The organism is Oceanobacillus sp. CF4.6, assembly GCF_051262635.1.
In the GTDB taxonomy this organism is placed as follows: Bacteria; Bacillota; Bacilli; order Bacillales; family Amphibacillaceae; genus Oceanobacillus.
The window spans coordinates 230,686-275,083 of the sequence record NZ_JBIMEX010000003.1; the positions used below are offsets into that span (position 1 = coordinate 230,686).

The window sequence follows — 44,398 nt, forward strand, 5'->3', positions numbered from 1 at the left end:
AAGTCATTCCACTCTCTTAACTCATCTACAGATATATCATAATCTTTACCTATACTGATTAATGTATCACCACGGTTTACTGAATATGTGTCGTTAATAAACAATAATTCTTTCGGGTGGATTACAGTAGATTTAAGATCATTTATATTTATCAACTCTTCAACAGTTGTGTTGTATTCATTCGCTATCTTCCAAAGACTCTCTCCGTTTTGTACCTGATGTTCTTCCGCTGAAACAGATGCTGCAGCTGTGCCAGTAATAATTATACCTGCAGCAATTGCTGCTAATAGTTTTTTCATCTGATGTTACCTCCTTGAATTTCTGACATTCTCTATACTATCACACGAAATACCGGAATACAGTTACAGGCGGTTTAAGAGTCTATTACAAGAATTACTAAATAGCGAGTTTATATTACAAATTCTATAGTCTTGTAATATAAACTCGCTTTATGTTGCATATTCTTGGGTTTATGTCACATTACTAGACTAGTTATATATAAAAACGCCTGCTATCAAATGACAGCAAGCGTTTTTTATTAGATTACGTTAATTCATTTTTATATTCCTCTAATTCCTTTGTGGTACAACGAACCCAGTGTCTTGGTTTAACTTCTCTTAATTCAGGTGCTTCACTTGAATCATGTGCTGAAGGGTCATATTCAACACGTGTTCTGGAACGTTCATACCTTGGGTCTGGCAGTGGAATAGCAGATAATAATGATTTTGTGTATGGATGTATTGGGTTTTTGTATAATTCATCACTGTCAGCCAGTTCTACCATATTCCCCATATACATAACACCGATTCGATCACTTATATACTTAACCATTGAAAGATCATGGGCAATAAACAAATAGGTTAACCCTTTATCTCTTTGTAACTTTTTAAGTAGATTTACAACTTGCGCTTGGATGGATACATCAAGAGCGGATATCGGTTCATCTGCAATGATGAGTTCGGGTTTTACAGCCAAGGCACGGGCAATGCCTATACGTTGTCTTTGTCCACCACTAAACTCATGTGGAAAGCGGGTTGCATGTTCTTTCGTTAAACCTACTTCCTCCAGAAGCTCTTCCACTCTTTCTTTTCTCTCATCTTCATTTTTAGCGAGATTATGGACATCTATTCCTTCTGCAATAATATCCATAACAGTCATCCTCGGATTAAGAGAAGAAGACGGGTCTTGAAAGATCATTTGCATTTTCCGGTTAAATTTAAGAAGATCTTTTTTCGACTTTTTCCCATGAACATCTTCATCATTAAATTTAACTTGTCCATTTGTCGCTTCATATAAACGGATAATGGTTCTGCCTGTAGTTGATTTCCCGCATCCGGATTCGCCAACTAATCCAAATGTTTCCCCTTTATATACATCGAAGGTGATACCATCAACAGCTTTGTTAACATGATTACGTCCTACTTTAAAATGTTTTTTTAAGTCAATTACTTCTAATAATTTCTCCTGCTCCATTACGCATCACCGCCTGCACTAGAAAATCCTTGCATTCTGCGTTTCACTGCTTCAGGAGGTTCGATCTTTGGAGCATCCTCATGCAATAACCATGTTGCAGCATAATGTGTATCAGATACTTTAAACATCGGAGGTTCCATCACAGTGTCAATCTCCATTGCAAACTTATTCCTTGGAGCAAACGCATCTCCCTTAGGGGGATTCAGCATATTAGGGGGACTTCCAGGTATTGCGAATAAATCTTCTCCATCGTTTTCCAACGTAGGCATTGATCCTAGGAGGCCCCATGTATATGGATGCTTTGCATTGTAAAAAATATCATCTGTCGTTCCTATTTCCACAATCTTCCCAGCATACATAACCGCTACCCTATCTGCAACATTTGCAACAACGCCAAGATCATGTGTAATGAAAATAATCGCACTTTCTGTTTGTTTCTGAATATCTTTCATTAACTCAAGAATTTGTGCTTGGATCGTAACATCAAGCGCAGTTGTCGGTTCGTCCGCGATTAGAATTTTCGGATTACATGCCAATGCGATTGCCACAACAACACGCTGACGCATTCCTCCAGAGAATTGATGCGGATATTGACTCATTTTAGATTCGGCTTTAGGAATGCCTACTAATTCCAGAAGTTCCAATGCCTTTTTCTTAGCATTAGAGCGGTTCATACCCTGATGTTTAACTAGACCTTCCATAATCTGATTTCCGATTTTCATTGTGGGATTAAGGGCAGACATTGGGTCCTGAAATACCATGGAAATATCTTTCCCCCGTATTTTTTGCATAGCTGAACGAGATTTAGTAACTATATCTTCACCTTCAAAAAGAATTTGACCAGATTTTACATAACCATGTGGTTTTGGAAGAAGTTGCATTAATGACAAGGATGTCACGGACTTTCCTGATCCTGACTCCCCAACAATTGCTAATGTTTCGCCTTTGTTTAAGTCAAAGTTCACACCTCGAACAGCTTGTACTTCACCGTTGTAGGTGTTAAATGATACATTTAGATCTTTGACTTCCAATAATTTACTCATTTAGTAACACCCACCTTTTATTTGTGCATTTTAGGGTCAAATGCATCTCTTAATCCATCAGCTATTAAGTTAAATGCAATCATAATTACAGAAATTAAAACTGCCGGGAATACTAATAGATATGGATAGAGTCTAAGATTATCAAACCCTGTATTAATTAATGTACCGAGTGAAGCATCTGGTGGAACTAGACCTAGGCCGATAAAGCTTAGAAATGCTTCAAAGAAAATCGCACTAGGAATCGTAAACATCGTGTTAATTATAATAATACCGCTAATGTTCGGTAATAAGTGTCTGGTAATTATTTTTCCATTTGATGTACCTAAGGTTTGAGCAGCCAAAACAAATTCTTGGTTTTTCAGTTTCAGTACTTCTCCCCTTACAATTCGGGCCATACCTATCCAACCCGTTATGGAAAGGGCTATGATAATGGACAAAATGCCCGGCTGTAGTACTAGAATCATCAGGAGTATAACTACCAGGTTCGGTATACCGACCAGTACTTCCAATATTCGTTGCATGACATTATCTACTTTTCCACCATAATAAGCAGATATACCACCATAGGCAACACCGACAACAAGATCAATTGCAGCGGCAACTAACGCGATAATTAAAGAGACTCTTGTTCCGAGCCATAGTCTTGTCCATTGATCACGACCGAGTGTATCCGTTCCAAACCAATAATATTGATCAGACATATCTTTTGCATCGTAAACATGATAAGTAGCTTCTACTTCAGCAGAATTTTTACTGCCATCCCCTTCCGTTTTTACTTCTATGTCAATAAAATCTTCCTGGTTATCATAACGTGCAATTGCATTCTCTGCAGCGTGTTCTGCTGTGTCTCCCCTATACTCACCCGTGAGAGTTCCATCAAAACCTAACCATTGTATGTTTTCTAATACTGGGATATGTGGTGGCATTTTTGCTCTAGATAGGTCTTGATCATCCAGTTCATATTCATTCATGCCTGGACCGATAATACTCATAATGACAATGCCAATCAAGATTAGCGAACATAAAATTGCCAGCTTATTCTTAAAGAAGGTTCTCCTTGCATCTTGCATAAATGTTCTGCTTGGACCCGATAATTTCTCACTCGTATCTTCTTTACGTTTTAGAGGGACAAGCAAATCCTTTGGTATATTGTTTTTGTTATCTTTTTCCATACTAATTCTCTCCCCCTGTAAGCCTAATTCTAGGGTCGATTAATACATATAGGAGGTCAATAACTAAAATTATCACAACAAACAAAAATGCAAACATTAGTGTTGTTCCCATAATCGTAGGGTAATCATTAACCATAACTGAATTTACAAATTGCTCCCCTATTCCAGGTACAGCAAAAATTTCCTCAATAACCAGTGTACCAGTCATCAAACTAACTGCCATTGGACCAATTACAGTTACTAAAGGAATCAATGCATTACGTAAACCATGCTTGAATATAATCCCGTATTCACTTAATCCTTTAGCGCGTGCAGTAGTTATATAATTAGATCCCATTACTTCTATCATTTCTGTTCTAGTAAAACGAGCTGCTGTTGCCATTGGGAAAATCATCAAGGCTATTGTAGGTAATACCGTATGTTCAAATGTCCCCCATAACGCGACTGGGAATAGCTCTAACTCTACTGCTAAATACCATTGCAGCAAACCTGCTAGTACAAATGAAGGAATGGATGTACCTAATACAGCAAGTATGGTAGAGGAGTAGTCCAAGAATCCATTGTGAGATATTGCGGCGATTAATCCTAGGAAGATACCTAAAAATGTTCCTATTAATAATGCTTGAGCACCTAATTGTGCAGAAGGACCAATTCTATCCATTAGAATTTTAGTAACAGGTGTATTATCAAAGGCAAATGATACACCTAAGTCCCCTTGCACAAGATTACCAATATACCTAACATATTGTACTGGAACCGGATCATTTAGTCCGTACTTTTCCAAGACGATTATTTTTTGCTCTTCACTTAGCTTGTCTTCAGCATTTAAAGGGCTACCAGGCAGCATTTTCATCAGAAAGAATGATACAGTAGCGATAATGAATAGTGTTATTGCCATATAAAAAATTCGACGTGAAATATAGCGAACCATTTCTGCACCTCCTAAAGAGTATTTTATTGATGTTTTTAAAATGTTCATTATTATAAGTTTTTTTAATCAAAAGGGAATAAGAGAGTACATACCACCATATGGTTATATACTCTCTTATTCTTTAATTGCTAGCACTATTTAGTTTGTTATTCTGCTGAGCCGACGCTTGCCCATTTGTACTCATAATCAGCACCGAATGGGTTAACAAAGACGCCTTCTACTTTTGGAGAAATTAATTGAGCCTTCGCTCTTTGATAGATTGGAGCGATAGCTGCATCTTCAAATAGTATTTTTTCAGCTTCTAAGAAGTTTTCATATCGTGCAACATTATCCGTTGCAAGTTCTGTTGTTGCCTCTTCAAGTAATGCATCATATTCATTGTTAGAATATCCCATCTTGTTATTTCCACCATCTGTTATCCATAGACTTAAGAAAGTATATGGGTCAAGATAGTCAGGTCCCCAACCAGCGGTCTGAAGATCATATTCCATGCTCGTATCTAAATCAAGACGTTGTTCAAATGGTACTTGTTTTAATGTAATAGATAAACCTGGTAGATTTGTTTCTAATTGATTAGCAAGGTATTCATCCATTACTTTAGCTGATTCCGTATCGCCACCAAGTAATTCCAGTTCAACTGTATCTGTATCAAGTTCTTCTAAGCCAGCTTCCCAAGCTTCTAGAGCTGCTTCTTTATCATATGTTACAAGGTCTCCACTTACTTCACGAAAATCGTCACCAGATTCTGGCATCGGAGTAAAGTCAGCTGGAACAAGACCGTTAGCAACAATCGAACCGTTGTTAAGAATCACATCAACAGCAGATTGCTTGTCAAATGCTTGGCTAATCGCAGTACGAATGTTCGTGTTTCCAAGTGCTTCATTTCTTGTTTGATTCATTTTTAAGTAAAATACTGATGTTTCTGGTGTAACTTCATAATCCTCATGTGTAGCATATTGATCTACAAGATCTGCTGAGATGTCTGCACGGTCAACTGTGCCTGCCTCATACAAATCGACTTGAGTTTGTGCATCTTTTACTACTTCATACGTCATTTTGTCTAATTGAACAGTTTCTACATCCCAGTAATCCTCGTTTTTAACAAGATCCCATGAGCTGCTTGTACTTTCCCAGTTTTCTAATTTAAAGGGGCCGTTTGATAACAAGGTATCAGTGCTAGTTGCGAACTCTTCCCCTTGTTCTTCCACAAATTTTTGGTTAAGTGGCATGAACGTTCCGAAAGTTGTTAACGATTCAAAATATGGTGTTGGATTTTCTAATTCAACAACCAATGTATAATCATCTTCTGCCGTTACACCGAGTTCTTCAACAGGAACTTCTCCTGCATTTACAGCAGTAGCATTTTGAATAACTCCACCCATCATATATGGGCCATACTCTGATCCAGTATCGGGATTAACAGCACGCTGCCATGCATAAACAAAGTCATGTGCAGTTACAGGGTCACCATTTGACCAAACTGCATCTTCGCGTAAGTTAAATGTCCAAGTAAGACCATCATCACTTACTGTATGGTCGATTGCAATACCTTCAGCAGGTTCTGCATTTTCATCTAAACGGTAAAGACCTTCCATCGTTGTTCCGATAAACTGGAATCCAAATTCATCAGTTACCATTGATGGATCCATCGATGGAATAGCGGCTTTGTTAGTAAAGTTAAGTATATTTTCTCCTTCAGTTTCTTCAGTCGCTTCTTCTTCTTCTACTGTTTCTTCATCTCCACCAGAACACGCAACTAGAAATACACTTAGCAATAAACCAAGTGCAACTAACAATGACAATTTAAATTTCATTGTTAAAAGACCTCCCTTGTTTTCTATTATTCTAAGCTATATCTAGCATATTGCCAATTGGAATCTACTATAAATTATACAATTAATCTGACTAGTCTGTAAAGCATTTTTTAATTAAATTGTAAACTTAATCTAATATCAGGTTTAGTAAATCGCTTCAAACAGCTACTTTAGACCCGTTATTAACTTCAAAAAAACTTTACAAATATTTTACATCGGACCTTAGTAAAAAATTATGATATAATTTTTAGTACTACATTTTAAAGGTGACTACGAATGATAATGAATCTATTAAAAAATAAATGGTTTTTATTCATGTTCAACATTCTATTGATTGGGGTATTATTTTTTTTATTTACCACCACTTATGATCTGGCAAATTATATTAACATTGTTTTTTATGTATGCTTTTTCTATGTTTTATCCGTTTTACTAGTATATACAATTAAAGGTGGATTTTACGATGGGATTACATTTGGTTTCAGACGGTTTCGAGGCATGATGTCTAAAAGGGATTATATGGATGAATGGAAAAGTAAACCACTCCCATCAAAAAACGTAAACACAGGCATTTACGCAATACTTAAATTTCAAAGTATATGTCTGATTTTATTTCTCGTCCTTCTACTTCTTATTTACTACACCATTTAAAAAGCCTTTCAAATTAGATAGGCTTTTTAAACTTGTTCAGATAGATACCAAAAACCATCACAAAAATGGATAGAACAGCGGCTGTTATAAACATACTCGAAAAACCTGTGTTAATTACACTCGTTGCTGTATCAAAAATATCTATATGAAGTTCAGGGTCTGCAATGGAATCGACACTGGTAATTAAACCACCATAATTATCTGATTCTACTAATGTGTGTCCGAATTTTTGTTGAATAACCGGTTCAATTTTTGTAAAAGCTCCTGTCATAAAACCGGCGTACACAATCGGGAATAAGATCAGCCCTATTTGTCTTACTAATGATAACGTTCCTAACGCCATTCCTTTCTCCCCATTATGTGCACTCTCTCCTGCCAACATATTCAGCGGGGCACCAAGCAATATCCCCAACCCTACACCAGCTAGAATACTTGCCAATACAAAGGAGAAAAAACCCGCTACCCAAAAGGCAAATAAAAGAAATCCAAAGAGTCCGAGTGCACCCGAGAGCGTTATTGCATTTGACGCTCCGTACTTATCTGTCAGTACACCTCCAAGTCCTGCTCCAATTCCGGAAGCTATAGCTAAAGGAGTTAGCCAATAGCCTGCATGTTCTACTGGGACTTGTAACACTTGTTGAACAAAAGCAGGAATAAATATGATACCTGCCAAAAACCCACCAGAGATCAACCCTAATATTAACGTAACCTTAAACAAACGATTATTCAGTAACGAAAAAGCAATAATCGGGTCTCCGCCTTTCTGTTCAAGGTGACGTTCGTGGAAAATAAATAAAACAAATAATACAATCCCAATGATTAAGAGTACCAATACCTGAGGTCTGAAAATACTTATTATGACAGATCCACTATCAAATTGGGTAATTCCATACATAAATGTTAGAATTCCAACTGTTAAAAGTACACTTCCTTTGAAATCCAACGGTTTTGCAGTTCCAGCCTTTGTTTCTTCCATTTTCATGAGGCCAAATATAATCAGGAACGCAGCTATTGGGAGGTTGATAAGAAACATCCAATGCCAGGATCCGGTTAAACTTAAAATAACAGCCCCAAGGTTAGGTCCGATAACTGCTGACAATCCATGCATTCCTCCTAACATTCCTAAGGCTTTCCCTTGTTTTTCCTTTGGAAGAGTAGATAAGATATGGGAACTCGCTATAATGAAAATTCCGCCTCCACCAATCGCCTGTAACAGTCTCGCCAATAAAAGAAATATGAAGTTCGGACTTAATGCAACGAGCAAGGAACCAATTCCAAATAAAAGTATTTCCACTATAAATAATCGTTTCCTGCCAAATCGATCCGATAATTTACCAACAATTGGTACACTAATCGCTATTCCTAGAGTGTATATTGTAATACTCCATGTTCCCCAAGATGGAGAAACCTCAAAGGAGTCATTGATCGTGGTTAATGCAGTACTGATAATTCCATTATCCAAACCCGCCATAAACACGCCTATCGTAAATAGCGTCATCGTCCATTTTTGTGATGCCTTGTTTTGATCCACCATCATCAGCTCCAAGCGTTAGGCATAACAAAAGGACCCGAAGTGTAATGGAGTCCTTTTGTTGCATGTAAATTTATTGTAGCACGCGTTAGTTAAACAATCCTTTGAGAAGATTACTTAAAGATTGGAATATTTCACTGAAGAAATTAGCAACCTTTTCCCAGAATCCCGCATCAAGCCCTAGTTCATCTGCTTTATCAGCAATTGTATTGGCGATATCCTCCAACTGGCTTTTTACTGCACCAAAATCAATGTCCAGATTGCGCATTTTATCAAATAGGTCAATCAGCATTTGTCGGTCTTCCTCACTTAAGCTAATTTCAAGTTTATCCAATTGCTCACTGACGATTTGCTCCACATCTTCCTTTGTAGCCGGGTTTTGATCAGCAATCATTTGTTTAATTTCACTTAATAATGTACTAACCTCTTCCTGAGAAACATCTTCATTTTCAGCCAGGTCTGTTGCCACATTTAACTCTTCATTGGCAATTTCCATTCGTTCCTTGTCCAGTTCTTCGCCTTCTTCATTGTAGGCTTTGTAAATACCTGTTAAGGCGGAATGACCACTCACTTGGACTGGGGAAACAACATCAACGGTAGCATTTCCTGCTCCAGCAGTCAGCAATGCATTCTCATACATGGCACCGGTAACTTCGGTAATGTTTTCTGGTGTGACTATATTTACTGTTAGTCCAGCACCTTCATTTTCCAAAATAATCCTTGCGGAGGAGTACATGTTGGAATTTGGATTTCCATTGATAAAATCTGCGTAATCCTGACCCGTTACATCATATTCGACAACAGGGTCCGAATCGGATATATCTAGAAGTTCACGAACCTCCGTACGTTGCTTATCTGTTAGCTTTTCCCCATATATAAGTATTGTGTTTGATGTTGCTGCTGCAGGTGTAGTAAATCCAAAGGCAAGTGCAAAGACGATCAGACATAACCCAATTGCTTTTAATGTATATTTCATGGTTTCAATTTCCCCTTTTCAATCATCGTTAATTTATATGCTTAAATAAAACCAAATAATAATATTTTGCTCCTCTATTATAACGTTTTCGAATTCATAATAACATGTTTTCCTTTATTTTTATTTTTGAACAGTAATTGTTTTCTAAATAAATTCAAATGAAGCTAATAACTTCAAATATATTTCGTGTTCCTGTATATTTAGGGTAACGAAATATATTTTCAGAAAGAAGGTCTTTGGAATCAAAGATACAAACAAAGCAGTAAACCGTAATTTAGCTATCATGTGGTTTGCTAACTTCTTTGTTAGCGGAAGTATGACAATGGTTATTCCATTCATATCCTTATATATTGAATCCATGGGGAACTTTTCCGACTCCTATGTCCAAATATGGTCAGGATTAACTTTTGCAGTGACTTTCATCGCTGCGTTTATTTTTTCTCCGATATGGGGAAGAATTGGTGATAAATATGGCAGAAAAAATATTTTGATTATATCTGCATTTGGTATTGGAATATCTGTTTTTTTAATGGGGTTTGCCACAACGGTATGGCAACTTTTTTTATTACGTCTCCTAATGGGTATCGTGACAGGATTTATTCCGATGTCACAGGCATTCATTTCAACACAGACGCCAAAAGAAGTCGCGGGCAAGGTACTCGGTACACTTCAAACAGGCAGTATCACTGGTGCTTTAATGGGCCCAATGCTTGGTGGGGCGCTAGCAGATGCATTTGGATATACAAGCACATTTAAATGGGTATCCATTACAATCTTTATTTCCGGACTGCTTGTCATGTACGGTGTTAAAGAAGTAAAACTAAAATTATCCGATGATAAAAATGATTATAAATCATATAGCAGTAAAGAAGTACTTCAACATATTATTCAGAGACCCGTTCTCCTTGTTGTCATGTTATTATCTACACTGGTGCAGATTGCCCATTTCAGCATCCAGCCTATCCTTTCATTATTTGTTGAAGATATTCACGGCCCGGTAAATATTGCCTTTTTCTCTGGGATGGCTTTCTCTGCTGCCGGCTTAGGGAATCTTATGATGTCACGAAGATGGGGAAAATTGGGTGATCAAATTGGATATATCAAAATATTGATTGTTCTGCTATTCTTCGCAGGGATTGTTTATTTACCTGGTGCTTTTGTGACTAACATCTGGCAACTTATTGTTCTAAGGTTCCTGCTCGGGGTTTCCATTGGTGGGATTGTTCCATTAAGAATAGCCTATATTCGACAGGAAGCTCCTTTGTCCATGCAGGGAGAAGTACTTGGTTACAATACGAGTCTTCGCTTCCTCGGTAATATAATCGGACCAGCCCTTGGAGGATTGGTTGCAGCTTCATGGGGATTTTCCTCTGTGTTCTTTATAACAAGTATGCTACTTGTATTAAGTGGCGTTATCATGCTTTACGTCTGGTATAAATATGAATATTCACCAAAGCATTCACAATCCTTTTCATCACGATAAACGGGAAAGCAACTCCGCCCACCGTTTTTATAGAGGGCTATATTCGTAATGTTTGTTGCTTTTTGATCATTGCAGAGTTGAGATAAAATGCGAACTAACTACTAGCTGATATCCAAAACCTTGTGCTTCTATCGCCGTCCGGGATCGCTCTGGGCGGATGCTTTCCGCGGGCACGGCCCGCCGCTCACCCGGACTGGTAAGGCTGTGTGACGATATTTTAGCTACCCCCGTTAATGTAGTAATCGTCAGCAACCTTCTAACCAGCATTGGGAAATATACGAAGACTCCAGCGGGAGGAAAGGCATAGGTGAGACACTGAAATGCGTCAGCATGAAGGGGCTCACCAGCCGCCCGTGAACCGCAAGTATATTTCCCAGAGCTGTCGCCGAAGTAACTATCCTAGCTCGCAGTTTATAGATTTTATGAAATAACAATAAATTTTTATCTTTTAGAAAACACCTATATAAAAAAGGGCCTGATAAAACCCTTTTCCTGTGATTTAATACGGAATGATTGATTTGTATCAGCAAATATGCTAAAACTAACAGAGTTATATTAAAACCTCTTAAAGAAAGAAAGTGATAGCAATGGGTATAGTCGTTGTAGAAATCTGTGACGGTAATGCAATCACTACATTAGATATAGAAAGTATCATCGAAGCAGAGTTTCCCGAAGTGGCGGTATTAATGAATGAATGTTTATCGTTTTGCGGCCTATGTGCGTTACGACCTTATGCACTCGTTAATAATAAACGTGTCTCTGGTAAAACCCCAGAAGAGTGTCTGGGGAAAATTAGAGAACAAATAAAAAAAGAACTTGCTGTATATAGATAAAACAGCCAGTTCTTTTTTTTATATTTTTCGACAGTATTTCCCAGGAAATAAGGAGATACTGTCGATATCCGTTCTGATTGCTATTTATAAACTTGCTTTAAATATTTCAACTGAATCCTGTTTGTTGAGTCTCTTATAAACACCGAATTCCGGTCTTGCTATAACTGTTTTTTCTGCCATAACATCTACAGAACTTTCATCGATATTATAATCAGCCAATGTCGACGGTGCACCTATACTACTCCAGAAATCGCTTAGTCTGTCAATTCCCTCAAGACCAACTTCCTTGTCGGATTTACCTGTAGCATCCACTCCGAATACTCGAATGGCAAGTTGTTTAAATCGTGGTGCATTTTCTTCATCCAATACATGTTTCATCCAATTCGGAAACAAAATTGCTAATCCTCCACCATGCGGAATATCATGTACGGCGGATACTGCATGTTCCAGATTATGTGTCGCCCAATCACCCTGATATCCCATGTTTAGCATATTATTCAGTGCTAATGTTCCACCAAGCATGACTGTTGACCTGTAATCATAATTGTCTGGTTGCCCTAGAAGTTTTGGAGCCGTTTCGATAATCGTTAATAATATTCCCTCACACCAGCGGTCTTGAATAGCTGTATTCGGTGTTTGATGAAAATAATGTTCCAATACATGGGACATCATATCCACGATACCATATATGGTCTGGTCACGTGGTACAGAAAATGTATGAACAGGGTCTAGGATAGAGAACCTAGGAAATGAAAAAGGTGATCCCCAACCATGTTTTTCATTTGTTTCCCAATTTGTAATAACCGAGCCTGCATTCATTTCTGAGCCAGTAGCTGCAAGAGTTAATACTGTACCAAACGGCAATGCTGATTCAGCCTTTACTTTCTTGGTAACGACATCCCACATATCCGCCTCGGTTGTAGCACCAACTGCTATTGCCTTTGTACAGTCAATCGTGCTTCCACCGCCAACTGCCAACAGGAATTCAATTGCTTCATTTTTACAAATTTCCACACCTTTACGGACGGTTGTAATACGCGGATTGGGTTCGACACCCGACAATTCGAAAACTTCCGCTCCAATCTTACCTAATTCATTGATCACATTATCGTAAACGCCATTACGTTTAATACTGCCACCACCATAAACGATAAGTACTCGCTTGCCATATGGCTTTATTTCATCAGACAGTTTATCGAGCTGCCCTTTACCAAAAATTAATTTAGTCGGATTTTGATATACAAAATTTTCCATGATAATTACCTCCTGCTATTTGGTATATGCTATAACATCCATTTCAATTAAAACATCTTTAGGTAAACGGCTCACTTCAACCGTCGCTCTGGCAGGATATGGTTCTGTTAGAAAACGACCATAAATCTCATTGACTTCCGCAAAATTTTCCATCGAGGATAAGTAAATGGTAAACTTAACAACTTGATTAAAGTCAGTATTTGCTTCATCCAAAATTGCATTTAAATTTTCCAATACTTGTTTCGTTTGATTTGCAATTCCATCAACGACTTCGCCTGATTGAGGGTTGATTGGTATCTGTCCGGAAACATATAAAAAGTCCCCCGCCTGAATTGCTTGTGAATATGGACCAATTGCCGCTGGTGCTTTTTCTGTCTGAATTGCTTTTACCATTTGAATTCCTCCCATTAAGGTTATTATTGTCTAGTAGTTTCGCTAAAGCGTACCCACTTTGCTTTTCTTCATCTTACCAGTTTCTTTATTCTAATGCTAATACGTCCCTATACTGCATAACAGATTGCACATAATATATATCTCCATAACAGGCATCATATTGTTTAGCTTCTTTACGCAGGCATGTATATATCGATTTGTCGGGAGCATTTTCATACATATGCTGGGAGAAATCAATAGCAGTCTCTACAGAATATGTACCCATTTGTTCATGAACATAATCAATAAATCCCCGTCCAAAATTATAGGATTGAATAGCCAATTCCAGGTCACCATTGGCATCCTCTAATGTTTTAGAAAAATAATAGACTCCCTGTTTAATAGATAGCTCCGGATCCTCAATACAGCCCACCTGCCCGCAGTAGCTCTCGGATGATTGCATTGGATCAGTGCCTCGTCCTCCTGATTCCTGCATCATCATGCTCAAAATAACATCCACGTGTTCAGTTACATCATATTCTTTCGCATATTTATCGACCAACGGTTCATAACTTCGCACTTCCTCACTAATCAATGCAGAGGTTTTCTTTGGTACATGATCCGGCTTTTCGTAGGTCACGAATGAAAGGATCAGAAAAACACCAATTAGTGATAGTGTTATCACTAAAACTTGATTTATAGCTTGTTTAACTTTTCTCTTGATTGTCATTTCTATCTTTCCTTTTATCTATCAAAATGATTACTAAAAACCAAACTACCATGCCATATAGGATATGACCGCCAAACCAGTAAATAAAAGCTGTGAAATCATCAATATCCGGCGTTCGTTCTGATAAAACAGTTGTCATATACAGCATACCACCGACTACACCACTTACTAGAATATAAGGTGTTAATCGGGTAGTTATATTCCATCTTCTGAACAAAAAGTAAATGGCATATACGAGCAGAATAGAAATGATTACATGTAACCCAAATTCAACTGTCTCACTTATTTTCCATTTCCCAATTATAGGGAAATAGTCTATATTCATTAGTAGTACATAAACGGTTTTCCCTGTAAACTGTTCTATAAACTTAAACAATCCACCGAGTATGAACCCAGATATAACTCCTATACTAATAAGCTTGATAACTAGTTTCATATATAATCTCCAATGATTTTTAATATTATTTACTTCTACCTATGAGAAGCATAACAGAAAAATGATAGAGCACGCCACACGTAGCGCTTTTAACCTATCATTTTGTCCAACGAATAAAGGTGACCGGATACGCACCCGATCACCTTTATTATAATTTACTTCTATGCTTTACTACCTGATTGTTGCGGTTGACCTTTTTTATCTTCCCGGTTAATGATTTGTATAATTAGAAGAACGATGAATATCCCTAGACCAAAGATATCTGTATTTCCCTCTGGATACAATAACATTAAGCCTGTAATCAGTGTAATAATTCTTTCAAACCAGTTAAGTGGTTTATACCAGTAGCCAATCATGCAGGCACCGATAGCCATCATTCCAACGAGTGCCGTTAGGAGTGCCCAGGCTATATCCATAAATGTCGCATCAATCATTAAAAGCGTCGGATTTAGCACAAACATATATGGAATAATAAATGCTGCAATGGCAAGTTTTGCTGCATTAAACCCTGTACGTATTGGTTCTCCTCCAGATATCCCCGTTGCAGCAAAGGCAGCTAAAGCAACAGGAGGTGTAATATCGGCGACAATACCAAAATAGAAAACAAACATATGCGCTGCAAGCACTGGAATAGCCACTTCAAGATTATCATTCAATGCTATAATTGCCGGTAATGCTATGGTTGACGTAATAATATAGTTGGCTGTTGTCGGTGATCCCATTCCTAAAATAATGGAAGTAATCATCGTAAAGAATAATGTTAGAAGCAATTGCGCTTCCACTGAATTAGCCAGTGTACCTGCAATACTTACTAGACTATTCCCAAGCTTCAGACCCAAACCTGTTTTCGTTACAACACCGACAATAATACCTGCACAAGCAGTTGCTGCAGCTACACCCAAAGCAGTTCTGGCACCTGATTGCAATGCAACGATGAACTTGCTTGGTGTTATTCGAGTATCCTTTCTAAACAAGCTGACGATAATGGTTGTTAAAATACCATAAAGTGCAGCCCTCTCTACACTCATTCCGACAAATAAGAAGTATACAATCGCTAAAATTGGTAATAGTAAATGTACTTTTTTCAATACAGAAAGTTTACTTGGAATATCTTTGTCAGGCAGACCGAGCAGACCAATCCTTTTTGCCTCTAGATGGGTCATGATCCAGATACCCGCAAAATATAATATAGCCGGAATCGTTGCTGCTTTAGCAATATTCCAGTAGCTTTCCCCAGCAAATTCAATCATAAGGAATGCAGCTGCTCCCATAATCGGCGGCATGATTTGCCCACCAGTAGATGCTGCAGCCTCTACTGCTCCAGCAAAGTTTTTATGATATCCAAGTTTTTTCATCATTGGAATGGTATACGAACCTGTAGTAACCGTATTTGCTACAGAACTTCCTGAAATTGTACCATTCAATGCACTTGAAAAAATGGCAACCTTCGCTGGTCCACCAGTACGTTTACCTGCAATTGCTATCGCCAAGTCATTAAAATATTGACCGACACCAGTTTGAACAAGAAACGCTCCAAACAACAGGAATAAGAAGATAAATGTTGATGATACTTGTAATGGAGTACCTAAAATACCTTCTGTTGTAAAGAACATCGAGTCAATCAATTGTTCTAAACTGAGTCCACGGTGTGCCAGCATTCCGGGCATATTTGGACCGAATAAAGCATAAATGAGAAAAAATACAGCGATAACCGTAATTGGAAGGCCGACCGCTCGTCTAGCAGCTTCTAAAACTAGTAATATTGCTAATCCCCCAATAATTACTTGTGTACCTTCAATACCCCCAATTTGCTGTACGAGTGTATCGTAAAATAACGGCCAATAGGCAGATACAATAATCGACAGCACTACAAGCACATAGTCATACCATGGGATGGAATTTTTCTTTGTTTTTCTTCTTGCCGGATACAAAAGGAATATCAGTGATAATGCAAACCCTAAGTGAACTGTTCGTTGTATGTAAGCTGTATACTGTCCGAATATCCCAGTGTAAATCTGAAATAAAGAAAATGCGATTAAAGTCAAAAAGATTACTTTACCAATAATCCCACCGACATCGCGAGTGCTTGATTCGGTATCATATTTCTCTAATAACTCCTGTTGTTCTTCTGCCGTTAATTCATATTGATCTTTTTTATCACTCATGAATTTTCACTCCTTTCAAATATTCCCATAAGGTTAATTTCTCTATTTTAACTGTATACCAGGCACCAGGCTCAAAATAATCATTAAACCAAACTTCGTGCTTCTCTCGGGAGGTGTTTATGTTGGATGAGGTAGTTTCCCATGCTAGGCGATTCTCGGAAACTGTTTTACCATTTCTGACTTTCATCGTGGAAAAATAATTGTCCAGATCCTTTATGTGATATTTTCCATCTTCATATATGAAAGTCTCACCTTTTTGGGCGTTTGAAGGCATACCAATACCGAATTCTTCATACACAATTTCATATTGTTTCATATGATATTTATCAGTCACTTCATATTTCTCAACAACATCTGTTAAGTGAATCGAATGTGTGAATATTAATTGGAATGTATCTCCGATTGAAATCGGCAATAATGCCTCTAGATGATCGGTGTTTTTTTCATAAAATACTAACGAAGTACGAAATGGAACGAGTAGCGTAAATCCAATTATACTAAGGAATACAATAAGTATGAAAACATTTCTTATTCTATGTCGCATTTTTTATCCACCTAAAAATAAAATCTGGTAGGTTACAATGAAAATCAAAAAATAGCCGACAACCAAAGATGGACAGTCGGCCATTCCTGTTATTTGATTATACCTATTCTGCAGTAATTCCTTCTTCATCAAAATACTTCTGTGCACCAGGATGTACATCAATGCCAATGCCTTCTAATGCTGAATCAGGTGTAATAAATTCAGCTTTTGCATGAGCCATGCTGGATGCATTTTCATAAATTGCTTTTGTTAGTTCATATACAGTATCTTCTGGAACACTGTCTGCAACGGCAAGCATAGCAAGTACCGCAACTGTAGTTACATCTTCTTCAAGCCCATAAGTTCCTGCCGCGATTGTATCTTCAGCATAGTATGGATATTTTTCAACCATTTCGCCGATTTTATCCTGTGAAATTGAAACAATTGAAACATCAACTGTAGCAGATAGACCTTCTACAGCACCAGTTGGCGTACCAGCTGTAATGAATGCTGCATCAATATTTCCATCCTGGATACCACCCGTTGATTCACCAAAGTCAAGGTTTTGAGCATCTATATCATCCATCGTCATTCCATGAATTTCTAGAATTTGTTCTGCATTAATATAAGTTCCTGAACCCGGAGCACCTACAGAAACTGTTTTACCAGCTAAATCTTCAACAGAAGCAATACCTGAATCAGCTGAAGTAACAATTTGAATCGTCTCAGGGTATAGTGATCCTACTGCTTGCACATTGTCAACCGGGTTACCATCAAAAGCATTAATACCTTCCACAGCATTTGCTACAACGTCGGTTTGTACGAAGGCAAGTTCTGCTTCACCTTCTTGTAAGGCAATTACATTATCAGCAGAAGCGTTTGAGGAAACCGCGTCCGTTTGAATACCTGTTGCTTCTGTAATATTTGTAGCCATCTCTCCACCAAGCGGGTAATATGTACCGCTCGTTCCACCTGTTAGCATTTGTAAGAATTCTAATTTTTCTTCCCCATCTGAAGACGCTCCATCGTCTGTATTGTTATCGCTGTCATCTCCGCCACACGCAGCCAAGAATAAAATCATTGCCAATAACAAAGCAGCTGTCGAAAACAAATTCTTCTTCTTCATTAAAACTCCCCCTATTGTATATAGTGTAATAAAATTATCTTACCTTGAATTTTGTAATATTGTCAAATTAATTTTGATATACCTGTTTAGGGAGGACGGTTAAGAAGTCGCAGAAAACGACATTTCTTTTAGCACATAAAACTGGTATCTCTTCCAAAGGTTTCTTGACAATATTATGAAAATTCAATATGATAGTCGTTAATAGTTATATTTTTTTATCTCTGAAATGAAAGGGGAATTAAATGCTTCTTAAACAATTGGAAATTGCGTTGCTTTCATTAACAAAAGATGTCGTTGATAAATTCTCCATCGCAATTCATACAGATGAAGGTAATATAAGTATTAACGCCGCCACACCACGAAAAGCTGCCAGCCTTGCCAAATTATTTATTATGGGAGAAATATACCAGCAAGTTGAAAAAAGTCATCTTTCATTGGACAAACTTGTGTATATTAATTCGGACAAGATGGTAGAAGGGTCTGGGGTTATCAAGTATTTGACGAACTCCCACGTTTATAGCTATCAAAATTTGCTAGAGCTAATGATAATCGTTTCAGATAATACTGCTTCTAACATCTTACTTGATTCGGTCGGACTTGATCGCACGAATCGATTTGCAAACAGGATAGGTTGCAATCAAACATTTATTAAAAGGAAATTCATGGACGAACGAGCGAATTTGGAAGAAAATGAAAACGCTACCACAGCAGATGATATTATACGTCTTCTGAAACTTTTCTCCAGAGAAAACGACTACTTTTCCATAGACAGTCGTAGCGAAATTCTAGAAATATTAAGTAATCAACAATTTAATAGTAAGCTATCTGCTTTTCAACAAACAGGTTCCCGAATAAAAATCTATCACAAGACCGGCGAATTACACGGGGTGGAACATGATGCAGCAATAATGGAAGCTGACGGAAAAATAGTAGAGGCAGCCATTCTCACGGAAGGTTGGGAAAACAACGGTGATGCCCAAAACTACATTACCGCAATTGGAAAACTGTTAATGGATTACTTGGTTGATGAATACATAACATTGGAGTGAAATGAAGTGAAAACGAAAATAGCAGTATTTGGCAGAGCAGAAACAATAGAACGCGTCCATACTTTCATAGAAGAATACGAGAATATAGAAATTCTCCCTTTTACCTATTCACATTCAAAAGAAGTCACGGAAATGATTGAAAATGCTTTTATGTGTGACGTATATTTATTTACAGATCCTTTATCTTACTCCTATGCACGTGAAAAAATAAAAAGAAAAAAACTACCAGCTGTAGTAGTCGAAAACGACGAATATATGATTCTCAGTTCTCTCTACAGACTTAAACAGAAGTACAGTCAGGAACTTAACAGAATTTCCCTTGATATTCTGAATGGAAAGCATATGGAAGAGGTAGGAAAAGAGTTAGATTTTAATGAGAAACAGATTTATTCGTACAGTTATGGAAAAGATGAGTCGCCTGATATCGAGAAAATTGCTTCCTTTCATAAGAAACTGTGGGATGACGGAAAGATAGACTATGTTCTTTCATCCAGTAAAGAAGTCGAATCCCATATGAAAAATTATGGAATACCTGTCAGCGCGATGATTATTCCTGACATCAATCTCAAACAGGCAATTCAACAAGCCAATTCCCTTACTGTATTAAATCAAAGCAAAGGCGCACAGCTTGTGACCGGGTATATCCGGATTAAGGACACGGAAGCAGTTCACGCTGAAAAACAGGAAATTTATGAAGAGAATATTTATAAATTGAAGCAGATTCTAATACATTTTGGGAAGCAGTCAGATGCCCTTCTTTCTCATAATAGAAATGACCATTTTGTTATTGTGGGAACAAAGAAGTTACTCGATCATCTGCAGAATCATTATCGTAATTTCCCGCTTCTCAGTGAAATTCAATCCACTTTAAGTATGCCGATTGATATGGGATATGGACTTGGACTTAATGCAAAAGAATCCGAAGAGAATGCGCTTCTTGCACTGGACAAGTCCAGTAAAGATAGTCGAAGTCTTTGTTATATTGTAAATGAACGCCAGGACACCATAGGGCCGATTGGTATTAAACGGGATATCGATACATCAAACTTGTTCCATGCACTCATCCATAAAGCTAGATTGAATAATGAACTATCTTATAATTTCATTGACTTTATTACCGATCGAAATAATGAGCCCTTTTCTTCTAATGATATCGCAACCTTTTACAAAGTTACTAAACGGAGCGCAGAGCGAACGGTTAATAAACTCTTAACGGGAGATGTTATCAGAGTATCTGGTGAAGAACGACCCTATTTAAAAGGTAGGCCAAGAAAGTTATTCACACTGAATTAGTAATAGAACAAAAGCAGAAGCGCCCGCTAGCCACGTATGGGCATATTCTTTAACGGTTAATGTGCGTGAATTAATTGCATTCTTACCTCATAAGAAATATGGAAGTAGGTAACTAAACACCTATCTTTCGTATTTCTTATTTTTCTATTTCAAATCCATTGTTCTCCATTAATATTTTCATTGCTTCCTCAATGTCTTCTTCTTCGATTTGTACCTCCAGCATATGCGTTACCGGGTAATCACTGCCATGTGAAGCTTCATCTTCTGTCAGATTACTAAATCCGACGACACCTTTGCCTCCCCACGTAGGACCTAAGGGAGCAATTGGGATATACGCGGTACCCTCATTCGCTTCAGGAATACTGTCTATGATTAAGTTGGATACTTTCAGTGTTTGCAGTGTCGAACGTGCGGATTCTGCATCGTTTTCCGTCCTGAAATATGCAATCATATTTTTTGTCATCTATACCTCATCCCTTCCTTGTTTGTTATCTTTTATAATTCCCTTTTTAAAGAAATGCAAACAACAAAAGAGAGGTACATAGTACCTCTCTTTACAAACTCAGCAATTTCTTTACATCATCTTCACTCAAACTGGAAAGCATCGTTTCACCCGGTTGAATAACCTGATCAATCAATTCACGCTTTTTTTGCTGTAAGTCATATATTTTTTCCTCTATTGTTCCTTCTGTTACAAGACGAATTACCTGAACAACATTCTTTTGACCGAACCTATGTGCACGACCTGTAGCCTGGTCCTCGACTGCCGGGTTCCACCATAAATCATATAGAATCACTGTATCTGCGCCCGTAAGATTCAAACCGGTCCCACCTGCTTTTAGAGAAATAAGAAAAATATTATTTTCTCCATTATTAAATCGTTCACTCATTTCTACACGTTCCTTCGATGGGGTTTGCCCATGAAGATAGAAGTAACCATATCCTTCTTTCTCCAAACGTCCTTTAATAATTTCATGCATGCTTGTGAATTGGGAAAAAATTAGCATACGTTTTCCATTTTCCATCGCAGTTTTGATTGTTTCCATCAATTGCTCTAGCTTTCCGGAATACCCTTCATAGTTTTCAATAAACAATGCTGGGTGACAACAAATCTGACGCAGACGAGTTAGTCCTGCGAGTATTTTCATCCGATTTTGGTTGAAACCACTATCTTTAATGGATTCTGCTGCTTCCTGCTGTACCTGCCGCAAATAACCAACATATAAATCTTTCTGTTCCTTTGTGAGTTCAGAAACATGTACCGATTCAATCTTATCAGGAAGTTCTTTTAAAACATCTTTTTTCAATCGTCTTAAAATAAATGGCCGTGTAATCATAGCTATTTTTTCATTTGATAATTGTTTAAAGCTCCTGTGATTTGGCATAAGTCCTGGTAAGACCACCTGAAAAATGGCCCATAATTCATCTATCGAATTTTCTATTGGAGTCCCACTTAGTGCAAATCGACGTGTAGCTGTTATTTCACGAATTGCTCGGGATGTTTTTGTAGCATAGTTTTTAATAAACTGTGCTTCATCAAGAATCATCGTTTGGAAATTCATTTCACGATAAATGTCAATATCCTGTCTTAATGTGGCATAGGAAGTAATCCAAACATCGATATCAGCCGAGTTTTCAATCAACTCATGTCTTTCATCGGGAATTCCAGTAAGTACAACGGAAGTAAGGTTTGGTGAAAACTTCTCAAATTCATTTTTCCAATTATAAACAACCGATGAAGGAGCTACAATTAGATGCGGACCACTTGTTTCGCCCTCTGATTCAGAAGCAAGATATGCAATAGCTTGCAAGGTTTTCCCAAGTCCCATATCATCTGCCAAAATGCCTCCAAGATGGTAATTACTCAATGACTTAAACCATTGAAAACCTGTCAACTGATAGTTCCGTAAAGAAGCCGTGAGCGTTTCAGGTAGTTCATATACTTGATCTTCCGGTGATTTTAACTGATTCAGCAAATGGCGGAAGGAAGGATCATAATTCTTCTTCGTATCAATCAGCTCATCTAGCTGTGCTCCTCGATAAACCGGCATATGCACATTGCCACCCTGCAAATCATCTTTTTGAATGTCCATATCCTCAAAGAAGCGTTTCATGGAAGAATATTCTTCCCCTTCCAACGACAGCAATTCTCCGCTGCCTAAGCGATAGTACCGTTTTTTCTCGATGACTGCATTTAGGATTTCATTGATTTCCGAATCATTTACACCGTTTATATCAAATCCAATTTCCAACAGATTTGATGAAGATTCCAAGCGAACACTCGTACTTGGTAACGGGCCATTTTCCACTATCATTCCGCGAATTTCTTGTGTTAAGAACAACTCAACATAGTCATCCAGCAGTGGCAGAACATAATACAGGAAATCATAAAGTTCATTCTCCTCTGCCTCCAAGTATAAATCCTTGCCGTTGTAGTGGAAATTTGCATGTTCAATTAGCTGCATTATTTGCTGTTCTTTTTCGACATCACGAATAATAATGACATCATCGTTTTCTTTCCGGCCAGTAAATGGATTAATCGATTGGTCACCGTAATGGTACTCCAATTTCCCTGTAATCCAATCTGCTTTCACTTCAAGATATAGTTTCGCCTGTAATGGCAATTGAACAATTTCTGCAGTAATTTTTTCCGAAACCTCTACATTCCCAATTTTTTTCAAGGAAGGCATGACTTCTGATAGGAACGTATCTGCCTGTGCTTTTTGAATAGGGAGCTCAAGATCATTCATACCGAAACGGGATATTTCTTCAAGAATCTGCACTTGTTCCTTTGCAGGGTAATAAAAAATCCCCTGATGAAACATCATTTCATATAACTGGAAATAGGTTGCCCCGTCAGCATCTCCCATTTTCAGCATTAAATCATTCTGATCATTTTTCGTAACGGAAAAGTTAAATGGTAATGTATCCTTCTCTATCGCGACATTGCGAAAGCTTTTTCCCTTTGCTTCAACGGTAAAGTCTCTTTCTGAAAGTTTTTCAAGCAACATCTTTGCTGCCAGAGGTGGAATCGTTAAATACCGTTTATCACCACCACTCCCCTCCATGTTGTAATAGGAGCTATGATAAATTTCTTCATTCCGTTTAATGGAAAAAAGCGTCTCAAATATTTCGTAATCCTTTTGTAAAAAATAATGCGTATCCGGATTATAGGCAAATTTCTTAGTGAAATAGTGATCACGGCCCTGAAGTACATCGCGCAGGAATTCAAAAGCATCCTTTACAACATAGCAATGCTTTTCACCGGTACGTATTTCAAGTTTTAGGTTTTTATCAAATGTCCAATTGCAATAATATTCCACATGCATTGGAATTTTGTCAGTCAAAATCTCGGTCGTTTTATTTTGTAGTGGGACCTGGCTGATTGCTTGTATAAAGCTGTTAGTCAATTGGTAATTGGGTTTGACAGGTACATTTGATATATCTGCCTCCTTGTTAACAATACTAATCAACGTTGCTGCTATATGTTTGCAGGATCCAAACGTATCAAAGGCAGGGCAGTCACAATACGTATCGATTGATCCCTTGCCGAAGTCCTTCATGTTAATCTCCACAAAGTAATCTTCTGATCCATGAACAGTCGCAGTCCAAACCTGGTAATTTATATCATATAAAAGATCGCTCACCTTATTTTGTTTATAATAATCCATTCCTCGTCTGTAAATCACAGCTGGGAATAATTTCTGGATGTTAATTTCACTTATTTTTTTCAAAATACAAGGAACCCACCTTCTAGTATCTGATTCTTTTATTGTATACGAAATCATCGTCTTTTAGAAATAATCGAACTTATTTCTCCTTCACTTTCAAGACCAGAAATACATAAATAATCATGGCTGCAACTACTGACACTGCTGATGCTATGTATATGGTGGAATAGCTGGAAAATGAAGCAACCTGGCCAAATCCAATTGCACCGATTCCCACTCCGAGGTCAAAGGAGGAAAAAAAGGTCGCGTTGGCCATGCCTTTACGATTGTTAGGCGCCCGATCGACGGCCCATGCTTGTAGTGCCGGCTGTACACCACCAAATCCAAGTCCAAATAACCCAGCTGCAATCAACATCGTGGTCGTATTCGGTAACCAGGATAGAAGGAGCATAGAGATGAAAATCAGCAATGCTCCTGGGAGAAAAATATACCGATGCCCTTTCCGATCATAAAGTTTCCCGGCAAACGTTCTGGATACCATGATAAATATAGCAAAAACAAGAAAGTATAATTGTATGCCAGAAACATTTTGCTCCATTGCATGCAATGGAAGGAATGTTGCAATTCCCCCAAAGGCTACGGTTATGAAAAATAGAAGAATCGATGGCTGTAATGCTGTTTTTTCAAAAATATCAAATCTCATCGTTTCCGTTTTATGTGGTGATTGTTCGACCGCTACATAATGAATTTTTGCAGAAAATAGTAGTGCGATAAATCCAAAAACGGCACAGATGAGAAAAAGCCAGGAAAATGGAAGGATGCCTGCAAGGGTTAGACCCAGAGCCGGACCGAAAGCAAGTGCTATATTACCGGAAAGACCAAAGTAGCCCATACCCTCTCCCCGTCTTTTCGGTGGAATGAGATCCGTTGCAATTGTGCCTCCTGCTGTTGTGGAAAACCCCCAACCAATTCCTTGCACCATACGTATGATGATTAAAAGGAACATACTTGCTGTAAATGCATAAGCACCAACGGCAATTACAAATATCCCGAGACCTACCATGTAAACAAATCCTCGGCCTTTTGATTCCAAGGCGTGACCAGCATACGGTCGGATAAGAAGTGCCGAAAATGTAAAGACCCCTACAATCATTCCTACCATCTGGTCACTTCCGCCAAGATCCTTAACGAATAACGGAATGGTTGGTAAGGTCATTTGAAACCCGAGAAAAACAAAAAAGTTAGCAATCCAAATAAACAAAAAATCACGTGTCCAAATTTTGTTCTGTACCGGTATAACTTGCCCCTTTGTCTGCTGATTCATAAAAAACTCCCTCTGCCCATCATTAATAGCATATTATACAGGAGACTGAACGCAAAAGAAATGAATCAATTGTCAAGCGATTAAAATATGGTATACTTTAATTGGATATTAAATATAATAAAAAGGCCCAGCTGTCACTGGGCCATCAGATAAGCGGTTCCCAAGTGGAATCGGCTGCTGACTGCAAAGGCCTCTCCTTACTAACTTTAGAAGGCTAATAGGGAGGCCTATTTTTTATTGATCAACGTAGTGACCAATGCGAGCAATGCAATCAGAAATGTACCAAAACTCCCCAAAACCATCATCACTTCATACATGCTCATAGGCATTCCCCCCTTCATGAAAAGGGTTAGCCACATACACCAAGAGAACATTATCTTTGTCTATTATAGCTTAATCATCATTTAAAATAGAACATATATTCTATTTTAGCGGAAATTGATTCTATTGGACTACTTCCGTTTATTCTCCAATTACACCACAAGCAATTCTGTCCCCAGCATCACCTGAGGGTTGAGAAATATAATCGTCTGCACCGGAATGTATAATTAGTGCTGTTCCTTCATCTGTAAGCAATGTATTCTCAGCTCCCTGTTCCAGTGTTACCATATCTGCAATCACTTCCACATTTACCGTACCATCATCAGATACAATAATATTCTCAAGGTCGCCTGCATGTGGTCCTTCCGGATGGTCGAAACCATGTTTTGCACCAGTAGGATTATAGTGATCACCTGCAGAAGCAAATTCGGGTGGCTCACATACCCCTGTTTCGTGGATATGAAATCCGTGAGTTCCAGGCGGAAGATTTTCACCTTCCAAATGAATGCTAACTCCAGAATCGCGTTCCGTTAATGTTGCTGTTCCAACTAGCATGTCTTCTGCGTTTTTCAGCGAAACTAAAACTTCTTCCTCTGCGGTAGCATTTGTCTCTACCGTTTGTTCTTCTTGATTTGGATTGCTTTCTGATGAAGTATTCTCCTGATTTTGTGTATCCGTTTCTTCCTCGTTGTTTGTGCCACATGCTGTTAAAAATATAGCAACCAGTAATACGGATATAAGTTTCGTCAAACGATTCATTGTATGTAATCTCCTTTTCAATATTGTATTACGTATGTTTCACAATCTGATTGGAAAATAAACATACACGAACTAATAATGTGACCCATTACATAGCAAAAGAGCCAATCCTTCGTCTGGATTGGCTCTTTAAAAGATATTTATGCAGCTACTACTTCTTTTTTTACTTTATCTTTAATGATTGGAGTGTGGTCTTTCAAGATAGGTAATACCCATCTGTCTAAACCATATCTACCTGCATTAAATCCAGCTACAATTAGGAATACTGTAATGACTACCATTTGTGCATTTGTGCTAACTGTTCCACTGAATAGGAAGGCAAAGTTCATTGTGATCCCCATCAGTGCAGCGAAGTTTGTGAAGACACCTAGAATAAGTGCTGCACCTACTAATACTTCGCCCCACATGACCATAAAGCTAAACAATCCTGCGTTTGGCACTGCAACAGTATTGAGGAATGTTCCCCACCAAGCTTGCACGGTAGCACCTTCTCCTGCAGAGTTTGCAACGGCTCCTTGAATAAAACCACTTGCATCAAATCCACCACTAGTAACTTTTCCAATACCACCCATTAACCATGTATACCCAATATAAACTCGCAATACCGTCAATATTCCTGCTACCACTTTGTTGTTACGAATGAAATCCATAAACATAACATTCATCTCCTTTAATATAATATAATTTCATTATAACCTTGTTCACTGTTTCACAATATATTGTAAGTGTGTTCCTTGGTACATTCATAATATAACAGGGTTTCTATCATTTGAAAATAGTATTGTGAAGTAGTTCACAATTTAGAAACAAATTTGTGTCTTTTCTTTGAACGAAATGACTTTAAGGACATGAAACGACTGTTTTAGGCTGCTTTCCGAACGTTTGGGATTGCGAGGATTATAAGAACTTACGAAGGGAACTAAAAAAAAGTGGAATATATTAAGAAACCTTCTGATGTCTTATTCGTACTAAATAATTTTGATAATGCTGATCTTTAAATTAATTAGAAAGGTACTACGGGGGAATACACTCAATAAATTCCTCATATAAATTATAACCATTCCTTTCCAAGGTCGTGTATACTATAATTAATAGTATAGTAGGATTTGCTTACGTAGTAGGAGGGAATTGTTCATGCTTATCGCTGTGATTGCTGTTTGTGTTAGTCTGTCCATTAGTCTTATCATTGCAAGTGAGGTATGGGACTGATTTTTGTACCTTACTGCAGAAATTGAGATTAACTTTATTGTTTATTTCTAAACGTATCATGAATTATTAGAAAACTTGGCATTCGCCAAGCCTTTGGGCGATGCCTTAGTTGCACTTATGCAGAAAGAAATATGGATATACTTTCTTTACTGCTAAAAAAATGGCAAGTACCTCCATGGTACCTGCCATTTTGCATTCTAAACCTTTTCTTTTGCCGCCATCCGATATGTTTTTTTCGATAAATCATTGAAAAAACCATTCATTTTTACATGTTATTGGTTTTCGTTTCATATACTTCTATGAACGGATTGAAATATGTAGTCTTATGCACTTTTTAGTTTTTACCTTCAAGGAGGATGAATATGAAGATAATCGTCTTTCACGGTTCAACCCGTGTTAATGGAAATACAGAGTTTTTAACTTATCAGGCTGTTCCAAGAGAAAAAGGAACGCATATTTATTTACGTGATTATAATGTCCTTCCAATAATTGATCAACGACATGATGCAGGTGGTTTTCATGACGTTGAAGATCATCACAAAGGACTTATAGATCAGATGCTTTCCCATGATATAATTGTATTTTCCACACCCATTTATTGGTATAGTATGTCGGGTCCAATGAAAATTTTTATTGATCGTTGGTCTCAAATATTAAGAGACCCTACTTATGAATATTTTCGTGAAGAATTATCAAAAAAGCACGTTTATCTGATTGCAGTCGGAGGAGACACTCCGATGGTTAAAGGTCTGCCACTTGTCCAGCAATTCAATTATATATGCCAGTTTTATAATATGAATTTTGAAGGGTATGTTATTGGTAAGGCAAGCAAACCTGGAGAAATCACGAAGGATACTGCCGCATTAAAAGCTGCTTCCATGCTGATTAAATGAACAGTATCCACAGCAATTATCCCCTTTATCCAATCGAGAAAAACATCCTATAAAATGCGTGGTGAGTAATGCTATCAGCACGCTTTTAGGATGCAAAAATCACTTTCCATCCCCCCTTCTGTTCTATCAACCTCTCCCCATCTATTTTACCTATATGAGCTATTCTCTATCTTTGTCCTTCCCTTTAATAGTTAATTCTAATTATATCTCTTGGATTGCTAGTCCATTTTAATGATTTTTGTTGAAAATTGTTTGAATTTCTCTTGTGCGGGCAATGGTAAACTACTATTATTAATTTAATAGACTTAATTCTAAGAGGAGGAACAAATGAAATACTTTCGAAACTTAATAGCAGGCATAGGGATTCTTGTCTTATTATCTACTTTTTTACCGAGTTTGGCTTATGCTAACGAAGGACAAACCTATGAAGTGAATTCAACCATTTTGAATGTACGTAGTGAACCTGCTGCAGATTCACAAATAGTCGGATTGCTCCAAAAGGGAAATAATGTGATGGCATTCAACGAACAGCATGGATGGGTACAAACCTATTATGGGGGAATAGAAGCTTGGGTGGCTAAGCACCACTTAATTCCAGTTGGGAACACACATCAAAATAATCCAACCGTTTCAAAGACATCCTCTGAGACGATTACTGTCACAGCAACTAGTGTCAATGTTCGTTCAGGGCCTGGAATGGATTATTCCATTATCGATTCAACAAGATCAGGTGATACATACAACTTAGTAGAAACTTCAGGAGATTGGCATAACGTTAATTTGGGAAATGGCTCTACTGGATGGATTGCAGCATGGTTAACAGATTCTAATCATTCCTCTAAGAGTCAAGTTGCATCTTTAACTACCAATACAAGCAGCAATGATAGCAAACCTGCCTCCAATCGTTCATTGGAAGGCTATACGATCGTGCTTGACCCCGGTCATGGAGGAAATGATCCCGGTGCGATTGGGCTTGGAGGAATATATGAAAAAGATTTAGTATCCTCCACTGCAACTAAAGTAGAAAGTCAATTACGAGATGCAGGAGCAAATGTGATAAACACTCGTTCTGGTGATTATTATGTTTCTCTAAATAAGCGCGTAAATATTAGTAACGCCAATCATACGGATGCATTTATAAGTCTTCATTTTGATTCTTACCCTGCTCTATCGGTAAAAGGAGTAAGTACATATTATGCCAATGACACCGATCGCAAACTGGCACAAAATATCCAATCGACCTTAGCTTCATCCGTTAATCTGAACAACCGTGGTCTGATGCAAGGAAATTATCGCGTTTTACGTAGTACAACGGCTCCATCTGTTTTGGTAGAATTAGGATTCATCTCCAATCCTAATGACCTCGCTATTATCCAAACAGCAGAATATCAAAATCAAGTCGCAAAAGCAATCACCAACGCCCTAATCGAATACTTTCACTAGGTGCCTGTCACTCCCCGAATTTTGTCATTTATTGTCGAATTTGAGGAGTGACAGTGCTATGTTATACTATAGGCATTAATTCTATAAGCGAGGTTTGGACATGAATGAAAAATTGCAGGAAATTATTGACTTAACAGCTGAAACGTTTCATCTTGATCATTATTTTTTGAAAAGGCATCATATCTTTCAGGAACAATCGAACATGCAGGAACCATCCTATATTTTAAATATGGAGTGGTTTCCGAAAGATGCCGATGAAACCGATGAAGACTACAATCCTTCCGGTACTGCCAGCATTGATGTGGACCTTCACTCTAAATTGGTAAAACGAATTATCTTTGTTAATGGGGAAAACAAAACCGATGCTCATTTCCCTCCAGCGGCAAGTACGGAACTTGCTATCGAATGGATCGAAAAAGAGACGGGACTGGAGTTTGGCAGGCAATTTAAGCTGATCCATGAAGAAGAAAAAGAACTCCTCTTCCAGGCAGCAGTTGATAATGTAGCCGTATTTCCTTCCGGGTCCATTGAAATTGAACATAATGAGGAAGGAAAGCTGTCCTTGTTTTCCGTCGATGGAATCTTTCCAAATGAAGATCAGCTGAACTGGGAGCCATTTGCATTAACAGCAGAACAAATTGGCCCAATCGTAAAGTCGCAAAGCAAATTGCTCGAAATCCCACTTGAAAACGAAGAAAAATGGGAGCCAATTTTCGGGACCGCAACGGTTTTTGTAACGAATGATGGAAAGCGCACGATTTCATTTGAAGAAGTAGAGAGTCCAAGATCCTTTAAACAAAAAGATGTTCTTCTGGAATGGCAGGAGCCAATTCAAGAAAGATTTTCAAAACGAGAAATTGATCTTTCATTGGAAGCAACACTTGAAGAAGTTTTTAATGTTGAGAAGGCTCCAGCCAATGAGGTATTAACAATGGATGATCAGCAACATGCCCAGAGAGCTAGCAGAGATTTCCTCCGAAGTGAATTCCCTAATGATAGCGGAAAATGGAAGTTAACAGGCTTATGGCGCGAAAAGGGGTATATTTTTGCTCAACTAAAACCAGCTGCACCCGATGCCCGTGTGATCGATCGGAAAATTAAACTCATCATTGATGAGAAAAATTACCAGCCTGTTAACTATACAGACAATAGCATCATCTTGGATATGTTTGAGCATTTCGAAAAAGCTGAAGATCCAAAGCTTACTAAAGAGGAAGCATTTGAAAAATTACGTGAGCATATTGAAATCACACCAGTATATGTATTTGATAAAAGGCAAAACCGCTATATTTTATGCGGAAAAATCGATTGTGAATATGGTGTAAATGCTGTTACAGGTGACGTTGTATTACTGAATGAAATTTAGAATTGAAAGCGGCATGAGGCTTAGAATAAATTCCTAAGCTCCATGCCGCTTATTATTTTGGTTACATTAGATTACAGATCATCAAATCCATTTAAATCACTCGTCTTCGTATATTGCCGTGACTTCTGTTCAAAAAAATCGGTCTTTGTTCCGTCGAAATTATCCACATAGGCACGAATCCATTTCATCGGGTTATCCACATGTTCTGGATAAACCTCACTTAATCCCATCATTCGCAGCATCTTATTGGCACGATATTTAATATAACCAGCCATTTCATCCAGATCAATTCCGTCTACGTCTTCCAAAACATAATTGGACCACTCGATTTCCAAAACAACTGATTCTTGAAAATGAGTATATACCCAATTGGTAAATTCCTCGGTATTGTATTCTGGATTTTCTGCGAGTGTAGCTCGAAACAATTCCGCGATAAAGCGGCCATGTTCCAGTTCATCCCGATTAATATAACTGATCATGGTTGAGGTACCGACCATTTTATTTTGCCGTGCCAGATTATAGAAAAAGGCAAAACCGGAATAGAAAAACATTCCTTCCAATAAGGATGTGTATACCAATGTTTTTAAAATATTTTCCATTGTTGGGTTATCCACAAAGTTATTATATTGCTCCACCAGATTGGCATTTCGCTTCAGCAACACTTTATCTGTTCTCCCAAGCTGGAATGCTTTATTTTGTTCGTCCAGTGAAACAACAGAGGATAACACATAGGAATAACTCTCATTATGCACGGCTTCCTGTTGTGCGATGACCGCCATGATCGACTGAACAGCAGGATCTGTGGCATATAAAGATATCAACAACGCTGTTCTCGTTTGTGGTGCATCCAATGTGGATAACAGGCCGATTATTTTGAGATATGCTTCGCGTTCTTCAACAGTCAAGGATGAAAACTGCTTTACATCACTAGACATATTGACCTCATCCGCCTGCCAATAATTCCCGACTAATCGCTTATACATTTTATGCCAATGTGGATAAGCAATATCATTCCAGTTGAGAATTCCACTCGATTTCCCACCAAATAGGGCGGTTGACTTGTTCGGATTTAATGGTTCCAATGTTTTCGCCTTTTCAAGCAAAGCTCTTGGCATGCTGCAACACTCCTTCCACCCACGATTCCACTTTTTGTTCCTGACTTCCCCTTGGAGACTGCTCAATTTTCAAACCGCTCCACTTACTTTCGTAAAATTTCCACAATTTATCCACAGCTTTGCAAAACAATTCGTCTCCACCGAATTGGGTATCACCCGTACCAAATACCGCTATATTGTCTGGTTTATATCCAACTTCAAGGACAAAATCCTTTATTTCATCGGGTGTTTTCCCCATTTCCCATGTAAATGTTCCAATAAAAAAATAATCGTAGCACTCCGGATGAATGGGTGCGTCAATACCAATTCGGTGATTATCCACAGTGACACCTTCGTCTTTTAATTTCTTTTCCACGATTTCAGCGACCTCTTTTGTGTTCCCACTATAGGATACATATGCTATAAGAGCCTTCAACTTTCACACCACTCACATTCTTCGACATCGTTGGATGTTGACCGTACATAATACGTGGTCTTCAGCCCTTCCCGCCATGCCTGGAGATGAAGATCGAGTAAAACTGATGCTCGAATGGTATTTGGTACATAAAAGTTAAATGAAATACTTTGGTCAATATGTTTCTGTCTGACGGCATTCTGCTTAATCGACCAGCGCTGATCGACAATATAAGCGGAACGGCGGTAAATATCGTACGTATGATGATTTAAGTCTGGTGCTGTTACCGGAATCTTAAAGTCCTTTTTCTCCTCATTGTAAAATACATTAAAAATCGGATCAATGCTTGCGGTGGACCCTGCAATCATTGCGGTCGTTGAGTTCGGAGCAATAGCCATTAAATAGCCATTACGCATGCCATGCATGGCAACATCTGCCCAAAGAGCGACCCAAGCTTCACTTCGATAACCCTTTTCCGTAAAGTAAGCACCCGTACTCCACTTACTACCTTCAAATGCCGGATAACTCCCTTTTTCCTTACTCAGTTCCATACTATTTTTTATCGTTAGAAAGGCAACCTTTTCATACAGTTCATCAGCATAATTAACTGCATCTTCTGTTTCCCATTTTATATTTTCAAGGGCAAGAAGATGATGCCAGCCAAACGTACCCAGTCCGATTGCACGGTACTTTTTATTCGTCAGTTCTGCTTGTTTTATCGGTAATGTGTTGATATCAATCACATTATCAAGCATACGTACTTGGATTTTTATCAGACGATCCAACACATTATCCGGAACTGCTTTTCCAAGATTTATCGAACTTAAATTACAAACAACATAATCACCTGCTTGATACTTTTTAATAATGGTATTTTCGTTTTCAAGAAATTCCTCTACAAATTGAGTCGGGGACTGATTTTGGGTAATTTCAGTACATAAATTGGAACAATAAATCATTCCATTATGTGAATTGCTGTTCTGTCTATTAACTTCATCTCGGTAAAACATAAACGGAGTTCCTGACTCAAGCTGTGACTTCATAATCCGCTTCATAATATCTATGGCAGCTATCTTCTTTCGGGATAGCGCATCCGATTGTACACAAGCTTCATATTTCCTCCGCCATTCGCCATTTCCTTTTTCCTCATCATAAAAATCCTCCAGCGAAAATCCCATCACCTGGCGTACTTCGTGAGGATCGAATAAATACCAATCTTCCCGTTTATCGACCTTTTCCATAAAATAATCCGGTAAACATATACCCGTGAAAATATCATGCGCGCGCATGCGATCATCGCCATTATTCAGCTTCAAGTCCAGAAATGATTCGATATCTTTGTGCCAAACATCTAGATAGATGGCAATTGCACCTTTTCTCGTACCAAGCTGGTCAACACTTACCGCTGTATTGTTTAATTGCTTAATCCACGGAACTACGCCACTGGACATTCCTTTAAATCCTTTAATAGAGCTCCCTCTGGCACGTATTTTCCCCATATAGACACCTATGCCCCCGCCGTTTTTGGAGAGCTTGGCGATATCGGTATTGCTGTCATAGATCGATTGCAGGCTGTCATCCACCGTATCAATAAAGCAGCTGGATAACTGTCCATGTGTCTTTCCTGCATTTGTAAGTGTTGGCGTTGCCACTGTCATATACAGATTACTTAAAGCCCAATAAGCTTCCTCCACCAGTTTGGAGCGCTTTGCCAAGTCTTCATCCTGCATTAAATACATCGCTATGACCATCCAGCGTTCCTGGGGAAGTTCATAAATCTGTTTGTTATGATCTGTTGCCAGATAACGCGTTGCAATTGTATAGATACCTAAGTAGTTAAATAGATAATCTCGATCTGGTTGAATTAACTTCTCAAAAAGATCCATTTCTGTTTTCGAGTATTTGGAGTAAAGGTTTGGTGCATATATCCCTTTATCGGTTAACATTTGCACCAAATGATACAGCGATCCATAACGAGAATCCTCGCTATAGCTTCGATTGGCCGCTGCCTTACGATAAAGCTCCTTCAAATAAATTCTTGCTGCCGAAAACGTCCAGTCTGGATTCGACTCATCGATGTTTTCCAAGGCTATTTTTATAAGGATATCCATTGCTTTTTCTTCTGGTGTATCCTGATTGATTGTTTTCATTGCTTTCTCCATCAATTGGTTTACTTCTACGGATAGTCCTTTCGTAGATTCGTTAATCGTCTGTAAAATTTTGTCCTGTTGGTTAATGGTACCTGTAACCATCAGATCTACCTCCTTATATCTATATGTACAATGAAAAAGCCGTCCTTCCCCAAAGGATGAACGACTATAAAACGACAGAAATAGTTTGTATTCCTATCATCCCATAATCTCTCTTCCCGGAGAAGTGAAACTCAAAGTTGAAGGCAGGTCTCCTGACTTGTGTATCGTTTTACTAGAGTCCTTCCCATATTGCTGCCGTTAAACGAACAATATAGTGGAATTCTCGTTCATCCACACTTACAGTTGCGGGGACAGTCCCGGAATCTAACCGAGTTCCCTTTTAAGACAAATAATGTTATGTCACCTTAACTTTATATACAATATATAGTATTTTTAAATTCTGATAAGTCAATATCTAGTGTTAAGAGTAGCATAATGATATTACTTATGCAATCTTTTTCTATCGTTCATTTCTAGATTGATAGAGTTTTTAAGGGTCAACCTAATAAAACTGTAATATAAAAATACACACGCATTTTTAACATACCGCGTGTGTATTTGTTTAACATTATTTATCAACATAATTATCCCAAAACTACCCGATCGTCTTCAAACTGTTCGCCACGTATACGCTGGAACTCATTCAAAAGATCTTTTACAGTGAGTTCCTGTTTGGCTTCTCCTTGTGCTTCAAATATAATTTGACCTTTATCCATCATAATTAATCTGTTTCCAAGATCCAAGGCCTGTTGCATATTATGCGTCACCATTAACGTCGTTAGGCCAGATTCCCGGACTACTTTTTCAGTTAGTGATGTTATCAATTCTGCACGGGACGGATCCAATGCTGCCGTATGCTCATCAAGCAGGAGGATATTCGGTTGGGTAAATGTCGCCATTAATAACGAGAGTGCCTGTCTTTCACCACCCGACAGCAAACCAACCTTGGCGGATAGACGGTCTTCCAATCCAAGATTCAATGTTTTTAACTGTTCCCGAAACAAATCTTTTCTTTTCTTCGTTACTCCAGATTTTAATTTTCTTTTTTTGTTACGTGCGTAGGCCATCGCAAGATTTTCTTCAATTGTCATGGATGGCGCTGTTCCTGCCATTGGGTCCTGGAAAACCCTGCCGATAAATGCAGATCTTTTGTATTCCGGCAGGTGAACCACTTGTTTCCCGTCAATGATAACATCTCCAACATCAGGCTGAATGTTACCGGAAATCACATTCATCAATGTTGATTTACCTGCACCATTACTACCGATGACCGTTACAAAGTCTCCTTGTTGCATTTTCAAATTTATACCGTTTAATGCTTTTTTCTCATCCAGCGTACCTTCGTTAAACGTTACGGAAATATTAGCGATATTAAGCATGATTTTTCCCTCCTGACTGAGCACTAAGCTGCTGACGTTTTAGAAGTCTTCGTTTCTTTTCTTTTCTCGCGTGAAATATTCTTGGGCCTACTAATGCAATAATAACAATAATTGCCGTGATCAATTTCATATCGCCTGTCTCGAGAAAGTCTACTCGAAGTGCAAGCGTAACAATCATACGATAGATGATCGCTCCGCCGATGACTGCCAATGTTGCTCTAGCGATTGTTTTTGTACCAAAGAGAGCTTCACCGATAATAACGGATGCCAGACCAATGACGATCATTCCAATACCCATATTTACGTCTGCAAATCCCCCGAGCTGACCGATTAACGCACCAGAAAGTGCCACAAGCCCATTCGACAATCCAACACCGACAATCGTTAGGTTATCTGTATTAGCTGAGAGACTTCGGATCATCTTTTTATTGTCCCCAATTGCTCTTAACGCCAACCCTACTTCCGTTTTCAAGTAAAAGTCTGTAATCAGCTTAATGGCAATGGTAACAATGAGCATAATCAATACGATTCCCCATGTATTCGGGAATCGATCTAATCCGAATGCGGCAAGAAGCCCATTTAACACATCATCTATTCCAGTCATCGTCCAAATGGAATTCAGCTGATTAAATACTGTCGTTTCATTAAGCATGGATAATGTAGGCTGACCCAAAATTCTGAGGTTAATTGAATAGAGGGCAGTCATCATCAAGATCCCTGCAAGCAGTGCATTCACTTTACCTTTTGTATGTAATAAACCAGTTATACATCCCGCAATAAATCCAGCAAGCAATGCAAACAATGTTGCAAGCACTGGAGGGACGCCATTTACAATGGATAGAGCTGCTACTGCCGCTCCTGTAACAAAGCTTCCATCTACTGTCAGATCAGGAAAATCTAATACACGGAAGGTTAAGTAAACGCCTAAAGCCATAATGGCATAAATAACTCCTGATTCCACAGCACCGAACATTGATATAAACATAATTCTTTCCTCCCGCTACGTCTAAGTAAAGTATGTATAAAAGATATAGATTGCTTCAGTGAATATTAAAGGAGCCAGATAAGATAAATACCCGGCCCCAACAAGATTATTGCTCTACAAATTGTGCCTGATCGTCCCATTCAGAATTCCACTCGATACCTTGTTCTTCTGCAGCTTGCTTATTCATAAATAATTGAATTTCCGGTGGATACTCAGCAGGGAAATCACTTGGTGACATCTCACCTGTCAAGATTTCTACTGCCATTTCTCCAGTACGGTAACCAATTGTATGGTAATCGATGCCAAATGTGGCAAAACCACCACCAGCTAGTGAATCAGGCTCACCCACAATTAGTGGAATATCCTGGTCATTTGCAACTCCAACTACACTATCCAAAGCAGATACTACCGTATTATCCGTAATGATGTAGAATACATCTGCCTCACCGACAAGTGTTGTTGCTGCCTGTTGTACTTCCGCAGAATTGGCTACAGTACGCTCAACTACTTCCAACCCTTGTTCCTCAGCTGCTGCTTTTACGGATTCAACTTGGGAAACAGAGTTTTGTTCACCAGCGTTGTAGACCATACCAATCGTTGCACCTTCGAAATAAGTATTAATAAATTCCACGGTTGCATCAATTTGTTCTGGATGGAGGTCAACGACACCAGTAATATTTTCCCCAGCTTCATCCATTGATGGTACTAGACCTGCATCTACAGCATCTGTAACAGATGTGAAAACAATTGGAATATCACTCGTTGCCTGTAGCGCACCAAGCGCACTTGGCGTTGAGTTCGCAAAAATTAAGTCAACATCATCTGCTACAAATCCATCAGAAATTGGTTTAACATTGTTCTGATCATTCTGGGCACTTTGGAAATCATATTCCACCTCAAGACCTGCATCTGCCAAAGCATCTTTAAATCCTTCGTAGGCTGCATCAAGAGAAGGATGTTCCACAATCTGTGTCGCACCAACTTTATATGTATCTCCACCTTCTGAAGATCCGCTGTCAGCTTCATCATCAGAGCCACAAGCTGCCAATGTGATGATAGCAACAGCTACCATTAAAATTAATAATTTTTTCACGTTTATTTCCCCCTATTCGACGATAATTGTTTTCTAAATATTTAAACGTGATTATATCATACTATTTATTCATTTGCGATAACTTTTTTAGTCCAGAAATGTTGTTTTAAGCAATCTTCCAAAAAGTTCCACTATTACTTAGTACCTATGTATAAATAAAAGAGATGGTTTATGATAACACCATCCCTAAAAATTATTCGTCTTTTGCCTGACCTTCTACATATTTCCCATAATCCGGGACTGCGATAGTCTTAAAATTGCGAACGAGTTTCTGAAGTCCTGCCGTCAATTCATCGCCAAACATTGGTATACCATGGCCAGTCCCTGCAGCTTTTGGATGTATAGCCGCAAGCTTTTGAACGGAAATTTCTGAAGCATCCCAGTCAGGTGTATAATACCTGGGTGGACCATTCACTTCTTTAGTTTGCATCACTACCTTTAGTAATTCGTCCTGCTTCACTGTTATAAAAGCATCTCCTGCTAGTAGGGTTTTGTCTGATTCACGGAAAAAAGATACATGCCCCGGCGTATGACCAGGTGTATGCAGCCATTTCCATCCTGGCATGCCAGGCACTGTCCCATCTTCAGGTAATGGTGAAATATTCCCATCTAAATAGATTGGTTCCTCCGGAAATAAGTCGGAAATCTTAGCAACCATTCCACCTTCAACACTTGGATCCGGATACGAATAGCTTTCTTCTCCTGTCAGAAAAGGAAGCTCCAGCGGATGAGCAAATACAGGAATATTCCATTTTTCCACTAGTTCTTCTGCTGTACCAACATGGTCAAAATGCCCATGTGTTAAGATTAACGCTTTTGGTTTGGTATTTTCTCCGAAGAGTGTTTCCGCCTGCTCCATAATTTTATTGTAGGATTTTGGCATTCCAGCATCAACAAGCACCCAATTTTCTGCCTGTCCTACAAAGTACAGGTTCACAATCTGGTTGGTAAAGCAATGGACATGCTCTGCTACTTGTGTGAGCTTTCCACTTTTTATGGACGTCATTGGCATATACGTATCCTGTTTATCATTTTGTTCCATATAAAAGCCTCCCTATTAGCGTTATGTACTGTGTTGTCCCCTTAACGACTATCATTAACCTACTATGACGCCGTGGCTAACGTAAATGCTTCGGGGGATTATTTTTATGATGCGTCCGCTTCACCTCAGCAAATAGATTCTCCTGTTCACTTGCAAGTACAGGTTGGCTGTTTAACTTTTGCAGGATTTCGCCGGCTCTAGCCTTATCTGGGTGAAATTCTCCAATAACTTCCGCCATTAATTGGGTAAGTTCCTGAAATTCCTTTTTCGTCACAGGCTGTGCTTCTTGTTTTAATATAAAACCGATCCTTCCGTTTGGTTCAAGTGTTGCCCATTCCACATCACTGACTTTCGAGATATTCTCCTGTCTGAGGTTCATTTCCAATTGATCAACTGTAAATCTAAGCTTTTTCAGATTTTTTTCTTGTAATATCCCCTTTTCAATCAGAACTTTTGCATTTCCGGTAAGTATTCTTTCAAAAATATTACCTTTAATTTGAATATATTCCATAAAAATCAAAGTCAAAATTAAAATAAACCCTACTCCTATCGTTGTCCATACACTTTTACCTGCTAATGGTTGTATTAATAAGGAACCAATACCAATCATGATGACGGTTTGTGCCAGTGTCATTTGAGATATAGACTTCCTGCCTGCCAATCTCAACAGGAATGTACCTGCCAAAACAATGAGGATTGCTTTCCATATCCAGTCAAATTCCATCATTCATATCCCCTTTCTATATGTTAGTCTTGCAAAATATGACATATTTATCCGCTTACTAACATAAAAAAGTGCCATCCGTATTTAGATCGCACTTTTTAAATATTAAGATGTTTTGAAGTGGATTTCTGTAGATACTTCTTCGAATACATAAACCTTCTCTACATAAATTTGATGCCAAACCATGAACATTAGTACGGTCCATATCTTTCTTGAATAATCTTTTTTCCTGGCTAGATGGCTGTTAAGCAGGTCAAGTACAACCGATTTATCAATAACATAATCTGTTGCACTTGCTAGGATAAGTTCTTTCGCCCACGTGTATAGACTCCCCCTTAGCCAATGCTTTATCGGTACAGGAAAACCGAGCTTTTTACGGTTCAGAACATGACCTGGGACAAATCCTTCTGCCGCTTTTCGTAAAACTGATTTTGTTGTACCATTTGCTATCTTATAATCAACGGGAATTCTGCTTGCAACTTCAAATACCTCTTTATCCAAAAATGGGACACGGAGCTCCAATGAGTTAGCCATCGACATTTTATCCGCTTTCAGCAGTATATCGCCAGTCAACCATGTATGCATATCAATATATTGCATCTGTTCCACAGGATGTCTGTTTTTAACTTGATTATAGAGCGCAGCAGTATGGGACTGATACGTAAAACGGGGGTCATAGTTTCTTAATAATTGCGATTTCTGTTTTTCCTCAAACATCTTTGCATTACCGATATACCTCTCCCGCAATGGGGTTGTTCCCCTCTCCAAGAAACTTTTTCCTTTCATTCCTTCCGGCAGCATTGCTGCAACGCGATGAATCGCCTGAAGTAACCGTATTGGCATGTAGTTAAAATACTTTAGTGATTCGGGTTCGCGATAAATATTGTATCCACCAAATAATTCATCAGCACCTTCACCCGAAAGTACTACTTTCACATGCTTTCTTGCTTCTCTTGCTACGAAATAGAGTGGGACACATGCTGGGTCGGCTAAAGGATCATCCATATGCCACATGATTTCAGGTAGACTCTCAACGAACTCTTCTGGTGAAATTGTGCAGGAAATATTTTCCACATTAAGCTCCTCGGCACTTCTTTTGGCAAGATCAACTTCCGAGTAGCCCTGGTCTTCAAATCCTACGGAAAATGTTTTGATATCCGGTTGAAATTGCTTTGCCATTCCTACTAACAACGTGGAATCAATACCTCCAGATAGAAAAGACCCTACCGGAACATCACTTTGCAAATGTAATTTCACTGAATCGAGCATGACTTCTTTTACTCGCTTCACAATCTGACTTTCATTACCAAAAACGGTATGAAATTGCGCTTGAAAATAGGACCTAATTGTAACCGGCTCTCCCCAGTTCTTCACAAAATAATGTCCTGCAGGTAATTTCTTTACATGTTCTGTTATTGTTAGTGGGTCAGGGACATATTGAAAAGACATATAGTGCTGGAGAGCGTTTGTATCGACTGTGTCTGCTTGCGTTAAATGTGAAATGCTTTTCTTTTCTGATGCAAAAATCATTTCATTTTCATTTTCTAAATAATAAAATGGTTTTATGCCAAATGAATCGCGCGCTCCATACAGTTTTCTCTCCTTGTTGTCCCAAATTATAATGGCAAACATTCCTCTGAGGGTTGAAAAGGCACCTACTCCTTCATCTAAAAACAAGTTCGCTGCAACTTCCGTGTCCGAATCTGTATGAAAAGTATGGCCTTTATTCATTAACTGCTCTCTGATCTGTACATAGTTATAAATCTCCCCATTGAAAACCATCTTATAGCGATCTTCCCCAAAGTGAAAAGGCTGATGTCCACCCTCAACATCGATAATACTCAATCTCCGGAAAGCGAGTGCTATGTGTGAATCATGGTAGAAACCAACATCATCCGGCCCCCGATGTTTCATTAAATCGTTCGCTACTTTAATATCGTTTAAATGGTCCTCATTAAATTGGACCTGTTCTTTCAGTAATACTCCTAAAAAACCACACATCGCATTTTTCACCTTCCATATTTTATTTAACTACTTGAAAGCTCTCCAACATATAATGAAATCTTGCTCCATGCCCTTCTGCTGCCTCCAGGAAGTATACTTGCTTGATAACAAATACTTGACCCTCATCTTCATCTGTTACGTAATATCTATGAACGGGTGTATCCCATTGATGACCCGTTTTTCCGAATTCATTTGTATACTCAGGTCCCATACCTTGAACCATTTCGGCTTCAATTGGCTCCGTTACCGATTCTTCTCTGTGGAATTCCATGTCCTTATCGTTATCAATCTCCTGTTTAATTGCCGCAACTACTTCTTCCGTTGTTGTATCATCCATACGTATAATTTCCATATATACCTCTGGAAATTGCTCTGGTAGCGGTTCTAAGGTTTCGATTCGATCGCTCGTTTCCCCTTCAACCATTTTATAGCGGTCCTCATCGACATAGATGACATAGCGCAATTCCTCATTGGTTTCGAGTTGCACATTCGTGTCTTCTTTTTGACCTTCCAATTCGATTTCTTCCTGTTTTTCTTCAATAAACATATCCTTCAAACCGTGAAACATGGCCTGCCCAGGTTCTGTATTTATTCCGAAAAACAAGATAGCTATAATTGCCGCAATGCTCATCCCTGCAATCACAAGTCTCTTTCCTCTACGCTTCTTGTTTTTTGTTATATCGGGTGCGGATGAGAATAATTCGCTATCGATTTTATTCCAAGTTTCATTCTTAAGATTGACCGCATCTTTTGTACGCCTTTTAAATAATTGTTCTATTCTTTTATTCAATTTGTTTCTACTCATCTGCAACACCCCCAATAACCGCTTTTAGTTGTTGTCTTGCTTTGTAAAGCCTTGATTTCACTGTATTCACATTCAATTCAAGGACTTCAGCAATGTCTTTCTCTGAAAATCCGTTTAAATACTTTAAAATCAGGACAGTGCGGTGATGTTCATCAAGCTGTTCCATTGCTGATTCCAGCTGTTCGAAGTCTCTTTCTTCTTCTATTTGATGATTCAGGCGGTCTAGCAGTCGTTCATTCTCCATACTTATTGCTTCTTTGGACTTTTTTTTCATATATCTTCTGCTTTCATTAACTAAAATCTGGTAAAACCATGGTTGGAAGGGTTTTTTAATATCAAAAGAATCAATATTCCGATAAACCTTAATAAATGTTTCCTGTACAATATCTGATGCGTCACTATTATTATTTGTAATTGCATATGCCGTTCGAAGTGAATAATCAGCATAAATGTCATACAGTTTTTTGAAAGCCTGCTGATTCCCCTTTTTTATCTTTTTGATGAGTCTTATTTCCTGATCAACCAAAAGCAATACCCCCCTTTATAAATCGTTCTATACTATATATACCTTTCTCAAGTTGAAAAAGTTTTCGTTTTTTGAAATTTTGTTATTTCATAAAGTGTATAAACTGCGAACTAGGATAAGTTACTTCGGCGACCGCTCTGGGAAATATACTTCGCTTTCCACGGGCGGCTGGTGAGCCCCTTCATGCTGACGCATTTCAGTGTCTCACCTATGCCTTTCCTCGAGGCCACTGAAAAACTTCGAACTTTTTAATAATGCCAAAAATATGGTCCAAAAAGTCTGATTAAAAAAGAGAAAT

At 38.4% G+C, this 44,398-nt stretch carries 40 protein-coding genes and 1 riboswitch (1 of these 41 cut by a window edge); of the genes, 8 read left to right on the plus strand and 32 right to left on the minus strand.

Features of this window, described 5'->3' with window-relative positions; genetic code table 11:
• The 6 genes from ACHABU_RS07960 to ACHABU_RS07985 form a co-directional block, all read right to left on the minus strand.
• On the minus strand, window positions 1–299 hold the start of the coding sequence (locus ACHABU_RS07960) for a LysM peptidoglycan-binding domain-containing protein (RefSeq protein ID WP_435764095.1). 496 nt of this gene lie to the left of the window's left edge; the window shows 299 of its 795 coding nt (coding positions 1–299); the start codon lies at window positions 297–299; its stop codon lies beyond the left edge, outside the window.
• Window positions 300–543: 244 nt separating this feature from the next.
• The gene (locus ACHABU_RS07965; RefSeq protein WP_435764097.1) at window positions 544–1,473 is read right to left on the minus strand and encodes an ABC transporter ATP-binding protein; all 930 of its coding nucleotides are present in this window, start codon (window positions 1,471–1,473) and stop codon (window positions 544–546) included.
• Window positions 1,473–2,516, minus strand: coding sequence for an ABC transporter ATP-binding protein (locus tag ACHABU_RS07970; protein WP_435764099.1), 1,044 nt, complete (start codon window positions 2,514–2,516; stop codon window positions 1,473–1,475). The genes ACHABU_RS07965 and ACHABU_RS07970 overlap by 1 nt, the downstream gene beginning before the upstream one ends.
• 17 nt (window positions 2,517–2,533) lie before the next feature.
• Complete coding sequence (gene opp3C, locus ACHABU_RS07975) at window positions 2,534–3,688, minus strand: oligopeptide ABC transporter permease (RefSeq protein WP_435764101.1); 1,155 nt, start codon at window positions 3,686–3,688, stop codon at window positions 2,534–2,536.
• Window position 3,689: 1 nt separating this feature from the next.
• The gene (gene opp3b, locus ACHABU_RS07980; RefSeq protein WP_435764103.1) at window positions 3,690–4,619 is read right to left on the minus strand and encodes an oligopeptide ABC transporter permease; all 930 of its coding nucleotides are present in this window, start codon (window positions 4,617–4,619) and stop codon (window positions 3,690–3,692) included.
• Window positions 4,620–4,765: 146 nt separating this feature from the next.
• Window positions 4,766–6,433, minus strand: coding sequence for a peptide ABC transporter substrate-binding protein (locus tag ACHABU_RS07985; RefSeq protein WP_435764106.1), 1,668 nt, complete (start codon window positions 6,431–6,433; stop codon window positions 4,766–4,768).
• A gap of 315 nt (window positions 6,434–6,748) precedes the next feature.
• On the opposite strand from ACHABU_RS07985, the gene ACHABU_RS07990 reads away from it, so the two are divergent.
• A complete protein-coding gene (locus tag ACHABU_RS07990; RefSeq protein ID WP_435764205.1) occupies window positions 6,749–7,084 on the plus strand; it encodes a DUF3899 domain-containing protein in 336 nt (111 codons plus the stop codon).
• Between the two features lie 13 nt (window positions 7,085–7,097).
• Here ACHABU_RS07990 and ACHABU_RS07995 read toward each other — a convergent pair whose 3' ends face one another.
• Both ACHABU_RS07995 and ACHABU_RS08000 read right to left on the minus strand, forming a co-directional pair.
• Window positions 7,098–8,618: an MFS transporter gene (locus ACHABU_RS07995; protein WP_435764109.1), complete on the minus strand. Its 1,521-nt coding sequence runs from the start codon at window positions 8,616–8,618 to the stop codon at window positions 7,098–7,100.
• 85 nt (window positions 8,619–8,703) lie between these two features.
• Window positions 8,704–9,591, minus strand: coding sequence for a DUF1002 domain-containing protein (locus ACHABU_RS08000; protein WP_435764112.1), 888 nt, complete (start codon window positions 9,589–9,591; stop codon window positions 8,704–8,706).
• Between the two features lie 283 nt (window positions 9,592–9,874).
• Here ACHABU_RS08000 and ACHABU_RS08005 point away from each other — a divergent pair, with 283 nt between their 5' ends.
• The gene (locus tag ACHABU_RS08005) at window positions 9,875–11,074 is read left to right on the plus strand and encodes an MFS transporter (protein ID WP_435764114.1); all 1,200 of its coding nucleotides are present in this window, start codon (window positions 9,875–9,877) and stop codon (window positions 11,072–11,074) included.
• A gap of 587 nt (window positions 11,075–11,661) precedes the next feature.
• A complete protein-coding gene (locus ACHABU_RS08010; protein ID WP_435764117.1) occupies window positions 11,662–11,907 on the plus strand; it encodes a DUF1450 domain-containing protein in 246 nt (81 codons plus the stop codon).
• Between the two features lie 84 nt (window positions 11,908–11,991).
• On the opposite strand, the gene ACHABU_RS08015 is transcribed toward ACHABU_RS08010, so the two are convergent.
• The 7 genes from ACHABU_RS08015 to ACHABU_RS08045 all read right to left on the minus strand — a co-directional run bounded on the left by ACHABU_RS08015 (window position 11,992) and on the right by ACHABU_RS08045 (window position 18,513).
• Window positions 11,992–13,161: an iron-containing alcohol dehydrogenase gene (locus ACHABU_RS08015; protein WP_435764120.1), complete on the minus strand. Its 1,170-nt coding sequence runs from the start codon at window positions 13,159–13,161 to the stop codon at window positions 11,992–11,994.
• Between the two features lie 15 nt (window positions 13,162–13,176).
• Complete coding sequence (locus tag ACHABU_RS08020; RefSeq protein ID WP_435764122.1) at window positions 13,177–13,554, minus strand: RidA family protein; 378 nt, start codon at window positions 13,552–13,554, stop codon at window positions 13,177–13,179.
• Window positions 13,555–13,639: 85 nt separating this feature from the next.
• Window positions 13,640–14,263 carry a lysozyme family protein gene (locus tag ACHABU_RS08025; RefSeq protein ID WP_435764125.1) on the minus strand — a complete coding sequence of 208 codons (624 nt, stop codon included), beginning with the start codon at window positions 14,261–14,263 and terminating at the stop codon, window positions 13,640–13,642.
• Window positions 14,241–14,699 carry a hypothetical protein gene (locus ACHABU_RS08030; protein WP_435764127.1) on the minus strand — a complete coding sequence of 153 codons (459 nt, stop codon included), beginning with the start codon at window positions 14,697–14,699 and terminating at the stop codon, window positions 14,241–14,243. The genes ACHABU_RS08025 and ACHABU_RS08030 overlap by 23 nt, the downstream gene beginning before the upstream one ends.
• A 161-nt stretch (window positions 14,700–14,860) precedes the next feature.
• Entirely contained in the window at window positions 14,861–16,864 is a 2,004-nt protein-coding gene (locus ACHABU_RS08035; protein WP_435764130.1) for a TRAP transporter permease, read from the minus strand.
• Window positions 16,857–17,408 carry a DUF1850 domain-containing protein gene (locus ACHABU_RS08040; protein WP_435764133.1) on the minus strand — a complete coding sequence of 184 codons (552 nt, stop codon included), beginning with the start codon at window positions 17,406–17,408 and terminating at the stop codon, window positions 16,857–16,859. Before ACHABU_RS08040 ends, ACHABU_RS08035 begins: the two co-directional genes overlap by 8 nt.
• A gap of 103 nt (window positions 17,409–17,511) precedes the next feature.
• A complete protein-coding gene (locus ACHABU_RS08045; protein ID WP_435764136.1) occupies window positions 17,512–18,513 on the minus strand; it encodes a TAXI family TRAP transporter solute-binding subunit in 1,002 nt (333 codons plus the stop codon).
• A 242-nt stretch (window positions 18,514–18,755) separates the two neighbouring features.
• On the opposite strand from ACHABU_RS08045, the gene ACHABU_RS08050 reads away from it, so the two are divergent.
• Together ACHABU_RS08050 and ACHABU_RS08055 are read left to right on the plus strand one after the other, a co-directional pair.
• Window positions 18,756–19,562: a serine hydrolase gene (locus tag ACHABU_RS08050; protein WP_435764138.1), complete on the plus strand. Its 807-nt coding sequence runs from the start codon at window positions 18,756–18,758 to the stop codon at window positions 19,560–19,562.
• A 6-nt stretch (window positions 19,563–19,568) separates the two neighbouring features.
• Window positions 19,569–20,855: a hypothetical protein gene (locus ACHABU_RS08055; RefSeq protein WP_435764141.1), complete on the plus strand. Its 1,287-nt coding sequence runs from the start codon at window positions 19,569–19,571 to the stop codon at window positions 20,853–20,855.
• Between the two features lie 136 nt (window positions 20,856–20,991).
• Here ACHABU_RS08055 and ACHABU_RS08060 read toward each other — a convergent pair whose 3' ends face one another.
• The 6 genes from ACHABU_RS08060 to ACHABU_RS08085 all read right to left on the minus strand — a co-directional run bounded on the left by ACHABU_RS08060 (window position 20,992) and on the right by ACHABU_RS08085 (window position 27,586).
• Window positions 20,992–21,318: a hypothetical protein gene (locus tag ACHABU_RS08060; RefSeq protein ID WP_435764144.1), complete on the minus strand. Its 327-nt coding sequence runs from the start codon at window positions 21,316–21,318 to the stop codon at window positions 20,992–20,994.
• 91 nt (window positions 21,319–21,409) lie between these two features.
• Complete coding sequence (locus ACHABU_RS08065) at window positions 21,410–24,589, minus strand: SNF2 helicase associated domain-containing protein (RefSeq protein WP_435764147.1); 3,180 nt, start codon at window positions 24,587–24,589, stop codon at window positions 21,410–21,412.
• A 76-nt stretch (window positions 24,590–24,665) separates the two neighbouring features.
• Complete coding sequence (locus tag ACHABU_RS08070) at window positions 24,666–25,850, minus strand: MFS transporter (RefSeq protein ID WP_435764149.1); 1,185 nt, start codon at window positions 25,848–25,850, stop codon at window positions 24,666–24,668.
• 227 nt (window positions 25,851–26,077) lie between these two features.
• A complete protein-coding gene (locus ACHABU_RS08075; RefSeq protein ID WP_157087709.1) occupies window positions 26,078–26,173 on the minus strand; it encodes a putative holin-like toxin in 96 nt (31 codons plus the stop codon).
• 139 nt (window positions 26,174–26,312) lie between these two features.
• Window positions 26,313–26,930, minus strand: a complete 618-nt coding sequence (locus ACHABU_RS08080; RefSeq protein ID WP_435764152.1) for a superoxide dismutase family protein — start codon at window positions 26,928–26,930, stop codon at window positions 26,313–26,315.
• A 140-nt stretch (window positions 26,931–27,070) separates the two neighbouring features.
• Window positions 27,071–27,586, minus strand: coding sequence for a DoxX family protein (locus tag ACHABU_RS08085; RefSeq protein WP_435764155.1), 516 nt, complete (start codon window positions 27,584–27,586; stop codon window positions 27,071–27,073).
• 915 nt (window positions 27,587–28,501) lie between these two features.
• Between ACHABU_RS08085 and ACHABU_RS08090 the strand changes: the two genes are divergently transcribed.
• The 3 genes from ACHABU_RS08090 (at window position 28,502) to ACHABU_RS08100 (ending at window position 31,841) form a co-directional block, all read left to right on the plus strand.
• A complete protein-coding gene (locus tag ACHABU_RS08090; RefSeq protein ID WP_435764158.1) occupies window positions 28,502–29,032 on the plus strand; it encodes a flavodoxin family protein in 531 nt (176 codons plus the stop codon).
• A gap of 327 nt (window positions 29,033–29,359) precedes the next feature.
• Complete coding sequence (locus ACHABU_RS08095) at window positions 29,360–30,475, plus strand: N-acetylmuramoyl-L-alanine amidase (RefSeq protein WP_435764161.1); 1,116 nt, start codon at window positions 29,360–29,362, stop codon at window positions 30,473–30,475.
• 100 nt (window positions 30,476–30,575) lie between these two features.
• On the plus strand, window positions 30,576–31,841 hold the full coding sequence (locus tag ACHABU_RS08100) for a hypothetical protein (RefSeq protein ID WP_435764163.1): 1,266 nt from the start codon (window positions 30,576–30,578) through the stop codon (window positions 31,839–31,841).
• Window positions 31,842–31,912: 71 nt separating this feature from the next.
• Here the strand turns inward: ACHABU_RS08100 and ACHABU_RS08105 are convergent, their stop codons facing one another.
• The 11 genes from ACHABU_RS08105 to ACHABU_RS08155 form a co-directional block, all read right to left on the minus strand.
• The gene (locus tag ACHABU_RS08105) at window positions 31,913–32,956 is read right to left on the minus strand and encodes a ribonucleotide-diphosphate reductase subunit beta (protein ID WP_435764166.1); all 1,044 of its coding nucleotides are present in this window, start codon (window positions 32,954–32,956) and stop codon (window positions 31,913–31,915) included.
• Window positions 32,937–33,371, minus strand: coding sequence for a flavodoxin (locus ACHABU_RS08110; RefSeq protein WP_435764169.1), 435 nt, complete (start codon window positions 33,369–33,371; stop codon window positions 32,937–32,939). Before ACHABU_RS08110 ends, ACHABU_RS08105 begins: the two co-directional genes overlap by 20 nt.
• Window positions 33,368–35,602: a ribonucleoside-diphosphate reductase subunit alpha gene (locus ACHABU_RS08115; protein WP_435764171.1), complete on the minus strand. Its 2,235-nt coding sequence runs from the start codon at window positions 35,600–35,602 to the stop codon at window positions 33,368–33,370. The genes ACHABU_RS08110 and ACHABU_RS08115 overlap by 4 nt, the downstream gene beginning before the upstream one ends.
• Window positions 35,603–35,727: 125 nt before the next feature.
• A riboswitch (cobalamin riboswitch) is annotated at window positions 35,728–35,925 on the minus strand.
• Between the two features lie 201 nt (window positions 35,926–36,126).
• A complete protein-coding gene (locus ACHABU_RS08120) occupies window positions 36,127–36,921 on the minus strand; it encodes an ABC transporter ATP-binding protein (RefSeq protein WP_435764174.1) in 795 nt (264 codons plus the stop codon).
• Window positions 36,914–37,906: an ABC transporter permease gene (locus tag ACHABU_RS08125; protein WP_435764176.1), complete on the minus strand. Its 993-nt coding sequence runs from the start codon at window positions 37,904–37,906 to the stop codon at window positions 36,914–36,916. Before ACHABU_RS08125 ends, ACHABU_RS08120 begins: the two co-directional genes overlap by 8 nt.
• A 106-nt stretch (window positions 37,907–38,012) precedes the next feature.
• Window positions 38,013–38,999, minus strand: coding sequence for an ABC transporter substrate-binding protein (locus tag ACHABU_RS08130; protein ID WP_435764178.1), 987 nt, complete (start codon window positions 38,997–38,999; stop codon window positions 38,013–38,015).
• 193 nt (window positions 39,000–39,192) lie between these two features.
• Entirely contained in the window at window positions 39,193–40,041 is an 849-nt protein-coding gene (locus tag ACHABU_RS08135; RefSeq protein ID WP_435764180.1) for an MBL fold metallo-hydrolase, read from the minus strand.
• A gap of 76 nt (window positions 40,042–40,117) precedes the next feature.
• A complete protein-coding gene (locus tag ACHABU_RS08140; RefSeq protein ID WP_435764214.1) occupies window positions 40,118–40,765 on the minus strand; it encodes a DUF421 domain-containing protein in 648 nt (215 codons plus the stop codon).
• 105 nt (window positions 40,766–40,870) lie between these two features.
• Window positions 40,871–42,766 (minus strand): asparagine synthase (glutamine-hydrolyzing), encoded by a 1,896-nt coding sequence (gene asnB, locus ACHABU_RS08145; RefSeq protein WP_435764182.1) that lies wholly within the window; start codon window positions 42,764–42,766, stop codon window positions 40,871–40,873.
• A 22-nt stretch (window positions 42,767–42,788) separates the two neighbouring features.
• A complete protein-coding gene (locus ACHABU_RS08150; RefSeq protein WP_435764184.1) occupies window positions 42,789–43,574 on the minus strand; it encodes a hypothetical protein in 786 nt (261 codons plus the stop codon).
• Window positions 43,567–44,100, minus strand: coding sequence for an RNA polymerase sigma factor (locus ACHABU_RS08155; RefSeq protein ID WP_435764186.1), 534 nt, complete (start codon window positions 44,098–44,100; stop codon window positions 43,567–43,569). Before ACHABU_RS08155 ends, ACHABU_RS08150 begins: the two co-directional genes overlap by 8 nt.
• Window positions 44,101–44,398: the final 298 nt, after the last annotated feature.

Coding starts and splice junctions, on each gene's coding strand:
- ACHABU_RS07965 (WP_435764097.1), bottom strand. CDS start 1,473: ATGGAGCAGGAGAAATTATTAGAAGTAATTGACTTAAAAAAACATTTT.
- ACHABU_RS07970 (WP_435764099.1), bottom strand. CDS start 2,516: ATGAGTAAATTATTGGAAGTCAAAGATCTAAATGTATCATTTAACACC.
- opp3C (WP_435764101.1), bottom strand. CDS start 3,688: ATGGAAAAAGATAACAAAAACAATATACCAAAGGATTTGCTTGTCCCT.
- opp3b (WP_435764103.1), bottom strand. CDS start 4,619: ATGGTTCGCTATATTTCACGTCGAATTTTTTATATGGCAATAACACTA.
- ACHABU_RS07985 (WP_435764106.1), bottom strand. CDS start 6,433: ATGAAATTTAAATTGTCATTGTTAGTTGCACTTGGTTTATTGCTAAGT.
- ACHABU_RS07990 (WP_435764205.1), top strand. CDS start 6,749: ATGTTCAACATTCTATTGATTGGGGTATTATTTTTTTTATTTACCACC.
- ACHABU_RS07995 (WP_435764109.1), bottom strand. CDS start 8,618: ATGGTGGATCAAAACAAGGCATCACAAAAATGGACGATGACGCTATTT.
- ACHABU_RS08000 (WP_435764112.1), bottom strand. CDS start 9,591: ATGAAATATACATTAAAAGCAATTGGGTTATGTCTGATCGTCTTTGCA.
- ACHABU_RS08005 (WP_435764114.1), top strand. CDS start 9,875: ATGTGGTTTGCTAACTTCTTTGTTAGCGGAAGTATGACAATGGTTATT.
- ACHABU_RS08010 (WP_435764117.1), top strand. CDS start 11,662: ATGGGTATAGTCGTTGTAGAAATCTGTGACGGTAATGCAATCACTACA.
- ACHABU_RS08015 (WP_435764120.1), bottom strand. CDS start 13,161: ATGGAAAATTTTGTATATCAAAATCCGACTAAATTAATTTTTGGTAAA.
- ACHABU_RS08020 (WP_435764122.1), bottom strand. CDS start 13,554: ATGGTAAAAGCAATTCAGACAGAAAAAGCACCAGCGGCAATTGGTCCA.
- ACHABU_RS08025 (WP_435764125.1), bottom strand. CDS start 14,263: ATGACAATCAAGAGAAAAGTTAAACAAGCTATAAATCAAGTTTTAGTG.
- ACHABU_RS08030 (WP_435764127.1), bottom strand. CDS start 14,699: ATGAAACTAGTTATCAAGCTTATTAGTATAGGAGTTATATCTGGGTTC.
- ACHABU_RS08035 (WP_435764130.1), bottom strand. CDS start 16,864: ATGAGTGATAAAAAAGATCAATATGAATTAACGGCAGAAGAACAACAG.
- ACHABU_RS08040 (WP_435764133.1), bottom strand. CDS start 17,408: ATGCGACATAGAATAAGAAATGTTTTCATACTTATTGTATTCCTTAGT.
- ACHABU_RS08045 (WP_435764136.1), bottom strand. CDS start 18,513: ATGAAGAAGAAGAATTTGTTTTCGACAGCTGCTTTGTTATTGGCAATG.
- ACHABU_RS08050 (WP_435764138.1), top strand. CDS start 18,756: ATGCTTCTTAAACAATTGGAAATTGCGTTGCTTTCATTAACAAAAGAT.
- ACHABU_RS08060 (WP_435764144.1), bottom strand. CDS start 21,318: ATGACAAAAAATATGATTGCATATTTCAGGACGGAAAACGATGCAGAA.
- ACHABU_RS08070 (WP_435764149.1), bottom strand. CDS start 25,850: ATGAATCAGCAGACAAAGGGGCAAGTTATACCGGTACAGAACAAAATT.
- ACHABU_RS08075 (WP_157087709.1), bottom strand. CDS start 26,173: ATGAGCATGTATGAAGTGATGATGGTTTTGGGGAGTTTTGGTACATTT.
- ACHABU_RS08080 (WP_435764152.1), bottom strand. CDS start 26,930: ATGAATCGTTTGACGAAACTTATATCCGTATTACTGGTTGCTATATTT.
- ACHABU_RS08085 (WP_435764155.1), bottom strand. CDS start 27,586: ATGTTTATGGATTTCATTCGTAACAACAAAGTGGTAGCAGGAATATTG.
- ACHABU_RS08090 (WP_435764158.1), top strand. CDS start 28,502: ATGAAGATAATCGTCTTTCACGGTTCAACCCGTGTTAATGGAAATACA.
- ACHABU_RS08095 (WP_435764161.1), top strand. CDS start 29,360: ATGAAATACTTTCGAAACTTAATAGCAGGCATAGGGATTCTTGTCTTA.
- ACHABU_RS08100 (WP_435764163.1), top strand. CDS start 30,576: ATGAATGAAAAATTGCAGGAAATTATTGACTTAACAGCTGAAACGTTT.
- ACHABU_RS08105 (WP_435764166.1), bottom strand. CDS start 32,956: ATGCCAAGAGCTTTGCTTGAAAAGGCGAAAACATTGGAACCATTAAAT.
- ACHABU_RS08115 (WP_435764171.1), bottom strand. CDS start 35,602: ATGGTTACAGGTACCATTAACCAACAGGACAAAATTTTACAGACGATT.
- ACHABU_RS08120 (WP_435764174.1), bottom strand. CDS start 36,921: ATGCTTAATATCGCTAATATTTCCGTAACGTTTAACGAAGGTACGCTG.
- ACHABU_RS08125 (WP_435764176.1), bottom strand. CDS start 37,906: ATGTTTATATCAATGTTCGGTGCTGTGGAATCAGGAGTTATTTATGCC.
- ACHABU_RS08135 (WP_435764180.1), bottom strand. CDS start 40,041: ATGGAACAAAATGATAAACAGGATACGTATATGCCAATGACGTCCATA.
- ACHABU_RS08140 (WP_435764214.1), bottom strand. CDS start 40,765: ATGGAATTTGACTGGATATGGAAAGCAATCCTCATTGTTTTGGCAGGT.
- asnB (WP_435764182.1), bottom strand. CDS start 42,766: ATGTGTGGTTTTTTAGGAGTATTACTGAAAGAACAGGTCCAATTTAAT.
- ACHABU_RS08150 (WP_435764184.1), bottom strand. CDS start 43,574: ATGAGTAGAAACAAATTGAATAAAAGAATAGAACAATTATTTAAAAGG.